The following is a 56,196-nucleotide window of genomic DNA, read 5'->3' as shown; positions in this document are numbered from 1 at the left end:
AGAACCAAGAATAATCCAGTTCTGATCGGCGAACCAGGTGTAGGTAAAACAGCGATTGCTGAAGGCTTGGCACAAAAGATTATTAATAATGAAATCCCTGAAACGTTGAAAGATAAAAGAGTTATGACTTTGGATATGGGTTCCGTTGTCGCAGGAACCAAATATCGCGGTGAGTTTGAAGACCGACTCAAAAAAATTATGGATGAGATTCGTCAAGCAGGCAACATTGTTCTGTTTATCGATGAACTTCATACATTGATCGGTGCAGGTGGAGCAGAGGGTGCCATTGATGCTTCGAACATATTGAAGCCGGCTCTTGCCAGAGGCGAGCTGCAGTGCATTGGGGCAACAACGTTGGATGAATATCGTAAGTATATTGAGAAGGATGCGGCCTTAGAGCGTCGTTTCCAACCTATTACAGTAGATCAGCCATCACCTGAAGAGGCGATTCAAATTCTTCACGGGCTGCGCGATCGTTATGAAGCTCATCATCGTGTGAAAATTACGGACGCTGCAATAACCGAAGCTGTTAAATTGTCGGATCGTTACATTCCGGATCGTTTCCTTCCGGACAAAGCCATCGACTTGATCGATGAAGCAAGCTCCAAAGTAAGACTTCGTTCCTATACAGTACCGCCATCTTTGAAACAACTCGAAAACAAGCTGGAAGATATTCGTAAAGAGAAAGATGCTGCGGTTCAAAGTCAAGAGTTTGAGAAAGCAGCAGGCTTACGCGATACCGAACAGAAGCTGCGTGAAGAGCTTGATACAACGAAGAACGAGTGGAAAGAAAAACAAGGTCGTCTCGATACGGAAGTAACTCCGGAAGATATCGCACAAGTTGTAGCGAGTTGGACGGGGATCCCAGTCAGCAAGCTGGCTGAAGAAGAGACGGAACGTCTGCTGAAAATGGAAGAAATTCTTCATGAACGCGTAATTGGACAAGAAGAAGCTGTTAAAGCAGTTAGCCGCGCAATTCGCCGTGCCAGAGCGGGTCTGAAAGATCCGAAGCGTCCAATGGGCTCCTTCATTTTCCTTGGACCAACGGGTGTTGGTAAAACAGAATTAGCGCGTGCGCTTGCCGAATCCTTGTTCGGCGATGATAACGCGGTAATTCGGATCGATATGTCCGAGTACATGGAGAAGCATTCTACCTCCCGCTTAGTAGGAGCGCCTCCGGGATATGTAGGGTATGAAGAAGGTGGTCAACTTACTGAAAAAGTTCGTCGTAAACCGTACTCCGTCGTACTGCTCGATGAAATCGAAAAAGCGCATCCTGAAGTGTTTAACATCCTCTTGCAAGTGCTTGAAGATGGCCGCTTAACAGATTCCAAAGGCCGCACGGTAGATTTCCGTAATACATTAATTATTATGACATCGAACGTAGGCGCCGATTTGATTAAGAAAAATTCTTCACTTGGCTTTACGGCTGCTCTTGATGCGGGTAAAGATTACACCAACATGAAGGACAAAGTCATGGGCGAGTTGAAGAAAAGCTTCCGTCCTGAGTTTCTTAACCGGATTGATGAAATCATCGTGTTCCACTCCTTGGATGAAGCGCACATTGCTCGCATCGTAAGCTTGATGGCCGATGATCTTCGCAAACGTCTGAAGGAGCAAGAAGTGGATTTCGCCCTTACGGATAAAGCCAAACTATTCCTTGCCAAAGAAGGATTCGATCCGACTTATGGTGCAAGACCGCTCCGCAGAGCGATTCAGAAGCATATCGAAGACCGTTTATCTGAGGAACTTCTCAGAGGAAACATCGCGAAAGGCGACTCGTTGACCATTGATGAAAATGAAGGCGAGCTCGTCGTTCTCAAGGGTGAAGGCGTAACAGCCAAGTAACCAGGCCAAAAAGCATTTTGCTCCATCCGCTAGGGTGCAGCAAAATGCTTTTTATTTGCCTCAGCCCTTTCACCACCCACGTAAAAATGGTAAACTTTAAATGGTAAGGATAGCCAAAATATTCGGAATGATGTTGAGGAGTCACTTACGTCATAAGCCAAAGATTCTTTAGGATATGCTTGTTGTCAGGAAGATAGTTTGGAGTCGTCGAAGTGAAACGGTCTATCGGACACAGGAAATGAATTCTTCTGCTCCAAGAACGAAAGAAAAGCCAATTCCCATCATACATATAGAAGGGGAAGTCGACCTAACGCAAGTACAGCACAAAGTGCTTAATATATCAGGTGAAGAATTCATGAAACAGCCTTAGCTTCGTGCTGATGGGTTAAACGCTTCATCTCCCATGCTTTATGTCGCCTTTGCAATTAAACATGGACCCTGATTTTTTGGTCAATTCACCCCTCTGACGGTGTATCCTCACTGACTTCGATGCCAAGTACTGTCGTAAAGTTAGGGAATGCACAACTCATTTTATGAGAATAGTTAAAGGGAAAGGAACGCTCCAAGGTTCCGGTAAATCAGTATCATTTGTTATTGTAGTTAGTTTCAAGGATTATCCGATTGATCTAATGATGTGGTGTTCGGTATCCCAAAGAAGAATTTTTAGGAGTGGGCGCATCCCCTTCGCTTATAAATAATCGGAGTCAACACGGTGGCAGAGGCACTTGCAGCGGCGCTGAGTTAACTCATTGACCTTAACAACCTGCAACCCTCGGGAGGAAAATGATGAGTAAAGAAGAAATAAAGCGTGATGTCATGAGTCAATTGCTGCAAATGGTAGCACCTGGCACAGCGTTTCGCGATGGTTTAGAAAATGTCCTTCGTGCCAAAACAGGGGGACTGATTGTCGTCGGTTACAGTGCAGAGGTCATGGATATCGTAGATGGCGGTTTTTCTATTGATTGTGATTTCTCTCCAAATTATCTATATGAGCTTGCCAAAATGGATGGCGCGATTATCCTTAGTGAAGATATCAAACGTATATTATATGCGAACACACAATTAATTCCTGATTCGTCTATTTCATCTTCGGAAACCGGAATTCGACACCGGACAGCTGAACGAGTTGCGAAGCAGACGAACAAACTAGTGGTTTCCATCTCCCAACGGCGAAACGTTATTACCCTATATCAGGGCAACCTGCGTTATGCACTGAAAGATATCGGAGTGATCTTAACTAAAGCCAATCAAGCGATTCAGACGTTAGAAAGATATAAAGTTGTGCTTGACCAATCTCTGACAAATCTGAGCGCTTCCGAATTTGAGGAATTAGTAACGCTGCATGATGTGACTAACGTGATTGCCCGTTTTGAAATGGTTTTACGAATTAAGGCCGAAATCAACCGTTATATCAATGAACTCGGTAATGAAGGTCGACTCATTAGTATGCAGCTCGAAGAACTTGTTGGGAATGCGGAACTTGAAGCGCGTCTTCTCGTAAAAGATTATGTGCGCGATTTATCGGAGGATCGTGTAAAGGAAATGCAAGCCGGCCTAAAACGATTATCTTCAGATGAACTGCTTGAGCCCCACCAAATCATCCGACTTCTTGGTTATCCACACACGAATTCTATTGCAGAAGAGCCCGTATCTCCTCGTGGTTTCCGGATGCTGGGCAAAATTCCAAGGCTTCCATCCATCATTATTGGCAATCTTGTTGAGAAATTTGGCTATTTGCCACATATGATGATGGCCACGATTGAGGAATTGGATGAAGTGGATGGAATCGGAGAAGTGAGAGCCCGAGCGATAAAAGAGGGTCTCAAAAGAATCCAGGAACAAGTCTTCATTGACAGACATATTTAAAGTGGATACAATCATAAAGTATCATTGTTGAGGTTTTATTAAGTCAAGATTAGGGTATAGTAAATCCAGAGGTGGACAAAAACTCATGTTAACAAAATCAATTCCCAGTCTTTTTACAGTAGGGAACTTATTCCTAGGTGTTCTGTCAATCATTCTTGTCTTTAATGGTCAAGCTGGACGTGCAGCGGTACTTGTTATTGTGGCCATGTTACTTGACGGACTTGATGGACGTGTGGCAAGAGCTTTAAATGCGCAGAGTGAGTTCGGTAAAGAACTTGATTCTCTTTCTGACGTTATTTCATTCGGTGTAGCGCCTGCATTTATTATGTATGTGGTTGCTTTTAACGATGCAAGTGTAGTTAGCCCAGCGTTTGCTTGGATTGTAACCGCGATATTCCCAATCTGTGGAGCTCTTCGTTTAGCTAGGTTCAATGTTGTTGCAGGCACACCGGGCTATTTTATCGGATTGCCAATTCCAGCTGCCGGTGGCGTATTGTGTACGTTGGCTTTGTTTGTTAACGAGATTAATGTATACGTGCTGCTTGTAAGCACCGTTCTGTTGTCCTACTTAATGGTCAGCACGGTGAAATACCCGAACTTCAAAAAAGCGGGTATTCCGAAAGCTGCAATTTGGGTGACTCCGATCATTGTAGCTGCTGCTATTCTGATTGCAATTAAATGGCCAGAGTCTATTTCCAAAATGATTTTCGTACCGCTGCTTCTCTATGCGTTGTACGGCCTAAAAAAAAACGTTGATGGGATCTTCATTCGCTTGCGGAGAAAGAACAAAAGACGTGGCGTCGATGATAAACATTCTGTTAAATCCGATGTCTAGCTAAAGTACCGAAAATAAAAAGCATTTATTTTCTTCTGATCGCTCAGAGAAAATAAATGCTTTTTTGCATCTTCATGACATGTTGAAAAGTCCAAGTGTCGTACATTTCTTCGATTCGTTCTCAACGACTTGCTCCAAATTAACATCCAGAATATTGCTTAGAGCGGACATATAGAAAAGGTTTCTTCCTAGTTCGCTGCTAACGGCCTCAATGCAGTTTTCACATAGATGCCCGGATACGTGTGTACCTAGAACATCTTTGGCTTCATCCAAAGTCATTTCTGAATGATAAGCCTGCTTTCCTGCATGAACCTGGATACATCCACATTCTGTAATCGATTTCACGACGGAACGATTAGCTGCTGCTCCTGATTGTTGGAACTTGGATAAGACGTCAAGTAAACTTCGGTGACGGAGCAACAATTCAGATACTTGATCTTGGAACTGCTTTAAAGTCAAGGAGCTCATTCCATCCACCTCGGGTGTGTTGGTAACTTCCATTTCATTATAATGGAAGCCCTCTAATTTTTCAATTTTCCATGTAAAGAAGTGATTAGCGATGGATAATTTGGAACATAATTGTAATAAGGCTTGAACATTGTTGATGTGGAGGTGAGTCTATGATGAGGAAATGGGTACAGATCATTTTAGCAATCATGGGTAGTAGTTTAGGTTATGGATGGAGCGATACAATCCTTCGAACTACTGGATATTTAGGTGATGGCGAACGAGTGTTCTTGGCTAATGTTTTATGTGCTGTGGTCTTGTTTTTCGTTTCAGCTTGGATTGCTAATCAGGGAATGAAACTGTTAATGAAAGGTGAACAGAATGTCGTAGATATCCCGGTATCCGATTTACTGTCCGGTACATCGGGGCTTGTCATTGGTTTGGTTATTTCGGTTTTGGTGTACCCTGTTTTGGAGCAAGTGAAGTGGGCGGGACCCTTCTTGCCATTTCTTGTTTCAGCCGTACTTGCGATAATGGGTTTTCGTATCGGATACAGTAAGCGAGAAGAGATTGTTCAGATCATTGTAAAGAGCCGATCTGGGGGACCGGAGAAGCAGACACACCGCCCTTATGAGGAACATAAGATTCTTGACACCAGTGTAATCATTGATGGCCGTATTGCTGATATCTGCAAAACGGGTTTTATCGAAGGCACGCTGGTCATACCGGAATTTGTTTTGGAAGAGCTTCAGCACATTGCAGATTCCTCGGATTTGCTCAAACGAAATCGTGGTCGACGAGGTCTCGATATTTTGAACAAAATTCAAAAAGAGCTTGAGGTTAAAGTATTGATTTACGAAGGTGATTTCGAAGAAATCTCAGAAGTCGACAGCAAGCTTGTTCGTCTTGCGAAAGTGCTGCAAGGCAAAGTAATTACGAACGATTTTAATCTTAATAAAGTTTGTGAGCTGCAAGGGGTTTCCGTGCTGAATATTAACGATCTTGCCAATGCCGTTAAGCCTGTTGTGCTGCCGGGTGAAGAGATCATTGTTCAAGTCATCAAGGATGGCAAAGAACATGGTCAAGGAGTTGCCTATTTGGATGACGGTACGATGATTGTGGTTGAGGGCGGTCGTGATTTCATTTCGATGACGCTGGAAGTGATGGTCACAAGTGTCTTGCAGACATCAGCGGGAAGAATGATTTTCGCTAAACCGAAATTATTGGAAAAAGCACAGTAAAACCAGTATGATAGGGAGATGTAACATAGCTCTGGATAGCCTATGTTTACGTAGAAACTTTCCGTGGGAAAGCTTTAAGGCGGGGAACTTATGGGGAAGCTAGGGGTTGTTATTGTAGCAGCGGGCAAGGGCTCGCGTATGCGAACGGCTGAAAGCAAACAATACTTACAACTGGGACAGAAGCCAATTCTGGTACATACCTTGCAATTATTTCAAAACATACAGATCGTGGACGAAATCATTCTGATTGTTGGGAGAGATGACGTAGATCGCTGTAGAGGCTATGTACAGGACTATGCGCTCTCCAAAGTCACTCATGTGGAAGCAGGGGGCGCAGAACGTCAAGACTCGGTTAAACGGGGGCTGGACGCCTTGCAGAAGGATACGGAGTGGGTACTCGTACATGATGGTGTTAGGCCTTTTGTAAATATCGAACATGTGTTTGGGTGTATCGCAGAAGCGAAGGAACATGGGGCAGCTGTACTTGCTGTACCAGTCAAGGATACGATAAAAATCGTGAATGATGCGAAGCAGATTCAATCTACACCGGATCGACGAAGCTTGTGGGCAATCCAAACGCCGCAAGCTTTTCGGCTTACCCTTTTACAGGAAGCCCATGAGAAGGCTCAGCGGGATTCCTTTATAGGAACGGATGATGCGATGCTGGTGGAGAGATTAGGTACTACGGTTCATGTGGTAGAAGGGGACTACTATAATATTAAGATTACGACCCCGGAAGACCTGCCATGGGCGGAATGGATTTTACACAACGTTAGAGAAGAGGGACAGCGATGATTCGTGTAGGACAAGGATTTGATGTGCATCAATTGGTTGAAGGCCGCAAATGTATTATTGGGGGTGTTACGATTCCCTATGAAAAAGGATTGCTGGGACACTCGGATGCCGATGTGTTGCTTCACGCCATCAGCGATGCGATATTAGGAGCATTAAGTTTAGGCGATATCGGAAAGCATTTTCCGGACACAGCGGAGGAGTTTAAGGATGCAGATAGTCTGGTGCTGCTTAAGCACGTTTGGCAGCTGGCCAAGGACAGAGGCTATAAACTAGGCAACACAGATTCAACAATCATTGCCCAGAAGCCGAAGATGGCGCCATATATTCCGCATATGGTCGATATCATTGCTGAAGCATTGGAAGCCGATATCAACCAGGTGAATGTGAAAGCAACGACGAGCGAACAGCTTGGTTTCACGGGCCGAGGCGAAGGGATTGCCGCGCAATCAGTTGTTTGTTTAATTCGAGATGTGCTAGAATAGCAGGTATTATTATTCGGGGAAAAGAGGGTACAAAGACATGAATCAGCCTTTACGTGTGCGTTACGCACCTAGTCCTACGGGACATTTACATATTGGCGGTGCCCGTACGGCATTGTTTGATTATTTATTGGCACGTCGCTTTGGCGGCGCGTTCGTAGTGCGATTCGAAGATACGGATCAAACACGTCACAAGGAGTCTGGCATCGAGGACCAGTTGAACGGTCTGAAATGGCTTGGTTTAGAGTGGGACGAGAGCGTAGATATCGGAGGACCGTACGGTCCTTACCGTCAAATGGAGCGACTCGACATTTACCGCACTTATTTGGATCAATTGGTACAAAGCGGACATGCCTATCATTGTTATTGCTCGGAAGAAGATCTGGAACAAGAGCGTGCAGAGCAAGAAGCAAGTGGTGAAATGGGCGGCTACTCTGGCAGATGCCGTAATTTGACGCCTGAGCAGGTAGCTGCTTATCAAGCTGAAGGACGTAAGCCATCGACGCGGTTCCGCGTTCCTGAAGATCGAATCATTGGCTTTGAGGATAGAGTGCGGGAGCATGTAGAATTCGAATCAAACGGAATCGGTGATTTCATTATTGCGCGTGCAGATGGGATTCCCACCTATAATTTCGCCGTTATTATTGACGATCATTTGATGAAAATTAATTTGGTTATTCGCGGCGAGGAGCACTTGTCCAATACGCCAAGACAAATTCTGATGTATGAAGCGCTTGGCCTTCCAGTTCCAGAATTTGCTCATCTGGCGCTAATCCTGAATCAAGACCGCAAAAAAATGAGTAAACGCGATGAATCCATCATCCAGTTTATCGAACAATACAAGGAACTAGGTTATCTGCCTGAGGCTGTTGTGAATTTCATTGCGCTGCTTGGTTGGTCTCCGGGTGGTGAAGAAGAGATCTTCACAAAGGACGAGCTGATTGCACAGTTTGATTTGGACCGTGTATCCAAGAGTCCAGCTGTGTTTGACATGGATAAATTGAATTGGATGAACAACCATTATCTGAAAAAGGCTCCGCTTGAGCGAGTTGTGGCACTAAGTCTGCCTCATCTGCAAAAAGCGGGCTTGATTCAAGGCGATTTGGATGAAGCGGGCCAAGCATGGGTCTCAGCACTGGTTGGTTTAAATCAAGAGAGAATGCGCTACGCGGCTGAAATTGTCGAACTGGCGGGCATTTTCTTCAAAGAAGAGCTTGTTATTGACGAGGAAGCGGCTGCTGTTTTAAAAGAAGAGCACGTTCCTGTCGTATTGGCAAACTTTTTACAACAAGTGGAACAAGCGGAAGCCTTCACAGTAGAAGCGATGCCGGCGCTGCTGAAGCAAGTGCAAAAGGACACCGGCTTCAAAGGAAAGCAGTTGTTCATGTCCATCCGCTCGGCCTTAACAGGACAGGTGCATGGTCCCGACTTAAATGTGTCTCTTTACCTGCTTGGTAAAGAAAAAGTCATTTCACGTCTCAGGAACTTATTGTAATGCAAGGTTCTTTTCGCTATACTTAACTCAATATCTTAAGCAATGATCAGGAGAGTACGTTTAACAAGGGATTTATCAGAGAGGATAATCAAAGCTGAGAAGCTTTGGCTGTGAGTTATCCAATCCCTGTAATCGGAAATGCACCTGGGAGCTGCCGCGCCGAGTGTTCGCAAGAGCAGGGTAGGCGCAGCCGGAGTACCCACGTTACGGGAATCAGAGTTGGGAGACTTCCGAGTCACCAAGCAGAGTGGAACCGCGATAACTACGCCTCTGCAGCCATATGGCTGCAGGGGCTTTTTTATTTTCATAGATACCTACTAAGAAGGTGAAAAAGTATGTGGACAACGATCAAATCCGATATTTCCGCCGTATTCGATAACGACCCGGCCGCGCGCAGTTGGTTTGAGGTCGTGTTTACGTATTCAGGGCTGCATGCCATTTGGGCGCATCGGGTCGGTCATTGGTTTTTTAAACATCGTATGTTTACGATTGCTCGTATCGTTTCGCAATGGAGCCGTTTCATGACGGGGATTGAAATCCATCCGGGAGCAACGATCGGCAAACGACTGTTCATTGATCATGGCATGGGCGTCGTTATCGGAGAAACCTGCGAGATTGGGGACGATGTTATTTTATACCAGGGTGTAACCTTGGGGGGGACTGGGAAAGAGAAGGGCAAAAGGCACCCGACAATTGGCAATAATGTGGTTATTGGTTCAGGAGCTAAGGTTTTAGGATCTTTTCTTGTAGGTGAGAATTCACGTATTGGTTCTAATGCTGTTGTTATCCAAGAGGTTCCTATGAATAGCACGGTTGTTAGCATTCCCGCTAAATTGGTGAAACGGGATGGGGTTCGAGTAAACCGTTTGGATCATGGCAATTTACCCGATCCTGTGATTGATATGTTCGAGGAATTGCAAAAACAAATTAACGAACTTAAAAAAGAGCTTGAGCAAGAGAAGCTTAAGAATGGAGGAGCGAGAGAGCATGACGCTCAGAGTGTATAATACATTAGCAAGAAAGAAAGAAGAATTCGTTCCGATTGAACCCGGTAAAGTGAAAATGTACGTGTGCGGTCCTACCGTCTACAACTATATTCATATCGGCAACGGTCGACCGGTCATTTTCTTTGATGTGGTTCGTCGCTATTTAGAGTCCCAGAATTATGAAGTGGCTTATATTACAAACTTTACCGATGTGGATGATAAAATGATTCGTAAAGCCGAGGAACTTGCTGTGACCGTTCCCGAGCTTGCTGAAACATTTATTCAAGCATTTTTGGCAGATATTCAAACGCTGGGTGTTCACGAAGCCACTTTGAATCCACGCGTCACAGAGAACATTCAGGAAATCATTGATTTCATTGCTGTTCTGGTGGATAAAGACTACGCCTATGAAGCCCGCGGCGATGTCTATTACCGTACAAGTAAATTTGCCGATTACGGCAAGCTTTCTCAACAAAACCTGGATGAGCTTCAATACGGTATTCGGATCGAAGTAGACGATCGTAAAGAGAGTCCGCAAGATTTTGTGTTATGGAAAGCAGCTAAACCGGGAGAAATTTATTGGGATAGCCCTTGGGGACAAGGACGACCTGGCTGGCATATTGAATGCTCCGCTATGGTGCGCAAATATCTAGGTGAAACCATCGATATCCATGGTGGAGGACATGATTTGACGTTCCCGCATCATGAATGTGAGATTGCCCAAACTGAGGCGGTAACAGGTCATCCTATGGCGCATTATTGGATGCATAATGCGTTTCTTAACATCGACAATGAGAAGATGTCCAAGTCGCTGGGCAATGGCATTCTTATTCGCGATCTGGTTAAGCAAATTAAACCGGAGGTTCTGCGTTTCTTCATGCTGTCAGGGCATTACCGGAATCCGCTTAATTTCAGCGATGAAAGCTTGAAGCAAGCAACGAACTCACTGGAACGTATTCAGAATGCCTATGATAACTTGAAACATCGTCTGAAATTGGCTTCTGCGACACAATTGAGCGAAGTTGAGACGAAACTGACGGATCGCATTGCAGCGATAGCTCATCAGTTCGAAGAAAAAATGAATGATGATTTCAACACGCCTGATGCGATTACGGCAGTATTCGATCTGGTTGCTGAAGCGAATCTATACTTGCAGCAGGAGCGGGTGAATGCCGCTGCGCTTCAGTTATTTTTGGATCAATTCCATGCTTTCGATCAAATTCTAGGCATTCTTTCTCAACAAGCCAATGAACTACTGGATGAAGAGATTGAGCAGTTGATTATCGAACGAACGGAATCGCGTAAATCTAAGAATTGGGCCCGTGCGGACGAAATACGTGATTTATTGACGGAGAAAGGGATATTCCTTGAAGATACACCGCAAGGAATTCGTTGGCGGCGCAAATGAGTGATGTATTTCCAGATGCAGCCAACTTGTTTCATTTTCCGCCATCCAAAAGCCCGCATTTGTTGAACCCGTTAGTTTTGGCTTATATGGGGGATGCTGTGTATGAGGTATATATTAGGCAATATGTGGTCTCCCAAGGGAATCACCGCCCCAACTTTTTACACAAAGCAGCAACTGGGTTTGTCTCTGCAAAAGCGCAATCCAAGCTCCTGGAAGCTTTAATGCCGATGCTGACGGAAGAAGAAATTGATATGGTGAAGCGGGGACGCAATGCCAAGTCAGGAACAACAGCCAAGAACGCGGACGTGCTGGAATATCGGCACAGTACCGCGTTTGAGTGCTTAATCGGATATTTGTATTACAAGCAATCCTTTGAACGATTGAAAGAAATATTGGATTTTGCGCTTGCCAGCAAGCAAAAATCATAGAATATAAGAACCGTTTTCTAATGCAAAACGTTTAGGAGGAACCATCATGGATGAAGAATATATTGGCGGGAAGCACTCCGTACTGGAGGCTCTTCGTGCAGGTCGAACCATTAATAAAATTTGGATTGCTGAGAGCGCACAGAAGCAATTTGCGGGTCCCATTGTTGCAGAGGCAAAGAATGTGGGGATCATTGTTCAATTTACGGACAAGCGAAAGCTTGACCAAATGGCAGAAGGCTTGCAGCATCAGGGGGTTGTCGCTCAAGTTGCTGCTTATGAGTATGTGGAAGTGGATGACATATTAGCCAAAGCCAAAGAAAAAGGGCAGGAACCTTTTATTCTTATACTCGATGAAATAGAAGATCCTCATAATTTGGGCTCTATACTCCGGACAGCTGATTGCACAGGGGTTCATGGGGTTATTATCCCTAAACGCCGTTCTGTTGGATTGACTGCCACCGTATCCAAGACCTCTGCTGGGGCCGTTGAGTACGTCCCTGTTGCTCGTGTAACGAACATTGCACAGACGATAGAACAATTGAAGGAACAGGGTGTATGGGTTGCTGGGACCGATGTGTCAGCCGCTGAGGATGTGTACAGGGCTAATTTTACCATTCCGATTGCGCTTGTTATTGGAAATGAAGGTAAAGGAGTCGGCAGATTAATTAAAGAAAAGTGCGACTTCTTAGTCAAATTGCCTATGGCCGGACACGTGAATTCATTGAACGCTTCTGTTGCGGCGGGTGTTCTGATGTATGAAGTGGTTAGACAAAGAAGCAAGAGTTAAACGGGATGGAAGAAATTTTGATCGTAGATGGCTACAATATCATTGGTGCTTGGCCTGAACTAAGTAAGTTGAAAGAGACCGATCTGGAGGAGGCCCGGGATCAGCTGATTCATAGGTTGGCAGAGTATCAGTCTTATTCCGGCATGAAAGTATATCTGGTTTTCGATGCTTATATGGTGCCCGGTCTGGGGAAGAAGTACTTGCAGAGTAAACTCCACGTACTTTTCACCAAAGAAAAGGAAACCGCAGATGAGTTGATCGAGCGTTTGGTCACGAATCTGATGGGAAGGCGCAAGCAAATCTATGTTGCGACATCGGACATGATTGAGCAGCACGTGATTTTCGGTAAAGGTGCCCTGCGCATGCCTGCGGGCGAACTACTGGTCAAAATCAATCAGAATCGTAAAGAAGTGCGAGAACGGATTCATCCTGAGGCGTCCACGAAGCGCAATCCGTTTGAAGGTAAACTAACAGGAGATCTAAAAGAGTTGTTCGAGCGGTGGCGTCGAGGGGAGTAAAATCCTCCAAATGCTAGAAATGGTGCGGTTCCCCGTTGACGGTGTGAGTTTTCTTCATGTATACTTAACCTAAACTTTTTTATTGTGAATCTGGGTAGTCCTGCAGGCCGGAGGGATTGTTGGTGAGTGTCGACCTCAAAGAACTGAGAATGTACGATTATGACCTCAAGCCAGATGAAGACATCGTCGAAGCAGTCCGTGAAGGCAGTAGCGAAGCGTTGGAATACCTTATCAATAAGTATAAGAATTTTGTTCGTGCGAAGGCGCGTTTCTTATTTTTTGATAGGTGCAGACCGAGAAGACATTGTGCAGGAAGGCATGATAGGTTTGTATAAATCTATCCGCGATTTCCGAGGAGACAAGCTTGCTTCATTCAAAGCCTTTGCTGAACTGTGCATCACGAGACAGATCATCACGGCGATTAAGACAGCAACTCGTCAGAAGCACATTCCTCTTAATTCCTACGTGTCACTGGATAAGCCTATCTATGATGAAGATTCTGACCGTACGCTGCTTGACGTTATTAGCGGTTCCCGGGTTACAGATCCGGAAGAGTTAGTAATTAATCAAGAAGAATTTACGGGCCTTGAAGATAAAATGGGAGAGATATTAAGTGACTTGGAGCGCAGGGTACTGATGCTTTATCTCGATGGCAGATCGTATCAAGAGATAGCAGTTGATCTCGATCGTCATGTGAAGTCTATTGATAATGCTCTTCAACGTGTCAAACGCAAGCTTGAAAGATATCTGGAAGTCAGAGATTTATAGACACCCCTGCTACATGCGTAGCGCGGGTGTTTTTTTTGCAAATGTTTAACATAGCGCGGCGGCGTCTATACTGATGATACTCTCGCAGAATGAGACTTCTTCCTTGACACCCTATTAGGGGTTGTGATAAAGTATTTCAGGTAGCCCTAAAAGTCGCTTTCTTTTTGTTGCGCTTCGAAGGGCTTTAATTAGAAAGTGTCTGTAGGAGGTGTACATCATGCGGGTTATCGTCACATTAGCGTGCACAAATTGCAAACAAAGAAACTATGCATCCACTAAAAATAAGCGCAACAATCCCGACCGTATTGAGTTGAAGAAATATTGCAAATTTTGCAATGAACATACTGCTCATCGCGAGACTAGGTAGTTCTTTGGAGGTGTAGTTTGTGGCGTTCTTGGCTAGAATGAGACAAAGCTTCGGATCCACGTTTTCCTTCTTCACCGACTGTTGGACAGAACTCAAAAAAGTCAAGTGGCCAAGTCGCAAAGAAATGACTACCTATACGCTTGTCGTACTGGGCACGGTAGCATTCGTTGCTGTTTATTTTTTTGTGCTTGATCTTGGAATTTCTGAGTTGCTGCGCCTTGTTTTTAAATAAACAGGACTATAGGTGAATCTATTCATGGAAAAAAGATGGTACGTCGTACATACCTATTCAGGGTATGAGAACAAAGTGAAAGCCAACTTAGAGAAACGCGTTGAGTCTATGGAAATGACGGACAAGATCTTCCGTGTGCTTGTGCCTATGGAAGAAGAACTGGTAAACAAAGACGGCAAGAAAAAAGTCGTTATGCGTAAAGTTTACCCGGGTTATGTCCTCGTTGAAATGATTCAAACAGATGATTCGTGGTATGTTGTGCGCAATACGCCAGGAGTTACTGGATTCGTAGGTTCTACGGGATCTGGCTCTAAACCGACTGCATTACTGCCTGAGGAAGTGGAATCCATTCTGAAGCATATGGGTATGGAAGAGCCGAAGGAGAAAATTGACTTCGAACTCAAAGAAACCGTACGCGTCAAAGTGGGACCTTTTGCGAACTTTGTTGGTTCTGTTGAGGAAATTATTGCTGATAAAGGTAAGCTCAAGGTACACGTCAACATGTTTGGTAGAGAAACCCCGCTTGAGCTCGATTTCGACCAAGTGGAAAAGCTATAAAACAAGACAACCAAGGGTTTCTACCAGGTCTATTCCTCGGGATAGACTTCGTTAGTGGGAGGGTGTTATGCCCGTCTAACTCCTAGCGGAGAGACTTTGACTCCGTCAAAGATCCCTGAAAAGGTGAGACTTTGACTCCATCAAAGATCCCTATATTATGTGCAAGGAGGTGTCCATCATGGCAAAAAAGGTTATTAAAATCGTGAAGCTTCAAGTTCAAGCTGCGAAAGCGAATCCAGCACCACCTATCGGTCCAGCATTGGGTCAAGCAGGTGTGAACATCATGGCTTTCTGTAAAGAGTTTAACGCTCGTACTGCTGATCAAGCTGGTCTTATCATTCCAGTTGAAATTACAGTATTTGAAGACCGCTCCTTTACATTCATCACTAAAACGCCTCCGGCTGCAGTTCTTCTTCGCGTCGTTGCTGGTATCGAAAAAGGATCCGGCGAACCAAACAAGAAAAAAGTTGCAACTGTGAAACGCGCAAAAGTTCGCGAAATCGCTGAACAAAAAATGCCTGACCTTAATGCTGCATCCGTTGAGGCTGCAATGCGTATGGTTGAAGGTACTGCTCGCAGCATGGGAATCGTCATCGAAGATTAATTCCGTATGGAATGCGGCTTGTTAAGCAGACTGCTTAACAAGAAAGTTTTCTTCGTATGAAAACTCTCTGGCCGCTCGGTGGGAGGATTATCCGTTAATACCACTAAGGAGGATTTGAATTATGCCTAAACACGGTAAAAAATACCGCGAGGTATCTCAGCTTGTAAACGCTGAAACCTTGTATGATCCGTCAGAAGCAATCGAGCTTGTTAAGAAAACAGCTCCTGCTAAATTCGATGAAACTGTAGATATTGCAGTTCGTCTGGGTGTAGACCCAAGAAAACAAGATCAGGCTGTTCGTGGTGTCGTTGTACTTCCACACGGTACTGGTAAAACAAAACGCGTACTTGTATTTGCCAAAGGTGAAAAAGCGAAAGAAGCTGAAGCAGCTGGGGCAGATTTTGTTGGTGATGCTGACATGATCAACAAAATTCAACAAGGTTGGTTCGACTTCGACGTTTGCGTAGCTACTCCAGACATGATGAGCGAAGTAGGTAAATTGGGTCGTATTCTCGGGGGTAAAGGTTTAATGCCGAACCCGAAAGCGGGCACAGTTACTTTCGACGTTACCAAAGCTGTTCAGGAGATCAAAGCTGGTAAAATCGAATACCGTCTTGATAAAGCAGGACAAATTCATGCTCCACTTGGTAAAGTATCTTTCGATGCTGATAAGTTGAACGAAAACTTCAAAGCATTGGTTGATGCGCTTGTTAGAGCGAAACCAGCAGCTGCTAAAGGTGTTTACCTGAAAAACATTGCTGTATCTTCGACAATGGGCCCTAGTGTTCGTGTAAACGTCCAATCCTTCAGATAAGTAAAAGCATCCAGTTGACTTCGGTCTCTGGTCATGATAACCTATCTAAGGTCATAAAAATGAATATGCAAACCGTAGACAGTAGGTGCCGCACGGCTTAATTTCCTACCGAGGTGTTATGATATATATAACGATTTCTTTGTACATCAAGGAAAAAGTGAACACATCATGCCTTCGTAGAGTCTACGAAGGCATTTCTTATTGTATATAAGGAATGCTGATACTTCTACTGTTTGCGAATAGAAACATAAATGCATAAGAAGTGAGGTGTACTATGGCAAACGCGAAAATTCTTGCAGCGAAAGAACTAGCAGTAGCTGAAGTGACTGAGAAGTTTAAAGCTAGTGCTTCTACAATCATCGCAGATTACCGCGGTTTGAACGTAGCTCAAGTAACACAGCTGCGTAAAACCTTGCGCGAAGCTGGTATTGAATTTGTAGTTCTCAAGAACTCGTTGGCTAGACGCGCATCGGCAAATGCTGAACTAAGCGCATTGGATGAGTACCTAACTGGTCCAACTGCTATTGCTTTCAGCAAAGACGATCTAGTTGCTCCAGCGAAAATCTTGACTGAATTTGCGAAAAAGAATGATCAATTGAGCGTAAAAGGTGGCGTGGTCGAAGGCCGCGTAGTTGGATACGATCAAATTAAAGCACTTGCAGAACTTCCATCCAGAGATGGTCTTCTCTCCATGTTGCTTAGCGTTCTTCAAGCTCCAGTTCGTAACTTTGCACTTGCTGTTAAAGCAGTTGCTGAGAAAAAAGAAGCTGAAGGTCAAGCTTAATTTTGTTTAACGACTATCACAAAAAAATATATGAAATGATAATGGAGGTTTAACCATGAGCACAAATGCAACGATCCTAGAAGCAATCAAAGGCATGACAATCTTGGAATTGAACGACCTGGTTAAAGCAATTGAAGAAGAGTTTGGCGTAACAGCAGCAGCTCCAGTAGCAGCTGGCGGTGGCGCGGCAGTAGCAGTTGAAGAAGCTCAAACTGAGTTTGATGTTATCTTGACTAGCGCTGGCGCATCCAAAATCAACGTAATCAAAGTAGTTCGCGAAATCACAGGTCTTGGCCTGAAAGAAGCGAAAGACCTTGTTGACGGAGCTCCAAAAGCAGTTAAAGAAAAAGTTAGCCAAGAAGAAGCAGATGCAGTTAAAGCTAAACTTACAGAAGCAGGCGCTTCCGTAGAAGTGAAGTAATCTTTCATTAGGAAACCTCTTGAAGCTAGACTTCAAGAGGTTTTTTTAACCACTGAGGTTTTTGCCCATAGGAAAGCCTTAGGAACGCTCTCGTTATTTGATTTTCCTATAGGCAAAAAAGGAGGAGGAATTCATAACGTGTTAGAGCACTACTACACACAAAAGCCGACTGTCCAGCATCAGCTGGCGACGATTAAAGAAGAATTGCGCGGTAAAGCATACACTTTTATGACAGACGCGGGCGTCTTTTCCAAAAAGAGTGTAGATTATGGCAGTAAGCATTTAATTGAAACGATGCAGTTTGCCGAGGATGCCAGAGTTTTAGATGTTGGATGTGGCTATGGGCCTATTGGACTTAGCGCTGCAGCGATGTGTCCGAAAGGACATGTAACGATGTTGGATATTAACGAGAGAGCTGTCGAGCTTTCGAAAGATAATGCTAAGCGTAATGGCATCACCAATGTAACCATTCAGCAAAGTGATTTGCTGGAGCAAGTGAAAGAACAGCGCTTTGACGTTGTGTTGACGAATCCTCCGATTCGCGCCGGTAAAGAAGTCGTCCATCGTATTTTTGTGGAAGCCTATGATTGCTTGGTTGAAGGTGGAGCGATTTGGGTGGTTATTCAGAAGAAGCAAGGCGCTCCCTCTGCTGTGAAGAAGCTTGAAGCTTTGTATAGTGAGGTTGTCGAGGTTTCTAAGGACAAAGGGTATAGAATATTAAAAGCGATCAAGTGAGTCATCGCCGGGCTGCTGTGGATACTGCCGGATATGACAATCGAGGGAAATAGTTTGACTTGACATTTTAAATGTGATATTATAAGAAAATGTCAGTATTAAGATGGGACACATGTCTTTAGTAAACAAAAATGTCAAGTCTTTTTTTCGTCCGAGATGCATAAAATTTTAACTGGTAACGTATAATGTTTGAATTTTAGGCAACTCTAACTGGATGGGAAGAAAAATTTGGAAATGTCTTGTCGATCACAGAGAAAAACCTCCATCCATACAGTCGCTTGATTCGGACGGGCTCCACTAACGGAGGCGTCCTGAGTGTACGTCGGTAGAAGTTTTTCTTCTTTCTTTTTATTTATTGAGTAGAGTTGAGGGGTGAATGAAAGTTGGCGGGACATCTTGTTCAATTTGGACGACGTAAACGCAGGACTTATGCACGTATTAATGAGGTGCTGGGCATTCCAAACCTGATTGAAATCCAGCAAAAATCGTACGAGTGGTTTTTGGAAGAAGGACTTCGTGAGATGTTTCAGGATATCTCTCCGATTCAGGATTTTACAGGTAACCTAGTACTGGAGTTTATCGACTATAGCTTAGGTGAGCCTAAGTACTCTGTCGATGAATCCAAAGAACGCGACGTAACCTATGCGGCGCCGTTAAGAGTCAAAGTCCGTTTGATCAATAGGGAGACTGGTGAAGTCAAAGAACAAGAAGTGTTCATGGGGGATTTCCCTATCATGACGGACACAGGAACCTTCATTATCAACGGTGCGGAGCGTGTAATCGTCTCCCAGCTCGTTCGTTCGCCCAGTGTTTATTATAGCACAAAAGTGGATAAAAACGGCAAAAAAACATACACAGCAACGGTCATTCCTAACCGTGGCGCATGGCTGGAGCTTGAGACAGATGCGAAGGATATTATCTATGTTCGTATCGATCGCACGCGTAAAATTCCAGTTACTGTCCTGCTTCGTTCTTTAGGTTTTGGTACCGATGCAGAAATTTTGGATTTGCTTGGCGATAATGAATATATCCGAAATACGCTAGATAAAGATAACACGGATTCTACGGAAAAAGCGTTAATCGAAATCTATGAGCGTCTTCGTCCGGGTGAGCCACCTACGCTTGATAATGCAAGAAGCTTGATCGTTGCTCGGTTCTTTGATCCGAAGCGTTATGATTTAGCGAATGTAGGTCGCTACAAAATTAATAAGAAACTTCACATCAAAAATAGATTGTTTAATCAACGTTTGGCTGAAACATTGGTGGACTCCGAAACTGGAGAGATCATTGCAGAGGCCGGGCAATTGCTGGATCGTCGTACGTTAGATGAAATCCTGCCTTTCATTGAAAAAGGTGCGGGCTTCAAAGAGTTCTCGATTCCTAAAGGTGTAACGGACGTGGATACGATTCCTGTTCAATGCATCAACGTGTACTCGCCTAACGAAGAAGGCAAGGTCGTGAAAGTTATTTCTAACGGTGTTATTGACAAATCAGTCAAAAACATTACGCCTGCCGATATTATTTCATCCATTAACTATTTCATTAACTTGCTGCATGGTATCGGTAATACGGATGATATCGATCACTTGGGTAACCGTAGACTACGTTCTGTAGGTGAGTTGTTGCAAAACCAATTCCGTATTGGACTTTCCCGTATGGAGCGTGTTGTGCGCGAACGTATGTCCATTCAAGATGCTAATGTGATTACGCCTCAGGCATTAATCAACATTCGTCCTGTTATCGCATCGATCAAAGAGTTCTTCGGCAGCTCCCAACTTTCTCAATTTATGGATCAGACGAATCCGCTTGCTGAATTAACGCATAAGAGACGTCTGTCTGCACTGGGACCCGGCGGTTTGACGAGAGAGCGCGCAGGGATGGAAGTTCGTGACGTGCATCACTCTCACTATGGCCGTATGTGTCCAATTGAGACGCCAGAGGGACCGAACATTGGTTTGATCAACTCCTTGTCCACTTTCGCCCGCATTAATGAGTATGGCTTCATTGAGGCTCCTTATCGTTGGGTAGATCCGAAGACAGGTATTGTTACAACGCAAATCGCCTATTGACGGCTGATGAAGAAGATAACTACGTTATCGCTCAGGCGAATGCCGTATTAACGGAAGATAGCAAATTCGTTGAGGATTCTATTATCGTTCGTTACAAAGATGATAACTTAACGCTTCCGGTTGAGCGCGTCGATTATATGGACGTCTCCCCTAAGCAAGTTGTATCTGTGGCAACAGCGTTAATTCCTTTCCTTGAAAATGATGACTCTAACCGTGCCTTGATGGGTTCAAACATGCAGCGTCAAGCAGTACCTCTCCTTATTCCTAAAGCTCCTCTAGTAGGGACAGGAATGGAGCACAAGGTCGCTAAAGACTCAGGAGTATGTATTGTATCCAAATTCGACGGAATTATCGAAAAAGCTGCTGCGAATGAAATTTGGCTGCGTCGCCAAGAATGGTAGACGGTAAGCTGGTCAGCGGTAATATTGTCAAATATAAGCTTCATAAGTTTATGCGTTCCAACAAGGTACGTGCATTAACCAACGTCCGATCGTCAAGAAAGGCCAATTGGTTAAAACAGGAGACATTCTTGCTGATGGACCATCAACGGAACAAGGGGAATTGGCTCTTGGGCGTAACGTTGTTGTTGCCTTCATGACTTGGGAAGGTTACAACTATGAGGATGCGATCTTGTTAAGCCAAAAGCTTGTCAAAGAAGATGTGTACACTTCGATTCATATCGAGGAGTACGAGTCAGAGGCTCGTGATACGAAACTCGGACCTGAGGAAATCACACGTGATATTCCGAACGTTGGGGAAGACGCTCTGAAAAATCTAGATGAGCGCGGTATTATCCGTGTCGGTGCCGAAATTGGCGCAGGCGACATCCTTGTTGGTAAAGTAACGCCTAAAGGTGTTACGGAATTAACAGCGGAAGAAAGATTGCTTCACGCGATCTTCGGTGAGAAGGCTCGTGAGGTTCGTGATACCTCTCTACGCGTACCGCATGGTACAGATGGTATTGTCGTTGACGTTAAAGTATTTACCCGTGAGAATGGCGATGAGCTGCCTCCAGGTGTCAACCAACTCGTGCGTGCCTATATCGCTCAGAAGCGTAAAATCTCTGAAGGCGACAAAATGGCGGGACGTCATGGTAACAAAGGGGTAGTAGCACGTATTCTCCCTGAAGAAGATATGCCTTTCCTTCCGGATGGTACTCCAGTAGAAGTTGTCTTGAACCCACTAGGGGTTCCATCCCGGATGAACATCGGTCAAGTGCTTGAAGTTCACTTGGGTATGGCATCCAAGTACCTCGGTATTCATGCTGCAACGCCGGTATTCGACGGAGCGCGTGAGTATGACGTGTTCGATGCGATGGAAGAAGCAGGTATGCAGCGCAGTGGTAAAACGATTCTGTACGATGGTCGTACAGGAGAATCGTTTGAACGTGAAGTAACTGTTGGCGTCATGTACATGATCAAATTGGCGCACATGGTTGATGATAAAATCCATGCCCGTTCCACAGGACCTTACTCCCTTGTTACTCAGCAGCCGCTGGGTGGTAAAGCGCAGTTCGGTGGACAACGTTTCGGGGAGATGGAGGTTTGGGCGCTTGAGGCTTATGGAGCGGCTTATACCCTTCAAGAAATTCTTACCGTGAAGTCAGATGACGTTGTGGGTCGTGTGAAAACATACGAATCGATCGTCAAAGGCGAGAACGTACCGGAACCGGGCGTTCCTGAATCTTTCAAAGTTTTGATTAAAGAGCTTCAAAGCTTAGGTATGGATGTCAAAATCTTGTCCGGTGACGAAGAAGAAATCGAAATGAAAGAAACAGATGACGATGACGAAGTAACTAGCGACAAATTAAACCTAAATCTAGAAGGCTCCGAATTAGGGGTTAATGAATAAATACACCACAATAGATCGAGAACGATTCACTGCATAGTGGGTTTAAATTCTTAAAGGAGGGTTGCTCCTTGATGGACGTTAACAACTTCGAGTTTATGAAAATCGGCTTGGCATCACCCGATAAAATTCGCTCTTGGTCCCGTGGGGAAGTAAAGAAGCCGGAAACGATTAACTACAGAACCTTAAAACCTGAGAAAGAAGGTCTTTTCTGTGAAAAGATCTTCGGACCAACGAAAGATTGGGAATGTCATTGCGGTAAATACAAGCGCGTCCGTTATAAAGGCGTAGTCTGTGACCGTTGTGGCGTTGAAGTAACACGTCAAAAGGTGCGTCGTGAGCGCATGGGTCATATTGAGCTAGCAGCTCCTGTCTCCCATATTTGGTACTTCAAAGGTATTCCTAGCCGCATGGGTCTTGCACTAGATATGTCTCCAAGATCTTTGGAAGAGGTTATCTACTTCGCGTCTTATGTGGTAACAGATCCGGGAGATACACCTCTTGAAAAGAAACAATTGCTGTCTGAGAAAGAATACCGTAGCTATCGTGAGAAATACGGCTATGCTTTCCAAGCGGGTATGGGTGCTGAAGCAGTGAAAAAGCTGCTGATCGACATCGATATTGAGCGCGAAGTAGATACGCTGAAAGAAGAACTTAAAACAGCGCAAGGTCAACGTCGTAATCGTGCGATCAAGCGTTTGGAAGTTATGGAAGCTTTCCGTAACTCGAAGAATATGCCGGGTTGGATGGTTCTGGATGTATTGCCAGTCATCCCTCCGGAGCTTCGTCCGATGGTACAACTCGATGGAGGTCGCTTTGCGACATCTGACTTGAATGATTTGTACCGCCGCGTAATCAACCGTAACAACCGTTTGAAGAGACTACTTGATCTGGGAGCACCCGACATTATCGTGCAAAACGAAAAACGGATGCTTCAAGAAGCTGTTGATGCTCTCATTGATAACGGTCGCCGCGGTCGTCCAGTAACAGGACCAGGTAACCGTCCTTTGAAATCCCTCAGTCATATGCTGAAAGGTAAACAAGGTCGTTTCCGTCAAAACCTGCTCGGTAAACGTGTCGACTATTCCGGTCGTTCCGTTATCGTCGTAGGTCCTAACCTGAAGATGTACCAATGTGGTCTTCCGAAGGAAATGGCACTTGAATTGTTCAAGCCTTTCGTTATGAAAGAGCTTGTAAATAAAGGGTTAGCTCATAACATCAAGAGTGCGAAACGTAAGGTTGAGCGCGTAAGTCCTGATGTATGGGATGTTCTAGAAGAAGTGATCAAGGAGCATCCGGTTCTTCTGAACCGTGCCCCTACGCTGCATAGACTTGGTATTCAAGCGTTTGAACCGATTCTGGTCGAAGGCCGCGCTATTAAACTTCACCCACTCGTTTGTACAGCTTACAATGCTGACTTCGACGGTGACCAAATGGCCGTTCACGTACCATTGTCATCTGAAGCACAAGCTGAAGCTCGTTTGCTCATGCTGGCGTCAGGTAACATCTTGAATCCGAAAGACGGTAAGCCGGTTGTTACGCCTTCACAGGATATGGTTCTGGGAAGCTTCTACTTAACAACGGACAACAAATTTGCTAAAGGTGCAGGTTCTATCATTAGAACCGTACATGAAGCTGTTTCTTCTTACCAAGCTGGCAAAATGGCGCTGCACGCTCGTGTTGCTATTCCGGCTAAAGCATTAAACAAAACAAGCTTCACAGAGAAACAACAAAATGCAATGCTGATCACGACGATTGGTAAAATCATTATGAACGAAATCTATCCTGCTGATTTCCCATTCATTAATGAGCCAACCAAAACGAACTTGCTGAATGGTATTCCGGATGCACACTTTGTGTTCGACAAAGGTGCTGATCTTAGAGCCATTATGTTGGAACGTGATGAGAACAAAGCGGTAGGTAAAGAATATCTCGGTTCCATCATTGCTGAGTGTTTCCGTAAATACCACACAACTCAAACGTCGATGATTCTTGATAAAATTAAAGAGCTTGGATTCACGTACTCCACCAAAGCGGGTATTACCGTAGCGGTATCAGACGTTGTGGTTCCTACTGAAAAAGTAGCGATCCTCAAAGAGTGTGAAGAGAAAGTACGTGTCGTAACGAACCAATATCGTCGTGGTTTGATTACAGATGAAGAGCGTTATGACCGCGTTATTGCGATTTGGAGTAAAGCGAAGGATGAAATCACCGATATTCTGATGAAATCCTTGGATAAATACAACTCCATCAGCATGATGGTTGAGTCTAAAGCACGGGGTAATAAATCGCAGATTACACAGCTTGGCGGTATGCGTGGTTTGATGGCTAACCCATCCGGTAAAATTATGGAGTTGCCAATCAAATCAAACTTCCGTGAAGGCTTAACGATCTTAGAGTACTTTATTTCCACGCACGGAGCGCGTAAAGGTCTTGCCGATACAGCACTGCGTACAGCTGACTCAGGGTACTTGACTCGTCGTCTCGTTGACGTTGCACAAGACGTTATCGTTCGTGAAGATGATTGCGGAACAGACAAAGGCTTCATGGTTAGCAAAATTCAAGACGGTAAAGAGGTTATTGAAGATCTCTACGATCGTATTGAAGGACGTTATGCGTATGAGACTCTTCGTCATCCACAAACAGGTGAAGTTATTGTTCAACGCAATGAGCTCATCGAATCGGGCATTGCTGATGCCATTATCGAAGCAGGTATTGAAAAACTTCAAATTCGTTCCGTTCTTAGCTGCCGCACCAATCATGGTGTATGTAAGAAATGTTACGGTCGTAACTTAGCTACTGGTCAATTCGTGGAGGTTGGTGAGGCAGTAGGTATTATTGCCGCTCAATCCATTGGTGAGCCAGGAACTCAGTTGACGATGCGTACGTTCCATACCGGTGGTGTTGCCGGAGATGATATTACACAAGGTTTGCCGCGTATTCAGGAGCTTTTTGAAGCTCGGAATCCGAAAGGTCAAGCGATCATTTCTGAGATTGATGGTGTCGTTAAAGAAATCCGTGAAGCGAAGGACCGTCGTGAGATTGAAGTCCAAGGTGAAGCGGAATCCAAAGTATATGCGGTTCCTTACGGATCACGTGTCCGCGCTTCTTTGAATCAACAAGTGGAAGCTGGAGACGAGCTGACGGACGGATCTATTGATCCGAAAGAGATGCTCCGCATTAAAGGTATTCGTGGCGTGCAGAACTACATTCTGCAAGAAGTACAACGCGTTTACCGTAACCAAGGGGTAGAAATTAACGATAAGCATATTGAAGTTATGGTTCGTCAAATGTTGCGTAAAATTCGGATTGTTGACGCGGGAGACACAACGCTTCTTCCAGGTTCTTTCGTAGACATTCATGAATATGAAGATGCTAACAAAGTCGCTTTGTTTGCCGGCAATGAACCAGCTGTCGCAAGACCGATCTTGCTCGGTATTACGAAGGCATCCCTTGAAACAGATTCTTTCCTTTCTGCAGCTTCTTTCCAAGAAACGACTCGTGTCTTAACGGATGCAGCAATCAAAGGGAAAGTTGACCAATTGCTTGGACTTAAAGAAAATGTTATCATCGGTAAACTGATTCCTGCGGGTACAGGTATGCCTCGTTACCGGAATATCCGAATTACGGATCCTAACGAAGTTGTTGTACAAGGCGAAGATTTGGAAAAAGAAACCGTTGCTGTTGAATAGTTGATGGATAGTAATGAACGGGATCTTCACTTCTCGGAGTGGATGATCCGTTCGTTTTCTATGGTTAGTATACAGTTAAAGTTTTAGATACAACAAAGTTATTCCTTGACACTCCATGATCAAAGTGATAATATATCGGAGTGTGCCTAAGTTACTATTCTTTCCTTTTCTTTGGAGGATGTGCCTTATGTCTTATGATGTACTCAAACAGGCCAAGAATATAAGTGTAGGTACGAAGAAAGTAACCAAAATGCTAGAACAAGGCAAGGCAATCGAAGTGCTGGTTGCTAAAGATGCAGATCCGCGATTGACGATAAAGCTGGTAAGCCTCTGTAATAAGATGGATATACCTGTTACCTACGTAGATTCTATGAAGATGCTAGGTAAAGCATGTGGAATTGAAGTTGGAGCTGCGGTAGCAGCTGTTGTAAATGAATAAACGCTAAGACGTTTTTGTTGGTGAGTCTTAAGTACATCAGTTAATTATACTTTTGCGCTGGCTCATAGCAAAGACTTTCTATTTGCTCATTTATGACTCGCCTGGATCTGTGGGCTTGTAAAGAAAGATCATCATGTTATGAATGTAGGGAGGAGGTGGCGATATGCCAACAATTAACCAACTAGTACGTAAAGGTCGTCAAGCGAAGGTGGAGAAGTCAAAATCACCAGCTTTGCAAAAAGGGTTTAACGCTTTGAAAAGAGAATCAACGGATTTGAGCGCTCCTCAAAAACGTGGTGTCTGCACGCGTGTAGGTACAATGACTCCTAAGAAGCCAAACTCCGCACTTCGTAAATACGCACGTGTTCGTTTAACGAACGCGTAGAGGTGACAGCTTATATTCCAGGTATCGGTCACAACCTGCAAGAACATAGTGTTGTATTGATCCGTGGAGGTAGAATTAAAGATTTACCAGGGGTACGTTATCACATCGTGCGTGGCGCTCTGGATACTTCCGGTGTTAACAACCGTAAGCAATCCCGTTCCAAATACGGTACAAAACGTCCGAAAGTTAAAAAATAAGAGATAATAATCAGGAATGATTCTTATAAGAAAGGGGGATAACTATGCCTCGTAAAGGTCCAGTTACTCGCAGAGACGTATTGCCAGATCCAATTTATAATAGCAAACTAGTTACTCGTCTTATCAATCGCATCATGATTGATGGAAAAAGAGGGGTAGCACAGTCCATTCTTTATAACGCTTTTAACCTCGTGAAAGATCGTACAGGTAAAGAGCCGATGGAAGTGTTTGAAGCAGCTATCAAAAACATCATGCCAGTACTAGAAGTTAAAGCTCGCCGTGTTGGTGGAGCAAACTATCAAGTGCCTATCGAAGTTAGACCTGACCGTCGTTCGACTTTAGGTCTTCGTTGGTTGGTCAACTACTCCCGTCTTCGCGGTGAGAAGACGATGGAAGAAAGATTGGCTTATGAAATTATCGATGCTAGCAACAGCACAGGTTCTTCCGTTAAGAAACGTGAAGATACACACAAAATGGCTGAAGCTAATAAAGCATTCGCTCACTACCGTTGGTAGAATTCGAAATCAATTACTAGAAAGGAGGCATAACGACTTATGGCTAGAGAGTACTCCTTGAAAAATACACGTAATATCGGGATCATGGCTCATATTGATGCTGGTAAAACAACTACCACTGAGCGTATCTTGTTTTATACAGGCCGTGTTCACAAAATCGGTGAAGTCCACGAAGGTGGAGCAACGATGGACTGGATGGAACAAGAGCAGGAGCGCGGAATCACGATTACTTCCGCTGCTACGACTGCTCATTGGGAAGGTCACCGCATCAACGTTATCGATACCCCGGGACACGTTGACTTTACCGTTGAGGTAGAGCGTTCCCTCCGTGTGTTAGATGGAGCAGTTGGTGTATTTAGTGCGAAAGAGGGCGTTGAGCCTCAATCGGAAACAGTTTGGAGACAAGCTGATAAATACAATGTTCCTCGTATTGCTTACGTAAACAAAATGGATATCATCGGTGCAGATTTCTTGCAAGTTGTTGAATCCATGCGTCTTAAACTGGGCGCAAATGCGGTTGCTATTCAACTTCCGATCGGTGCTGAGAATGAATTCAAAGGCATCATCGATTTAGTTGATGAAGTGGCGTATATGTACAAAGATGATCTTGGTAAGGATATCGAAAAAATCGAGATCCCTGCTGAGTTCAAAGATAAAGTCGCAGAATTGAGATTGGAACTGATCGAGAAAGTTGCTGAGCTTGATGAAGAGCTTACAATGAAATATCTCGAAGGTGAAGAACTTACTGTTGATGAAATCAAAGGAGCTCTGCGTAAGGGTGTCTGCGAAGTGAAAATCTTCCCAGTTATCTGCGGATCTTCATACAGAAACAAAGGTGTTCAATTGATGTTGGATGCAGTTATTAACTATCTGCCATCCCCACTTGATGTACCTGATATTAAAGGTGTTCTTGACGATGGTACTGAAGTGGTTCGTAAGTCTGCTGATGATCAACCTTTCTCAGCGCTTGCATTCAAAATCATGACAGATCCTTTCGTTGGTCGTCTTACCTTCTTCCGTGTATACTCTGGTACCTTGAACTCCGGTTCCTACGTTGTTAACGCAACAAAAGGCAAACGTGAACGTGTTGGTCGTATTCTGCAAATGCATGCGAACGCACGTCAAGAAATCAGCATTGTATACTCAGGTGATATTGCCGCGGCTGTTGGATTGAAAGATACAACAACAGGTGATACACTTTGTGATGAGAAAAACCCTGTTATCCTTGAAAGAATGGTTTTCCCAGAACCGGTTATCCAGCTTGCTGTTGAACCGAAAACGAAAGCCGATCAAGATAAAATGGGTATCGCATTACAAAAACTTGCAGAAGAAGATCCTACGTTCCGTGCTTCTACAGATGAAGAAACAGGACAAACGATCATCGCGGGTATGGGTGAGCTTCACCTTGAGATTCTCGTTGACCGTATGCTTCGTGAATTCAAAGTAGAAACCAATGTAGGTAAACCTCAAGTAGCTTACCGTGAAACTTTCCGTGCTTCAGCTAAAGTTGAAGGTAAATTCGTTCGTCAATCCGGTGGCCGTGGTCAATACGGACATTGTTGGGTTGAGTTCGAACCTCAAGAAGCTGGCACTGGTTTCATCTTCGAGAACAAGGTAGTAGGCGGATCCATTCCTAGAGAATATATCGCACCTATTCAAGCTGGTATCGAAGAATCCATGAAAAACGGTGTAATCGCAGGATTCCCGCTCGTGGATATCAAAGCTACTGTCGTTGATGGATCTTACCATGATGTTGACTCCAATGAAATGGCGTTCAAAATTGCGGGATCCATGGCACTTAAAGCAGCTAAAGAAAAATGTAAACCGGTTCTTCTTGAACCAATCATGAAGGTTGAAGTTACTGTACCAGAAGAGTACATGGGCGATGTTATGGGTGACCTTAACTCCCGTCGTGGACGTATCGAAGGTATGGATAGCCGTCATGGAGCGCAAGTCATCCGTGCTAAGGTACCTCTTTCTGAAATGTTTGGTTATTCCACAACACTTCGTTCGAGAACACAAGGCCGTGGTGTTTACTCCATGGAACTTTCGCATTATGAAGAAGTACCTAAGTCCATTGCAGAAGAAATTATTGCAAAAGGCAAAGGCGCTTAATATAAAACTATTAGTCACTCTAAGGAGGAATCGTTTAAAATGGCAAAGGCTAAATTTGAACGTAATAAACCGCATGTTAACATTGGGACTATCGGTCACGTTGACCATGGTAAAACAACTTTGACAGCTGCGATCACAACAGTATTGTCCAAAAGATACGGTGGAGCTGCAGTAGCATTCGACCAAATCGATAAAGCACCAGAAGAGCGCGAGCGCGGTATCACAATCTCCACAGCTCACGTTGAGTACGAAACACCTAACCGTCACTACGCACACGTTGACTGTCCTGGACATGCTGACTATGTTAAGAACATGATTACTGGTGCTGCTCAAATGGACGGAGCGATTCTGGTTGTATCCGCAGCTGACGGCCCTATGCCGCAAACTCGCGAGCACATCCTGCTTTCCCGTCAAGTAGGCGTACCTTACATCGTAGTATTCCTTAACAAATGCGACATGGTTGAAGACGAAGAGTTGCTTGAACTAGTTGAGATGGAAGTTCGCGACCTTCTTAACGAGTACGAATTCCCAGGCGATGATACACCAATCATCCGTGGTGCAGCTCGTGAAGCTCTTGCAAACCCAGAAGGTCCTTGGGCTGATAAAATCATCGAGTTGTTCGAACAAGTCGATACTTATATCCCAACTCCTGAGCGTCAAACTGACAAACCTTTCCTTATGCCGGTTGAGGATGTATTCTCAATCACAGGCCGTGGTACAGTTGCTACAGGTCGTGTAGAGCGTGGAACAGTTAAAGTACAAGAAGAAGTTGAAATCGTTGGTATTGCTGAAGAAACTCGTAAATGCATCGTAACTGGTGTAGAGATGTTCCGCAAATTGCTTGATTCCGCTCAAGCTGGTGACAACATCGGAGCATTGCTTCGTGGTGTAGACCGTAAAGACATCGAGCGTGGACAAGTTCTTGCGAAACCGGGTTCAGTTAAACCACACACAAACTTTACAGCTCAAATCTACGTTCTAACTAAAGAAGAGGGTGGCCGTCATAAGCCTTTCTTCACTGGTTACCGTCCTCAGTTCTACTTCCGTACAACTGATGTAACGGGTATCATCTCCCTTCCAGAAGGAACAGAGATGGTTATGCCAGGTGATAACATCACAGTTACAGTAGAACTGATCAACCCAATCGCAATCGAAGAAGGAACACGCTTCGCGATTCGTGAAGGCGGACGTACAGTTGGTGCGGGCGCGGTTGCTACAATTCAAAAATAAGTTTTATATATAGAAGAAACACTTACCGCTTAGGTGGTAAGTGTTTTTATTTATTTGGGTTTCAGCAGGGATACTAGGTATATAAATTAACCCTAATTGCTACAATGAATAAAATATAGGTGTATGACTAAAGTTTCGCTTGCAATTACGTTTAATATTTTATATAATATAAAACGTTGGTCTGTGACGTTGCGATGATGCGAGAGGTTGCCGACACACCTGGCCCCTTTGCCATGGGGAAGGCTGTTGGAGAATTTTCGCGGAGTATGTCCGATACTAAATTGGGCGATAGAAGGAGGGTTTTAAATGGCAAAGCAAAAGATTCGTATCCGTTTGAAAGCTTATGATCACAGAATTATTGATCAATCAGCTGAGAAAATCGTGGAAACTGCCAAGCGTTCCGGTGCAGGTGTATCCGGTCCGATTCCGCTTCCTACTGAGAAGCAAATCATCACGGTTCTTCGTGCGGTACACAAGTACAAGGATTCGCGTGAGCAATTCGAAATGCGTACGCATAAGCGTCTTATCGATATTGTGAATCCAACACCACAAACAGTTGATGCTCTAATGCGTCTGGACTTACCGTCTGGCGTAGACATTGAGATCAAACTGTAATACAACTATAGAATGAATGTTAGGAAGGAATGAGGTGTCAACGATGAAAGGTATCTTAGGAAAAAAACTTGGGATGACACAGTTGTTTACTCCGGAGGGTAATGTAGTTCCGGTAACTGTCATTCAAGCGGGACCATGTGTGGTACTGCAAAAGAAAGATGTGGATAACGACGGGTATGAGTCGATCCAAATCGGTTTTGATGATGTGAAAGCTAGCAGAATCATTAAACCAGAGCTTGGCCATGCGAAAAAAGCAGGGGCAACGCCTAAGCGCTACGTTAAAGAAATTCGTGGCATTCAGTTGGGTGACTATGAAGTTGGTCAAGAACTGAAAGCAGATCTGTTTACAGAGGGCGAATTCGTTGATGTAACGGGTACTTCCAAAGGTAAAGGTTTTCAAGGTAACATCAAAAGACATAACCAATCCACTGGGCCAATGGCACACGGATCACGTTATCACCGCGGACCAGGTTCCATGGGTTCCATTCAAGCAAACCGTGTTCCTAAAGGTAAAAAGCTTCCAGGACACATGGGTAACGAAACAGTAACTTTGCAAAACCTGCAAATTATTAAAGTAGATGCTGAACGTAATGTATTGCTAGTTAAAGGTTCCATTCCGGGTCCTAAAAACAGCTACGTTAGCGTGAAGTCTGCTGTTAAAAAGTAAGAAAGGAGGAAGACAGATGCCAAAAGTAGCTTTATATAATGTAACAGGTGCTCAGGTAGGGGAAATTGAACTGTCTGACGTTGTTTTCGGAATTGAGCCTCACGTTCACGCGATTCACGAAGCTGTTCTTTTACAACAAGCAGCTGTGCGTCAAGGAACTCACAAAACAAAAGGTCGTTCTGAAGTTCGCGGCGGTGGTCGTAAACCTTGGAAACAAAAAGGTACAGGTCGTGCGCGTCAAGGTAGTATTCGTGCTCCACAGTGGAAAGGCGGCGGTACCGTATTCGGACCGACACCTCGCAGCTATGGTTTCAAATTGCCTAGAAAAGTTCGTCGCTTAGCGATTAAGTCCGCTTTGTCCTCGAAACTTATCGATAACGGATTGATCGTTTTGGATCAGCTTCAATTGAATGCTCCTAAGACTAAAGATTTCGTAGCCATTTTGAACAACCTTAAAGTTGATAGCAAAGTATTGGTAGTTGGCGTAGCTAATGATTCCAATGTTGCTTTATCAGCTCGTAATATCCCAGGTGTGAAATTTGTTGCTGCTGATGGTGTTAATGTTCTTGATGTCATGTTGCATGACAAATTGATCATTACGCAAGAAGCTGTACAGAAAGTTGAGGAGGTGCTTGCACAATGAAAAATCCACGCGACATTATCAAGCGCCCGATCATCACTGAGCGTACAAGCGACCTAATGGCTAACAAAAAGTATGTTTTCGAAGTGGATCTTCGCGCTAACAAAACAGAAATTAAACAAGCTATTGAAGCGATTTTCAAAGTGAAAGTTACAAATGTAAACACATTGAGAATGCCAGCTAAGCCAAAACGCTATGGCAAACACTCCGGCTACACTTCCATCTGGAAAAAAGCTATCGTGTCCCTAAGCGCAGAAAGCAAAGAATTGGAATTCTTTGAATCGGTATAAACCCCATTTCTTAAAGTTAGGAGGAAATCAGAGTGCCAATTAAAAAATATAAACCAACCTCACCAGCTCGACGTGCGATGTCGGTTTCTACTTTTGAAGAGATCACAACATCAACACCGGAGAAATCCTTGCTTGCTCCTCTGTTCAAGCATGCTGGTCGTAATAACCAAGGTAAAATTACGGTTCGTCACCATGGTGGTGGACACAAACGTAAATACCGGATTATCGATTTCAAACGTACTAAAGATGGAATACCAGGACGCGTTGCTACAGTTGAGTACGATCCTAACCGTTCCGCGAACATCGCATTGATCCATTATGCTGATGGTGAAAAGAAATATATCATCGCTCCTAAAGGTCTTAAAGTGGACGATCGTATCGTTTCTGGACCACAAGCTGACATCAAAGTAGGTAACTCTCTTCCATTGGAAAACATTCCAGTTGGTACAGTTATCCACAATATCGAATTGAAACCAGGTAAAGGCGCACAGTTAGTACGTGCAGCTGGTACGGAAGCTCAACTTCTTGGTAAAGAAGAAACTTACGTAACCATTCGTCTTTCATCCGGTGAAGTTCGTAAAGTTCTAAAAGTTTGCCGCGCAACGATCGGATCTGTAGGTAACGAAGATCACGAGCTTGTGAAAATCGGTAAAGCTGGTCGTAACCGTTGGAAAGGCAATCGTCCACAAGTTCGTGGGGTTGTTATGAATCCTAATGATCACCCACACGGTGGTGGTGAAGGACGCGCTCCAATCGGACGTAAATCACCTATGTCGCCATGGGGTAAACCTACTCTTGGTTACAAAACTCGTAAAAAAGGTAAAGCATCCGATAAATACATTGTACGTCCTCGTACGAAGTAATTCTCTTAAGGTTCAAGGAAGGGAGGAACACCCATGGGTCGCAGCTTAAAGAAGGGTCCATTTATCGATGGATACTTACTGAAAAAAGTAGAAGACTTGAACACATCCAGCAAAAAGCTGGTTATCAAAACGTGGTCCCGTCGTTCTACGATTTACCCGCAATTCGTTGGTCACACTTTCGGCGTATATGACGGAAGAAAACACGTGCCTGTTTATGTAACAGAAGATATGGTTGGACATAAGCTTGGTGAATTTGCTCCAACACGTACTTACAAAGGTCACGACGACGACAAGAAAACCGGAAAACGTTAATTTCATTTTTAACCGAGAGGAGGTACTACCATGCAAGCTAAAGCAATATTGAACCACGCTCGGATTGCTCCTCGTAAAGCAAAGCTAGTTGTTGACTTGATTCGGGGAAAAGCGGTAGGTGAAGCGATCGCGATTCTGCGTCATACGCCTAAAGCAGCTTCTCCAATTTTGGAGAAACTTCTCAATTCCGCAATTGCCAATGCAGAGCATAACTATTCATTAGATCCTAATAAACTAGTGGTTTCTGAGACGTTTGTTAACCAAGGACCAACAATGAAAAGGTTCCAACAACGTGCAATGGGCCGTGCTAGCGCGATCAAAAAACGTACCAGCCACATTACAATCGTGGTATCTGAAAAATAAGGAGGGATAACGTGTGGGTCAGAAAGTAAACCCGGTAGGCCTTAGAATTGGTATTATTCGTGATTGGGAGTCCAAATGGTTTGCAGAGAAAGATTTCGGAACTCTGTTGCTTGAAGACGTCAAAATCCGCGAATACTTGAAAAATAAACTTAAAGATTCTGCAGTTTCCCGTTTCGATATCGAGCGCGCGGCTAACCGTGTGAACGTAACGATTCATACTGCAAAACCAGGAATGGTTATTGGTAAAGGCGGAGCTGAAGTTGAAGTTATTCGCAACTACATCGCTGGCTTGTCCAATAAAAAAGTTCACATCAACATTTCTGAAATCAAAAGCCCAGATCTTGATGCTATTCTTGTAGCAGAAGCTGTTGCACTACAACTGGAACGTCGCGTTTCATTCCGTCGTGCTATGAAACAAGCTATGCAAAGAACAATGAGATCCGGCGCTAAAGGTATTAAAGTTGCAACTAGCGGACGTCTTGGCGGAGCCGAGATTGCTCGTACGGAAGGATATAGCGAAGGAACAGTTCCACTTCATACGCTTCGTGCGGATATCGACTATGGTACTGCTGAAGCAGCCACTACTTATGGACGTATCGGTGTAAAAGTATGGATTTATCGTGGAGAAGTGCTTCCGCCAGCTAAGAAAAAGGCTCAGCCGGAAGGAGGAAATTAAATCATGTTAGTACCTAAACGTGTAAAACACCGTAAAGAACACCGCGGTAGCATGAAAGGTCGCGCTAAAGGCGGAACGGAAATAGCTTTTGGCGAATATGGTCTGCAAGCGGTAGAACCGGCTTGGGTATCCAACCGTCAAATCGAAGCAGCTCGTATTGCCATGACACGTTACATCAAACGTGGCGGTAAAGTATGGATTAAAATTTTCCCAGCTAAACCAGTTACACAAAAACCGCTTGAAGTTCGTATGGGTAGTGGTAAAGGTAACGTGGAGAAATGGGTTTCCGTTGTTAAACCGGGCAAAATTTTGTTTGAACTAGCTGGTGTAAGTGAAGAGGTCGCTCGTGAAGCGATGCGTCTTGCTGCTCACAAGCTTCCAATCAAAACGAAGTTCGTGAAAAGAGAAGAAGTAGGCGGTGAAGCAAATGAAGGGTAGTGAATTCCGGAACTTAACCACTGCTGAAATTGAGCAAAAAGTTAATGGTTTTAAAGAAGAACTCTTTAACCTCCGTTTTCAACTAGCTACTGGTCAATTGGACAATCCGACTCAAATTCGTGATTTGCGTAAAGAGATCGCTCGTGCCAAGACTATTTTGCGTGAAAGAGAATTGGGGATTGGGTAACCAAATCTAGAAGGGAGTGTTCCTTAGATGACTGAACGTAACGATCGTAAAGTTCTGATCGGTAAAGTTGTCAGCGATAAAATGGATAAAACCATTGTTGTTGCTGTTGAAACTTACAAAAAACATGAACTCTATCACAAGAGAATCAAATATACGAAAAGTTTAAAGCTCATGATGAAAACAACCAAGCTAAGATTGGTGACACTGTGAAAATCAGTGAAACTAGACCGTTGTCCAAAGATAAAAGTTGGAGATTGGTTGAAATTCTTGAAGTTGCAGTTGTTATCTAACAATCTAGAGATGAACCCCGAAAGGAGGGAATACGATGATTCAACCATTTACTCGTTTGGCTGTCGCTGATAATTCAGGTGCTAAACAACTTATGTGTATCCGCGTTTTGGGTGGTACTGGTCGTCGCGTAGGTCATATCGGTGATTTGATCGTTTGCTCAGTAAAAGAAGCAACACCAGGTGGCGTTGTCAAAAAAGGTGACGTTGTTAAAGCAGTTATCGTTCGTACGAAGAGCGGTGCTCGCCGTAAAGACGGATCTTACATCTCATTTGATGAGAATGCGGCTGTTATCGTGAAAGAAGATAAAAGTCCGCGTGGTACACGTATCTTTGGACCAGTTGCACGTGAGCTTCGTGACAGAGACTTCATGAAGATCGTATCCTTGGCTCCAGAAGTTATCTAAGTAGTAGTTACGACGTTGTTTTCCTAGCGGGAAACTCAGGAGGTGTAGAACACAATGCCAAGAACTAAAAAGAGATTAGAATCTCATAACAATAAACTGCACGTGAAAAAAGACGATACGGTTTTTGTAATCACGGGTAAAGACAAAGGTAAAAAAGGTCGCGTTATCGCTGCTTATCCTCGTCAAAACCGTGTACTTGTTGAAGGTGTGAACATGGTTAAGAAACATGCGAAACCATCCCAACAAAACCCACAAGGCGGCATCTTGAATCAAGAAGCGGCGATCCACGTTTCTAACGTGATGCTGATTGATCCTAAGAGCGGCAAACCGACTCGCGTTGGTTACAAAGTATTGGATAACGGAACAAAAGTTCGCATCGCGAAAAAATCCGGCGAAGTTATCGATTAATACAACAAGCATGGAAAGGAGGCAAATGAAACATGGCAGTAAGAATGAAAGATCGTTATTTGAACGAAATTACACCAGCGTTAATTCAAAAGTTTAACTACACAACTGTTATGCAAGTTCCGAAGATCGAGAAAATCGTTATCAACATGGGTGTTGGTGAGGCTGTATCGAACTCCAAGGTCCTTGACACTGCAGTAGAAGATCTTCAAAAAATCGCTGGTCAAAAACCAGTTGTAACAAAATCCAAAAAAGCGATCGCGGGTTTCAAACTCCGTGAAAATGTACCTATCGGAACGAAGGTAACACTTCGCGGTGAGCGCATGTATCACTTCTTGGATAAATTGTTTAACGTATCACTTCCACGTGTACGTGACTTCCGTGGTATTTCCAACAAGGCTTTTGATGGCCGTGGAAACTACACACTTGGTCTAAAAGAACAACTCATTTTCCCTGAAATTGAGTATGATAAAATCGATAAAGTTCGTGGTATGGATATTGTTATCGTAACGACGGCTAAGTCCGATGAGGAAGCTCGCGAGCTTTTAACACAACTCGGAGCGCCTTTCGTTAAATAGGTTACCAGTCGTACCTATCAGGAGGTGTTATATTAAGTGGCAAAAACTTCGATGAAAGTCAAACAGCAACGTACCCCGAAGTTTAAAGTGCAAGCATACACACGTTGTGAGCGCTGCGGACGTCCGCATTCAGTGCTTCGCAAGTTCAAAATTTGTCGGATTTGTTTCCGCGAATTAGCACACAAAGGTCAGATTCCAGGCGTGAAAAAAGCAAGCTGGTAATCACCCTATTTTCGGGAAGGAGGTTTACACAAATGGTCATGTCAGATCCAATTGCAGATATGTTAACACGCATCCGTAATGCGAATATCGTACGTCATGAAACAGTTGAAATTCCTGCATCAAAAGTGAAAAGGGAAATCGCTGAAATCCTCAAAAAAGAAGGATTTATCCGTGACGCTGAATACGTTGAAGATAGCAAACAAGGTATCATCCGTTTGTTCCTGAAATATGGTTCAAACAATGAACGTGTTATCTCCGGTTTGAAAAGAATTTCCAAACCAGGTCTACGCGTTTATACAAAATCACAAGAAGTCCCTCGTGTACTAGGCGGATTAGGGATTGCCATCATCTCCACATCTAAAGGAGTTATGACGGATAAAGATGCTCGTCAATCCAAAGCTGGCGGAGAGGTTATCTGCTACGTTTGGTAATACAATTGTAATTGAATGGAGGTGCAAACATGTCTCGTATTGGTCGTAAGCCAATCACCATTCCAAGTGGTGTAAATGTAACACTAGAAGATACTCAAATCACGGTTAAAGGTCCTAAAGGAACTTTATCCCGTGCACTTCATAAAGATATGAAAGTCAATGTTCTAGAAAACGAGATTTCCGTTGAGCGTCCTTCCGATAACAAACTCCACCGTTCCCTGCATGGTACAACACGTAGTGTTGTTGCCAACATGGTAAGTGGCGTAACGGAAGGCTTCACGAAATCTTTGGATCTAGTAGGCGTAGGTTACCGTGCTAACAAAAACGGTGACAAATTGGTTCTCAACGTTGGGTACTCCCATCCAGTTGAAATCAATCCTGAGAGCGGTATTGAGTTCGATGTTCCAACGAACACGAAGATTATCGTTAAAGGTATTGATAAAGAATTAGTTGGCGCAACAGCTGCAAAAGTACGTTCCGTACGCGAACCAGAGCCTTATAAAGGTAAAGGTATCAAGTATGAAGGCGAACGTATTCTTCGTAAAGAAGGTAAAGCTGGTAAGAAGAAATAAGATCGTTAGATCGCGGGTAAGAACTCTCGCATCATAAGATGATGAAAGGAGTGCAAGTATAAATGATTACTAAAGGCGATAAAAATAAAGCCCGTCTGAAAAGACACCTTCGTGTTCGTAAGAAAATTGAAGGTACAACGGTTCGTCCACGTTTGAACATTTTCCGTTCATCCAAACACATGTATGCTCAATTAATTGATGACACTACTGGTGTTACAATTGTTTCAGCATCTACACAAGATAAAGATCTTAAAAGTGATATCGGTAACGGCGGAAACGTTGAAGCTGCTCGTAAAGTTGGCGCATTAATCGCTGAGCGCGCGAAAGAAAAGGATTAGTTAAAGTGGTTTTTGACCGCGGTGGCTACCTCTATCATGGACGTGTTCAAGCATTAGCTGATGCAGCTCGTGAAGCTGGTCTTGAATTCTAGGAAAAACATTAATAAGGAGGTAAAAGACTTGCGTGTAGATCCTAATACTTTAGAGCTTACAGAAAAAGTTGTTAATATTAATCGCGTAGCTAAAGTAGTAAAAGGCGGACGTCGTTTCAGCTTCAGCGCACTTGTTGTCGTTGGCGATGGCAATGGCTGGGTTGGCGCAGGAATCGGTAAAGCATCCGAAGTTCCTGACGCGATTCGCAAAGGCATTGAAGATGCGAAAAAGAACTTAATTCATGTTCCTATCGTAGGCACTTCGATTCCTCACCTTGTAACAGGTAAGTTTGGTGCAGGCCGCGTTCTGTTAAAACCAGCTTCCCAAGGTACTGGAGTTATCGCAGGCGGACCAGTTCGTGCAGTTCTTGAACTTGCTGGTGTCGGCGATATCTTGACAAAATCCCTGGGTTCATCGAACTCCATGAACATGGTTAACGCAACGCTTGAAGGCTTAAGCCGTTTGAAAAAAGCGGAAGAAGTTGCAAAGCTTCGTGGAAAATCAGTTCAAGAGCTATTAGGTTAGGAGGGGTAAACATGGCGAAACAATTACAAATTACCCTAAAACGCAGCCTGATTGGCCGCCCTGAAACACAACGCATTACAGTGAAAACGTTAGGTCTGCGCAAGCTGCACCAAACGGTTCTTCACCAAGATAATGCTGCGATCAGAGGCATGGTTAATCAAGTTAGCCATTTGGTAGAAGTTAAAGAAATCGAAGCATAGTAACACATATTAAGATCTAGAGGAGGTGTGCAACGATGAAGTTACATGAGCTAAGTTCTGCTATTGGTTCCCGTAAAGCTCGCAAGCGTGTTGGACGTGGTACTAGTAGCGGCATGGGTAAAACATCAACTCGCGGGCACAAGGGTCAAAACGCACGTTCCGGTGGAGGCGTTCGTCCTGGTTTCGAGGGTGGACAAAACCCGTTATACCGTCGTTTACCTAAACGTGGTTTCACGAATCGTTTCCGTACGGAATACGCGATTGTGAACCTTGAAGATTTGAACAATTTCGCAGCTGATACCGAAGTTACTCCGCAAGTATTAATGGAGTCTGGTATTGTGAAAGCTCCTAAAGATGGCATCAAGATTTTAGGAAACGGTGAAATCACAGTAAAATTAACCGTTAAAGCGAATAAGTTCTCTCAATCAGCGATTGAGAAAATCCAAGCTGCCGGCGGTCAAACCGAGGTGATTTAATGTTCAATACCATATCGAACATCTTCAAGGTAGAGGATTTGCGTAGAAGAATTTTATTCACGCTAATCCTGCTTATCGTCTACCGCTTAGGCGCCTTCATTCCGGTACCTAACATAAATACAGATGTCCTGAAACTTCAAGATCAAGCGAATCAAAGTGATGTCTTTGGTTTGCTTAACACGTTTTCCGGTGGTGCGCTCTTTCAGTTCTCTATCTTTGCGATGGGAATCATGCCTTACATCACGGCTTCTATCATCGTTCAGCTTTTGTCCATGGATGTAATCCCGCGCTTTGCGCAATGGGCGAAAGAAGGCGATGTCGGAAGAAAGAAGATGACACAGGTAACACGCTACGGTACGATTGTGCTAGGTATAATTCAAGCATTTGGTCTTTCTATTGGATTTAACCGTCTTTATAGCGGACTTGTGATTGATGCAGGCTTCACAACCTACGCATTAATTGCTATCGTGCTGACAGCCGGTACAGCATTCTTGATGTGGCTTGGTGAGCAAATCACGGAATATGGGATTGGAAACGGTATTTCCATTATCATCTTTGCAGGTATCGTCGCGGCGATTCCAACAAGCATTCAACAAATTTACAAATCACTTTTTGCGACAGAAGGCGCTCTGTTCCTGAATATCGTAAAACTGATCATTATTGCTTTGGTTGTTATACTGATTATCGCCGGCGTCATATTCGTTCAACAAGGTGTTCGTAAGATACCTGTTCAATATGCCAAACGCGTCGTTGGTCGTAAAATGTATGGTGGTCAAACCACTCACATTCCTCTTAAAGTGAATGCGGCTGGTGTTATCCCAGTAATCTTTGCACTTTCGTTGTTGATGTTTCCTCCTACCATTGCAAGTTATTGGAGAGGCAACGTCGTTGCAGAATGGATCATAACGAATCTTAGTTTGAATCAAACTGCTCCATTAGCGATTGTACTTTATGTATTACTGATTATCGGATTCACATACTTCTACACCTTCGTACAAATTAATCCAGTTCAAATGGCTGACCAAATGAAGAAAAATGGTGGGTATATACCGGGGATTAGACCTGGTAAAACAACATCCGTTTATCTGACTCGCGTAATGACTAGAATAACTCTTTCCGGAGCACTGTTTCTTTCAGCGATCTCGATTCTCCCTATGTTGTTTGGAGGACTTGCAGGCTTGCCGAGCTCGGTTCGAATTGGTGGTACATCTTTACTTATCGTAGTAGGCGTTGGTCTTGAGACGATGAAACAAATCGAGAGCCAATTGATTAAGCGTCATTACAAAGGATTCATTAATAAATAGCGAATAGGTTCTGATGGGGCATTTGTTGCGTCATCGGCACCTATTGTGCTGTTCGTAATGCCGAGTGCGATGGGAGGGTTTCAAAAGTGAACGTAATTTTTATGGGGCCTCCTGGTGCAGGCAAAGGTACGCAGGCAGAAAAGATCGTAAGTGACTTTCAAATTCCTCATATTTCTACGGGTGATGCTTTTCGATTGGCAATGAGTCAAGGAACGCCACTTGGAGTTGAAGCCAAAGGATATGTGGATAAGGGACTTCTTGTTCCTGATGAAATAACGAACGGTATTGTGAGAGAGCGACTTGCACAACCAGACTGCGATAAAGGCTTTTTACTTGACGGGTTCCCGAGAACTGTTGCTCAAGCAGATGCTTTAGCCGAAATCGTAGAATCATTGGGCAAAAAGATTGAAGTCGTAATTAATCTTTCCGTTGATCGCAGTTTCTTGCTTGCCAGGCTGACTGGCCGAAGAATTTGTAAATCCTGCGGTGCTACGTACCATGTGATGTTCAATCCACCGAAACAAGATGGCATATGCGATAAATGTTCAGGTGAATTGTATCAGCGTTCAGATGATACGGAAGAAAAAGTCGGAACACGTTTGGATGAATATATCAACAAAACGGCTCCGCTGCTGGATTACTACCAAACGAGGGAATTATTGCGTGAGGTTAACGGGGAACAAGACATTCATGCGGTAACCGAACAAATTAGCTCACTGCTACGAGGTCTAGCGTAATGATCATTTGTAAGTCCGAGGTTGAACTAGACCTAATGCGAGAAGCCGGTCGTATCGTAGCCGAAACGCACCGCTTATTGGCAAGGGCGATTCGTCCGAACATTACAACGAAAGAACTTGATCAGATCGCAGAGGAATTCATTCGCAGTCAGGGAGCGATTCCATCTTTTAAAGGTTACAACGGTTTTTCTGGAAGCATTTGTGCTTCAGTCAACGAAGAATTAGTTCACGGTATTCCGGGTCCAAGAAAGCTTGCTGAGGGCGATATTATCAGTATTGATATTGGCGCTCAGTATAAAGGTTATCATGGCGATTCAGCTTGGACTTATCCGGTAGGTGAAATTTCTGAAACTGCTAAGCGTTTATTAGCGGTTACGGAACAATCCTTATACTGTGGTATTGCACAAGCTAAACCGGATACTAGACTCTACACGTTGTCGCATGCTATCCAAACTTGTATTGAAGACGCAGGCTTCTCCGTGGTAAGAGAGTACGTCGGTCACGGTATCGGAACGGATCTTCACGAAGAACCACAAATTCCGAATTATGGGATGCCTGATAAAGGGCCTCGTCTCAAACCGGGCATGGTCTTAGCCATTGAACCGATGGTGGTTGTTGGCGAAAGGTATGTCGAGACACTTGATGATGATTGGACCGTTGTTACTGCGGATGGAACATTATGCGCTCATTTTGAACATACGATTGCAATAACGGCAAATGGTTACGAAATTTTAACTTTGCCTAGAGCGTAGGTGATCATGAGTGGATAGTCATACACCAAAGATAGGTCAAATTGTAAAGGTGCTTCGCGGTAGAGATCCCGGTGAATACGCGGTCGTAATTGGAATTGTCGATCATCGTTTTGTCTGGCTTGCCGACGGGGATAATCGCAAATTCGATCAACCTAAGAAGAAGAACCTGAGTCATCTTCAATTACAAGACAAGATTAGCAGCGAAGTGGAGTCGAGCATTAGGGAGACGGGTCGTGTAACTAATGGGAAATTGCGGTTCGCAATTGCCAAATTCGTTGATCTTTTGCCAGTTGAAGCACATAATGAGAAAGGAGAATGACTGTGGCCAAAGAAGATGTAATTGAAGTAGAAGGTACAGTGATTGAACCTCTTCCGAATGCAATGTTTAAAGTTGAATTGGAAAATGGTCATAAAATCCTAGCCCATGTATCCGGTAAAATCAGAATGCATTTTATCCGCATTTTGCCTGGAGATAAGGTTACCGTAGAATTATCGCCTTATGATTTAACAAGAGGCCGTATAACCTACCGTTTTAAATAAATGTTCGGCTTAGATGTAAGTTACTCTCTCAAGGCGTATGCTTACGAAGCAAGTTTTCTAACGAAAACGCAACATGGTTGCTTACGATAAAAAGGAGGGCTTAAAATGAAAGTAAGACCGTCAGTAAAACCGATTTGTGAAAAATGTAAAGTCATTCGCCGTAAAGGCAATGTTATGGTAATTTGTGAAAATCCTAAGCACAAACAAAAACAAGGTTAAAAGGAGGTGCAATCTGTAGATGGCACGTTTAGCTGGAGTTGACTTACCTCGTGACAAACGAGTTGTAATCGCGTTAACTTACATTTTCGGTATCGGCACTACAACTGCTCAAAAAATCATCGCATCTACTGGTATCGACGCTAGTACTCGCGTTCGCGACCTAACAGAAGATGAAGTGAGCAAGATCCGTGAAGTAATTGACAAAACCCTAAAAGTAGAAGGCGATCTTCGCCGTGAAATTTCCCTAAACATCAAACGTCTGATCGAAATCGGATCCTACCGTGGTCTTCGTCACCGTCGTGGTCTTCCTGTTCGTGGACAACGTACTAAAACTAATGCTCGTACACGTAAAGGTCCTCGTCGTACGGTAGCTAATAAGAAGAAATAATAAAGGGGGTTAGAGCTAATGGCAAAACCTAAGAAAGTCGTCCGTACGAAACGTCGTGACCGTAAAAATATTGAGACCGGAGTAGCACACATCCGTTCAACGTTCAACAACACGATCGTAACGATCACGGATCCGCATGGTAACGCAATTTCCTGGGCAAGTTCAGGAAACCTTGGATTCAAAGGTTCCCGTAAAAGTACTCCTTTCGCAGCGCAAATGGCAGCTGAAAAAGCAGCTAAAGCAGCAATGGAGCACGGTTTGAAAACTGTTGAAGTAATGGTTAAAGGTCCAGGCGCTGGTCGTGAAGCAGCAATTCGCTCTTTACAAGCAGCTGGTCTTGAAGTAAACCTAATTAAAGACGTGACTCCGGTTCCTCACAATGGTTGCCGTCCTCCAAAACGTCGTCGCGTATAATTCAGGATTACTTTGTAGTATAAATATCCTAAAATCGTGAATAATGGTTTTGAAGGATAGGCATACTATCAAATTTTTACCGAAGTATCCAGAGGGAAACGACGTATTGAATGGAGGGTACATTTCATGATCGAAATCGAAAAGCCAAAAATAGAAACTGTCGCATTAAGCGATGACGGCGCTTATGGTAGATTTATCATAGAACCGTTAGAGCGTGGCTATGGTACAACCTTAGGTAACTCACTACGTCGTATCTTACTGTCCTCTTTACCCGGGGCAGCAGTAACCTCTGTCCAAATCGATGGCGTTTTGCATGAATTTTCAACGATTCCTGGCGTGCTTGAGGATGTAACGGAAATTATCCTCAATCTGAAAGGTCTCTCGTTGAAAATTCACTCCGATGAGGAGAAAGTGCTTGAAATTGATGCTGAAGGAGAAGGTAATATTACCGCGGCAGATATTCGCGGTGATAGCGACGTGGAGATTCTTAATCCGGATTTGCACATTGCAACTTTATCTCCAGACGCGCGTCTTCATATGAGGATTCATGCGGGCAGAGGGCGCGGTTATGTTCAATCGGACAAAAATAAGCATGAAGAACAACCAATTGGTGTTATTCCAATTGATTCGATCTACACGCCTATTACCCGAGTAAACTACAGTATTGAAAATACTCGCGTCGGCCAAGTGACTAACTATGATAAGTTGACCCTCGAAGTGTGGACCGATGGAAGTATTCGACCAGAAGAAGCAGTGAGCTTGGGCGCCAAAATCTTAACAGAACATTTGCTTCTATTCGTCGGTTTGACGGATGAAGCTAAGGATGCTGAGATTATGGTGGAGAAAGAGGAAGATAAGAAAGAGAAAGTTCTTGAGATGACTATCGAGGAACTTGATCTATCTGTTCGTTCTTATAACTGTCTCAAGCGCGCAGGGATTAACACCGTACAAGAGCTAATTACCAAAACAGAAGAAGACATGATGAAAGTGCGGAATCTAGGTCGTAAATCTCTTGAAGAAGTTCAAGAGAAGCTCGAAGAGCTGGGTCTTGGTTTGCGTACTGAGGAATAATCGTGTCAGAAGGAGGTTAATTCAATGAACTACAGGAAGTTGAACCGCGATTCCAGTAATCGTAAAGCATTATTCCGTGATCTAGTTACAGATCTGTTCATACATGAACGCATTCAAACAACAGAAGCAAAAGCAAAAGAACTTCGTTCAATCGCTGAGAAGTTAATCACTCTTGCGAAACGCGGAGATCTGCATGCACGCCGTCAGGTAGCTGCTTTTGTTCGTAGAGAAGCTGCAAACGAGAATCAAGATGCGATTCAAAAGCTCTTTTCCGAATTGGCTACTCGCTACTCCGAGCGTCCAGGCGGATACACACGTATCCTTAAGCTAGGACCTCGCCGCGGTGACGCAGCACCAATGGTATATTTAGAGCTTGTAGATCGCGCATAAGACGGATGGGAAAGGGTGGACGGAATCATTAGATTCTGATGAAGCCCTTTTTTTGTAGTCTTAGCTAGCGGATCTAAGCTAAAGCTAGGAAGGATGACTCATGGAAGAATACGCCTTGAGAAATCTTCGTTTTACAATTAGTTATGATGGCACGGCATATTCAGGTTATCAAATTCAGCCCAACGCAGATACGATTCAATATCGGATCGAGAAGGCCGTATTTTTGTTAACAGGTGAGAAGGTGAAAGTCATCTCATCAGGGCGTACAGATGCCGGTGTACACGCGAAAGCTCAAGTTATTAACTTTATTACGAACTCGAAGATACCAGTGGAACGATGGTGTTTAGCCTTGAATGCTAGACTGCCCAGGGATATCGTCGCCCATACCGCGGAAGAAGTTCCTCCTTCCTTTCACTCACGCAAAGCCGCGAAACGCAAAACCTACTGTTATGCGATCCGCTCGGCGCGCTTCCCTGATGTCTTTCACCGCAATTATGAATATCATCATCCTACGGATTTAAATGTGGAAGCCATGAGAGAGGCGCTCCCTTGCTTGATAGGTGAGCATGATTTTACTTCATTTTGTACGGTGAGAACAGATAAGGAAGTAAAGGTGAGAACCCTTTATGAGGTACGTTTGGAAACGGATGTCGATGAATTATCTACGACGGGGAAAGTAGCTCGCATACGTTTAATTGTATCTGGGAATGGCTTTCTTTATAACATGGTGAGGATCATTGCAGGCACGTTGATTCAGATTGGAGAAGGCAAACGGCCTAGCAGCGATATGCTGCAAGTGCTGAATGCTCAAGATCGAGGTCAGGCGGGGCCTACTGCTGAAGCTATGGGATTAACGTTGTGGAAAGTTGAGTATTAAAAGTAAAAACACTACTTGCTTCTTATCTCGTTTTCATGTAAAATATGACTTGGCGTTTCGTGATCGGCTACCCCACAGCCCCTGATCACAAATCTGCCAGAAACCATCCATCACTAATGTAAACTAACAATTATAACTATGTCTTGAGATATATTTTTAGGAGGACTAAGCATGCGCACCACATATATGGCTAAGCCAAATGAAGTTGAGCGTAAATGGTACATTGTTGACGCTGCAGGCCAAACACTTGGCCGTCTTGCAAGTGAAGTTGCTAGCATTATCCGCGGTAAGCACAAACCGGAGTTTACTCCACACGTAGATACTGGCGATTTCGTAGTCGTTATCAATGCTTCCCAAATTAAGCTAACGGGTAAGAAATTACAAAACAAAAAGTACTACAGTCACTCTTTGTACCAAGGTGGTTTGAAAGTGACTACAGCTCAGGATTTGTTGAACAACAAACCTGATCGCATGATTGAATTTGCAGTACACGGTATGCTTCCTAAGAACCGTCTTGGCGACAGTTTGAAAACAAAGCTGAAAGTCTACGGTGGAGAAGAGCATCCACATCAAGCACAACTACCAGAAGTCTGGAATCTTCGCGGATAATATAAGGAGGACTGTTTCGTGGCACAAGTTCAATATTATGGAACGGGTCGTCGTAAACATTCGGTAGCGCGTGTGCGCCTAGTACCGGGTGAAGGACGCATCATTATCAATAAACGTGATCTAGACGAGTATTTCGGTCTAGAAACTTTGAAGCTGATCGTAAAACAACCTTTAGCATTAACAGAAACAATCGGTAAATACGATGTTCTTGTACTTGCTAATGGCGGTGGCATCAGCGGACAAGCTGGAGCAATTCGTCATGGGATTTCCCGTGCATTGCTGAAAGCTGATCCGGAATACCGTGGATCCTTGAAAAAAGCAGGATTCTTAACTCGTGATTCCCGTATGAAAGAGCGTAAAAAATATGGATTGAAAGCCGCTCGTCGTGCTCCTCAATTCTCCAAACGTTAAGAATACGCGCCTTGGCGCTCAAGAGAGACCTTTTCGGCATTATGCCGGAAAGGTTTTTTCTTTTGCCCAAAAGTGGTTTTGTTTGCATATCATAATCAAGGTAAAACCAAGAGTTTATACCAAAATGATAAAAAGTCATTGACAGGTATTCGATCTTGGCTATAATTAAATATAAATCTTATAATAATAGTCGGGATTATAACCGTGGGAGGTTTTTACATTGAATCTTTTTGAAAAAGAAGCGTTTGTATCCAAAGCAGCAGAAGAATTTGAAAATCAATCACCACAAGCCATACTTAAGCTAGCGGTAGACACTTTTCCTAGTTTGACACTGGCATGCAGCTTTGGCGCGGAAGATGTTGTGCTCGTGGATATGCTTCAAAAAATTAATCCAAATGTGGATATTTTCTATTTGGATACCAATGTGCACTTCGCTGAAACATATGAAACAAGAGACCGTTTAGAGCAGCATTATGGAGCCAAATTCGTTCAAGTTTTGCCAAAGCTAACCCTAGAAGAGCAAGCCGCTCAATACGGAGAAGAACTTTGGAAAAGCGATGCTAATCAATGCTGCAACATTCGAAAAGTAGATCCGCTAACGGATATTCTTAAGAACTATGACGCTTGGATCACAGGGATTCGCCGGGACCAAGCTCCTACTCGCGCAAATGCTAAAAAAGTTGAATATGATGTTAAGTTCGGACTGATTAAATTTAATCCTCTTGCTAGTTGGACTTCTGAGGATGTATGGAATTATATTCGTGAGAACGATGTAATCTACAACCCTTTACATGATCGCAACTTCCCAAGTATCGGCTGCACACACTGCACACGCCCAGTAGCGGATGGCGAAGATCCAAGGGCTGGACGTTGGGCTAGTATTGAGAAAACGGAATGCGGACTTCATAAGTAATCATAGACATACATTTGCGGAGGTAGCACGTAATGACAACGATTAAACCCCATGGCGGGGATGAACTGATTAACCGGTTAGTATCGGAAGATCAAAGAGAAACGGCCCTACAACAAGCTTTCACATTGAAGCAAATTCGTATTAATACTTGGACTATTTCTGATTTAGACCTTATAGCGGTAGGTGCGTTCTCACCGTTAACCGGTTTTCTGGATGAATCTAACTACACTTCTGTTGTAGAGACAATGCGTCTTACGGATGGAACGGTTTGGAGTATTCCAATCACCCTATCCATTGAGCCGGAGCTTGCCGCGACGCTTGCTATTGGTGAAAAGGTAGCCTTAGTTGGTGAAGAGGATGATGTTATTTACGGAACTTTGGATGTTTCAAGCATCTATACAGTTAACCAACAGAACGAAGCTATTAAAATATTTAAAACAGACGATATGGCCCATCCAGGCGTAGATAAGCTTTTCTCACGTTCTTCTACAAATATTGGGGGTTCGATTCAACTATTGAATCGTCCTAAACCAAAAAAGTTTGAAGAGTTTTACTTCAATCCTTCCGAAACTCGTCGTATTTTTGCCGAAAATGGCTGGAAAACGGTTGTTGGCTTTCAAACACGCAATCCTGTTCATCGCGCGCATGAGTACATCCAGAAGTCGGCTATGGAAATCGTGGATGCTCTGTTCCTGAACCCACTTGTTGGGGAAACGAAGTCCGATGATATTTCTGCTGATGTTCGTATGAAGAGCTACTTGGTTCTTCTTGAGAACTACTATCCAAAGGATCGTACCTTCTTAGGCGTATATCCGGCTGCGATGCGTTATGCAGGTCCCAGAGAGGCCATTTTACATGCCATTGTGCGCAGAAACTATGGTTGCACTCATTTTATCGTAGGACGGGATCACGCGGGCGTAGGCGACTATTACGGAACGTACGAAGCTCAAGAGATTTTCAGCAATTTTACCGCTGAGGAAATGGGCATTACACCGTTATTTTTTGAACATAGCTTCTTCTGCACCAAATGTGGCAACATGGCTTCCAGCAAAACATGTCCGCATGATAAATCACATCATATGCATCTATCCGGTACGAAAGTACGTGGCTTGCTGAGAGACGGTCAATGTCCGCCTCCGGAGTTCACTCGACCTGAAGTTGCGCAAGTCTTGATTGAAGGCCTGAGAGACCCCGAATATCAAGTTTAAAGCAAGGTATATTTGTCCACCCTGTCCCATATAGATGTTACAGAGTCTATGGGGAACAGAGGTGGATTTTTTATGCGCAAAAGGAAGAAACGGCTAATCGTCTGGCTGACATATCAAAGCAGTGTTAAGCTTGTACTTTCAGCCATGTTAATTGCACTCGTAGTTTTCATCTATGCTTATGAGCTGCCGGCGACGAAGACGTGGTCAGATTGGAACTTACCTCTTTCGGGGAAAACGATTGCTTTGGATGCGGGTCATGGGGGACCGGATGGGGGGGCATCGAGTAAGGAAGGCTTGATCGAGAAAGACATCAACTTAGCGCTTACTCTCCAACTGAGAGATTACCTTCAACAAGCAGGCGCGCTTGTCATCATGACCCGTGAAACAGATAAGGACTTAGCTGATTCGGGTACTAAAGGATACAGTAAAAGAAAGACGGAGGACCTCCATAACCGCGTTGATTTAATTAATGATAATAAAGCTGATTTGTTTCTGACGATACATCTGAATAGCATTCCCTCGCAAAAATGGAAAGGCGCACAAACGTTCTATTATCCGAATAACCCTAATAATGCCAATTTGGCTGCACTGATCCAAGAAGAATTGAAAAGAAATTTAGAAAATACAGACCGGGTAGCTAAGCCGGCGGATAAGACGGTATATGTATTGAAATCATTAAAGATGCCTAGTGCGCTTGTTGAGGTAGGCTTTCTCTCCAATCCGGAAGAAGCGAGATTATTAGCCGATGTTAAGTATCAGAAGATGCTAGCGGCTTCTATCTATCAGGGAGTGCTCCGATTTTATGCAGGAGAAAAAGTGGGTTCTTAATTGATTTATGATATAATTAAACTCACGAATACGATGTCCGAATAAAGGTGTGGTGTGGCTATGATAAATAAAGATCAATTATTAGTGGCGTTAAAACCCCTTCACGATCCTCAGTACGATAAAAGTATTGTAGAACTGAACTTCGTTAGAGACGTGATGTTTAAAGAAGATCATGTATCTTTGAGCTTAATTGTTACATCCGAAGATGAAGCTTTTAAAGAAAAAGCCAAGACTTTTATGGAACAAGCTTTGGAAAAACTAGGTGTTTCACAATTACACATTCGTTTTCGGCTTATTACAGATTATGAACGCGGCCAGATTGCTTCTACTGAACAGCCCAATAAAGCTGTACCACAGGAATCGCCAGCGCCTCAGAAGCAAGCCATTCTGGGCAACTCTTCTTCCGTGAAGTTTATTGCCATTGCCAGTGGAAAAGGCGGAGTTGGTAAATCAACCGTAACCGTGAACCTTGCTGTTGCCTTAGCTCGTCAAGGTAAAAAGGTAGGGATCGTGGATGCAGATATTTATGGGTTTAGTATTCCGGATATGATGGGAATAGAAGAACAGCCTAAGCTTGTAGATAATGTTATTTTTCCAGTGGAGAAATTTGGAGTTAAAGTCATTTCGATGGGCTTTTTCGTACAAGACAATGCACCGGTCGTTTGGCGCGGTCCTATGCTTGGCAAAATGCTGCGCAACTTCTTCCATGAAGTGGATTGGGGAGATGTAGAATATATCTTGCTTGATTTACCTCCTGGCACAGGTGACGTAGCGCTGGACGTTCATCAAATGATTCCCCAAAGTAAAGAGGTTATTGTAACTACGCCTCATGCGACAGCCGCTTTTGTAGCCGCAAGAGCAGGAGCCATGGCCATCCAAACGGACCATGAGATTTTGGGCATTGTTGAAAACATGTCTTACTATGAGAACAAAGATGGCACCAAGGATTATATTTTCGGCAAAGGCGGAGGAGCCAAACTTGCGGAGGATCTTCACAGTGATTTATTGGCGCAGATTCCTTTAGGAGCTCCTGATAATCATATATCCGAAATTGATTACTCTCCATCTGTGTATAAAAAGGATTCAGTTGCCGGACAAATCTATCTGGACGTTGCGGCGAATATCATCACGCGACTCGCCAATTAATAAATAAAAGGGCTTGCGGAGAAAGCATTCCGCGGCCCTTTTTGGTTTCATAGACTACTGGGAAGAACTAGAATCGTCTTTCTTTTTGCTGCTATCTTGTTTACTGGAATCCTCTTTTTTGTCAGATCCTCCGCCTCCTCCTGAAGAACCGCTATCTGATTTTTTCTGTTCTTGCTTGGCAGAAGGCATTTGATCAGATTTGCTTTGCTGCGAAATAGCAGCTTTGAGGAGATCGACTAGATGAGCACGGAACAAAGGGCTTTGAATAGAATCTTCCATTACCGTCATCATTTGTTGACGATAAGGAGCGGTTTTCATAATATCGAGGGTCATTTTCTCGTATTCCGGATTTTTCATCGTATCGACAAGCGATTTCTGATACTCCGGATCTTTTAACAAATCTTTGAACATTTGTTTCGTATCCTTTTGGATAGCTTTAGCGAAATCACCCGCAAATTTAGGGTCCTTCATCATTTCCTGCAGGAATTGATTATTCTCCTTGGCTGTTAGAACATCTTTAACAGCCATTTGCAGCTGCAGTGATTCGTTTGCGGAGAGAAGTTTGATTTGGGATTGGCCAGATAGAGCATTAGCCCCAACATCACCATTCATGATGCTCTTATTTGCAGCACTGATTGCTTTTTTACCATCATCAGACTTTAAAATATCAAGAATCATGGTTTTTGCTCTTTATACGTATTTGCTTGCGATTGACCTTGCGATGAGCTATCTGACCCACATGAAGAGAGAAGTAACACCAGCGAAATGAACAGTAGGACTTGCAGCTTTCTCAGCCTTTTCATCAACATGAAAGCATACTCCCTTCCCAAGCTTAATACGATTAGTATGCGTGGTTTAGGCTATATTATCACGGCCATTCATTGGCTTTTTATCGCAAAGGTTGGTACAATTAACAATTAGAGTTTATGTGTGGAGGTTTTGATCTTGACGTTACGTAAATGGTTTCATTTATTTTGGACAACACTCGTATTAGGCATGGTTGTCTCCCTAGTTATAGGACTTATTTTGCAGTATTCTGATCAAGAATTTTCTGTCATGGGGTTGTCAGCAGTCGGTTTTAATGTAATAAACATGCTGCTTGGAGGCGCTACAATAAGTGTGTTGAGCCAGATGGGCTTTTTTGCTTATTTGATCGTCAGGTTTATCGCAGCAGGTATCATTCGTTCCAAAACAGTATGGGATTTAATTCAACTGGCTGTCATTATTGTCGTATTGTTTGATCTTGTTTATCTAAGAATGACCAATTTTGAAGGAACGGGCTCGGTATGGAGCTATACAATTCTCCCAGTCATTGTATTGCTTATTGCTCTAGGAGTGGCTTATTGGAAAGTGAAAATGACGAATCGGAACGCATTTATCCCAACCGTATTTTTCATGTGCGCGGTTTCCGTTTTGGAGGCAGTGCCGGCATTAAAATTAGATAACGGAGCATCGACTTTGTTTATGTTGGCTCCGCTGCTCGTATGCAATGCATGGCAAATTTTGATTTTACATAAAATATTGGAAAATAAAAAGAGCTAATGCAATTAGCTCTTTTTTGAATTTACTTAATTGATATGTTTTAAGGCGTGATCCTCTACGGGCGTGGTTTCGACTTGAGTTTGTTTAATGAGTGTACTGACCGTTACGAACTCATAGCCCTTGTTTCTTAATTGATCAATAATGACTGGAAGGGCTTCATGTGTCTGCTGGGAGGAGTCACTCGCGTGTAACAATACAATATCTCCCGGATGAGCTTTGGAGACGACGCGGTTAATGATGGTATCGACGCCTTTGTTCAACCAATCCTGTGAATCCGTATCCCATTGAATGACGGAATATCCTAACTCGTCCGCAATACGAAGTACTCTCTTGTCGAAATCACCGTTAGGAAGACGGAGGAGATTGGGCTCTTTTCCGACCAACTCCGTCAATATCTCATGCGCAGTGGAAATTTGTTTGCGAATTTCTTCATCGCTGAGTGTGCTGTAATTATCATGTTTGTTGCCGTGGCTGCCAATTTCGAATCCATCCTTTTTGATGTGGTCAACGATTTCCGGATGACTCTTGCTCCAAGGAGAGGATAAAAAGAAGGTGGCATTTTTCACGCCCTTATCTTCAAGTACTTTCAGAATCGGATTTGTACGCTTATCTCCCCAGGAGATATCAAATGTGAGGGCAATCACTTTTCGTTCCGTCTGTACACTATAAATAGCCGAAGGCTCAGCGTTAGAAAAGACGGATACATGACTTTGTTCCGAATATACAATGGCTGCGGCGAAGACAATAGCAACTGCAATAAAGATGTATTGTTTGAATTTGCGGGCATTAACAACAAAAAAGTAGTTCATCCTACTATGTACCTCCTTCGTGCCCCACATACGTGCAAGGCTTGTAAACATGGTTTAAAATAATGTATGCTCGTACACACAGTACTTATGCTTCCGAGATTGGAGGAAATTCAGTGATGAAATTAAAACAATTGATCAACCATTTCAAAGAAATGAAACATTATTTTATTGTTGTTGTACTTGTTTTTGGTGTTAGTTGTTACTTAGGTTGGGCTAACTCAAACCAGTACTCTCATTTCCTTGAAGAACAAATGGGAGGTCTTAAAAAGCTTAGTCAATCCCTTGGCAGCAAGGATAATCCGCAGCTTTGGTTTTTCTTTGTTATTTTTCTCAATAATGCGATTAAATCCGTAGCTATCATTTTTCTTGGATTGATGTTTGGTATTATCCCCCTGTTTATGTTAGTAGCTAATGGGATGATACTTGGTTATGTACTCTCCTTACAAACACAAGATAGTACGATTTCTGTCGTTTTCAAAGGTATTTTGCCCCATGGGATTATCGAAATACCAGTTATTTTAATAGCATGCGCATACGGTTTAAAACTTGGCATGTTAGTTTGGAAATCAGGCGTGCAGCTCTTTATTCCAGTCGAAGCAAGAACAGCTAGAACGGAATTAATTCGAATACTTTATCTAACAAAACCTTTAGTTGTGTCCATTGTGGCTCTACTGTTGGTTGCAGCTGTCATTGAGAGTACAATTACCTATTGGCTAGTGCATATGTAAAAATAATTCAGATGCCTCGTCATAAAAATTGGGAAATCTGAGCATAACAGTAAAGCGATAGGGAGAGGGCGAGACGAAATATCTCAAATCCTTCTCGAACTGAAGCTTTAGTAAGCCATAAATCCTTGTATGTCGGGCATGTTAACAGACGCAAGCATCTTAAATGAGAAGCATGAATAGATGACACTACTGTCAGCAGGCCCTTTCTGTATCTACAGTTGAGAGGGGTTAGGATGGATGTATGCTTGGATTTTTGTTCAATGACCGGGAATGTAGGGAGTTAGATTATGTGCTCCGCAAAGAATTAGACGAGATGTTGTTCGATTTGAATGACAAAAGAATGGACCAAGAAATCAAAGGTGCTATTGAATCCAGATATAAAGTAATCTTCAGAATGTATGCACGATTAGCGACACCAAAGGAAATTTCCAAATACGCCAGAAACCGAAACAATCAAGTTCAAAAAAAATAGGGGGTATGTACTTGACTTACCCTCTCTTTATATGTTATTTTATATCTCGCCCCTTAAAAAAGAGGACAAGACAGCCAAATAAAGAAAACTTATGTAAAATAAGATTTCAAAATAAAGCTTGCGTTCTTGAAAAGAAGTGTGGTATATTTAAAAAGTCGCCGCTAAAACGGCGGGGAATTAAAGAAAGAAAATTGATCTTTGAAAACTGAACAACGAGTGAGTAAGCACGAACGAGCAATCGTTCAAACAAAGAGATTGTAAAATCTCGCTAGCAACGCAAATGAGCAATTAAGCTTTCAGATATACGGATGAGCAATTGTCCACTATTATGGAGAGTTTGATCCTGG

67 protein-coding genes, 5 pseudogenes and 1 other annotated feature (1 of these 73 only partly in view) are annotated in these 56,196 nt (G+C 43.6%); of the genes and pseudogenes, 69 read left to right on the top strand and 3 right to left on the bottom strand.

The genetic code is table 11. The annotated features are described in order from the left end of the window. The 3 genes from clpC to pssA all read left to right on the top strand — a co-directional run. Positions 1-1,848, top strand: the 3' portion of a protein-coding gene (gene clpC / locus FU659_RS21355; protein ID WP_147949401.1) for an ATP-dependent protease ATP-binding subunit ClpC. The gene continues 594 nt to the left of window position 1, outside the view; the window shows 1,848 of its 2,442 coding nt (coding positions 595-2,442); its start codon lies beyond the left edge, outside the window; the stop codon is at positions 1,846-1,848. Positions 1,849-2,634: 786 nt separating this feature from the next. After that, positions 2,635-3,714 carry a DNA integrity scanning diadenylate cyclase DisA gene (disA, locus tag FU659_RS21350; RefSeq protein WP_147949406.1) on the top strand — a complete coding sequence of 360 codons (1,080 nt, stop codon included), beginning with the start codon at positions 2,635-2,637 and terminating at the stop codon, positions 3,712-3,714. Between the two features lie 85 nt (positions 3,715-3,799). Continuing rightward, the gene (pssA, locus tag FU659_RS21345; RefSeq protein WP_147949400.1) at positions 3,800-4,549 is read left to right on the top strand and encodes a CDP-diacylglycerol--serine O-phosphatidyltransferase; all 750 of its coding nucleotides are present in this window, start codon (positions 3,800-3,802) and stop codon (positions 4,547-4,549) included. A gap of 72 nt (positions 4,550-4,621) precedes the next feature. Here pssA and FU659_RS21340 read toward each other — a convergent pair whose 3' ends face one another. Beyond that, positions 4,622-5,017: a DUF1573 domain-containing protein gene (locus FU659_RS21340; protein ID WP_147949399.1), complete on the bottom strand. Its 396-nt coding sequence runs from the start codon at positions 5,015-5,017 to the stop codon at positions 4,622-4,624. Between the two features lie 152 nt (positions 5,018-5,169). Here FU659_RS21340 and FU659_RS21335 point away from each other — a divergent pair, with 152 nt between their 5' ends. The 63 genes and pseudogenes from FU659_RS21335 (at position 5,170) to FU659_RS21025 (ending at position 52,298) form a co-directional block, all read left to right on the top strand. Further along, positions 5,170-6,237, top strand: a complete 1,068-nt coding sequence (locus FU659_RS21335; protein ID WP_147949398.1) for a PIN/TRAM domain-containing protein — start codon at positions 5,170-5,172, stop codon at positions 6,235-6,237. A 90-nt stretch (positions 6,238-6,327) separates the two neighbouring features. Next, on the top strand, positions 6,328-7,032 hold the full coding sequence (ispD, locus tag FU659_RS21330) for a 2-C-methyl-D-erythritol 4-phosphate cytidylyltransferase (protein WP_147949397.1): 705 nt from the start codon (positions 6,328-6,330) through the stop codon (positions 7,030-7,032). Next, positions 7,029-7,514, top strand: coding sequence for a 2-C-methyl-D-erythritol 2,4-cyclodiphosphate synthase (gene ispF, locus FU659_RS21325; RefSeq protein WP_147949396.1), 486 nt, complete (start codon positions 7,029-7,031; stop codon positions 7,512-7,514). The genes ispD and ispF overlap by 4 nt, the downstream gene beginning before the upstream one ends. Before the next feature lie 37 nt (positions 7,515-7,551). After that, a complete protein-coding gene (gene gltX / locus FU659_RS21320; RefSeq protein WP_147949395.1) occupies positions 7,552-9,006 on the top strand; it encodes a glutamate--tRNA ligase in 1,455 nt (484 codons plus the stop codon). 335 nt (positions 9,007-9,341) lie between these two features. Then, a complete protein-coding gene (cysE, locus tag FU659_RS21315; protein ID WP_147949394.1) occupies positions 9,342-10,013 on the top strand; it encodes a serine O-acetyltransferase in 672 nt (223 codons plus the stop codon). Then, the gene (cysS, locus tag FU659_RS21310; protein ID WP_147949393.1) at positions 9,994-11,400 is read left to right on the top strand and encodes a cysteine--tRNA ligase; all 1,407 of its coding nucleotides are present in this window, start codon (positions 9,994-9,996) and stop codon (positions 11,398-11,400) included. Before cysE ends, cysS begins: the two co-directional genes overlap by 20 nt. Continuing rightward, entirely contained in the window at positions 11,397-11,828 is a 432-nt protein-coding gene (locus FU659_RS21305; RefSeq protein ID WP_147949392.1) for a Mini-ribonuclease 3, read from the top strand. The genes cysS and FU659_RS21305 overlap by 4 nt, the downstream gene beginning before the upstream one ends. A 46-nt stretch (positions 11,829-11,874) precedes the next feature. Next, positions 11,875-12,615: a 23S rRNA (guanosine(2251)-2'-O)-methyltransferase RlmB gene (rlmB, locus tag FU659_RS21300; protein ID WP_147949391.1), complete on the top strand. Its 741-nt coding sequence runs from the start codon at positions 11,875-11,877 to the stop codon at positions 12,613-12,615. Positions 12,616-12,620: 5 nt separating this feature from the next. Continuing rightward, positions 12,621-13,133 carry an NYN domain-containing protein gene (locus FU659_RS21295; RefSeq protein ID WP_147949390.1) on the top strand — a complete coding sequence of 171 codons (513 nt, stop codon included), beginning with the start codon at positions 12,621-12,623 and terminating at the stop codon, positions 13,131-13,133. Positions 13,134-13,255: 122 nt separating this feature from the next. After that, positions 13,256-13,901 (top strand): annotated as a pseudogene (sigH, locus tag FU659_RS21290) (RNA polymerase sporulation sigma factor SigH). A 217-nt stretch (positions 13,902-14,118) separates the two neighbouring features. Continuing rightward, entirely contained in the window at positions 14,119-14,268 is a 150-nt protein-coding gene (gene rpmG, locus FU659_RS21285; RefSeq protein ID WP_147949389.1) for a 50S ribosomal protein L33, read from the top strand. A gap of 19 nt (positions 14,269-14,287) precedes the next feature. Beyond that, positions 14,288-14,500 (top strand): preprotein translocase subunit SecE, encoded by a 213-nt coding sequence (gene secE, locus FU659_RS21280; protein ID WP_147949388.1) that lies wholly within the window; start codon positions 14,288-14,290, stop codon positions 14,498-14,500. 24 nt (positions 14,501-14,524) lie between these two features. Continuing rightward, positions 14,525-15,058 carry a transcription termination/antitermination protein NusG gene (nusG, locus tag FU659_RS21275; RefSeq protein ID WP_057304273.1) on the top strand — a complete coding sequence of 178 codons (534 nt, stop codon included), beginning with the start codon at positions 14,525-14,527 and terminating at the stop codon, positions 15,056-15,058. Positions 15,059-15,236: 178 nt separating this feature from the next. Beyond that, on the top strand, positions 15,237-15,662 hold the full coding sequence (gene rplK, locus FU659_RS21270) for a 50S ribosomal protein L11 (RefSeq protein WP_126144112.1): 426 nt from the start codon (positions 15,237-15,239) through the stop codon (positions 15,660-15,662). 121 nt (positions 15,663-15,783) lie between these two features. After that, positions 15,784-16,476: a 50S ribosomal protein L1 gene (gene rplA / locus FU659_RS21265; protein WP_147949387.1), complete on the top strand. Its 693-nt coding sequence runs from the start codon at positions 15,784-15,786 to the stop codon at positions 16,474-16,476. 54 nt (positions 16,477-16,530) lie between these two features. After that, positions 16,531-16,685 (top strand) — a sequence feature (ribosomal protein L10 leader region). A gap of 65 nt (positions 16,686-16,750) precedes the next feature. Continuing rightward, a complete protein-coding gene (gene rplJ, locus FU659_RS21260; RefSeq protein WP_147949386.1) occupies positions 16,751-17,260 on the top strand; it encodes a 50S ribosomal protein L10 in 510 nt (169 codons plus the stop codon). Between the two features lie 55 nt (positions 17,261-17,315). Then, positions 17,316-17,681 (top strand): 50S ribosomal protein L7/L12, encoded by a 366-nt coding sequence (gene rplL / locus FU659_RS21255; protein WP_057313458.1) that lies wholly within the window; start codon positions 17,316-17,318, stop codon positions 17,679-17,681. 138 nt (positions 17,682-17,819) lie between these two features. Further along, entirely contained in the window at positions 17,820-18,416 is a 597-nt protein-coding gene (locus FU659_RS21250) for a class I SAM-dependent methyltransferase (protein WP_147949385.1), read from the top strand. A gap of 383 nt (positions 18,417-18,799) precedes the next feature. After that, a pseudogene (rpoB, locus tag FU659_RS21245) lies at positions 18,800-22,336 on the top strand (DNA-directed RNA polymerase subunit beta). A 68-nt stretch (positions 22,337-22,404) separates the two neighbouring features. Next, the gene (gene rpoC / locus FU659_RS21240) at positions 22,405-26,025 is read left to right on the top strand and encodes a DNA-directed RNA polymerase subunit beta' (protein ID WP_147949384.1); all 3,621 of its coding nucleotides are present in this window, start codon (positions 22,405-22,407) and stop codon (positions 26,023-26,025) included. Positions 26,026-26,212: 187 nt separating this feature from the next. Beyond that, positions 26,213-26,464, top strand: coding sequence for a ribosomal L7Ae/L30e/S12e/Gadd45 family protein (locus tag FU659_RS21235; RefSeq protein WP_147949383.1), 252 nt, complete (start codon positions 26,213-26,215; stop codon positions 26,462-26,464). Between the two features lie 163 nt (positions 26,465-26,627). Next, a pseudogene (gene rpsL / locus FU659_RS21230) lies at positions 26,628-27,046 on the top strand (30S ribosomal protein S12). A gap of 44 nt (positions 27,047-27,090) precedes the next feature. Continuing rightward, positions 27,091-27,561: a 30S ribosomal protein S7 gene (rpsG, locus tag FU659_RS21225; RefSeq protein WP_047683198.1), complete on the top strand. Its 471-nt coding sequence runs from the start codon at positions 27,091-27,093 to the stop codon at positions 27,559-27,561. 39 nt (positions 27,562-27,600) lie between these two features. After that, positions 27,601-29,676, top strand: a complete 2,076-nt coding sequence (gene fusA, locus FU659_RS21220) for an elongation factor G (protein WP_147949382.1) — start codon at positions 27,601-27,603, stop codon at positions 29,674-29,676. Between the two features lie 39 nt (positions 29,677-29,715). Continuing rightward, positions 29,716-30,906 carry an elongation factor Tu gene (tuf, locus tag FU659_RS21215; protein ID WP_047683193.1) on the top strand — a complete coding sequence of 397 codons (1,191 nt, stop codon included), beginning with the start codon at positions 29,716-29,718 and terminating at the stop codon, positions 30,904-30,906. 306 nt (positions 30,907-31,212) lie between these two features. Then, positions 31,213-31,521, top strand: a complete 309-nt coding sequence (rpsJ, locus tag FU659_RS21210) for a 30S ribosomal protein S10 (protein ID WP_147949381.1) — start codon at positions 31,213-31,215, stop codon at positions 31,519-31,521. 43 nt (positions 31,522-31,564) lie between these two features. Next, the gene (gene rplC, locus FU659_RS21205; RefSeq protein WP_029196463.1) at positions 31,565-32,188 is read left to right on the top strand and encodes a 50S ribosomal protein L3; all 624 of its coding nucleotides are present in this window, start codon (positions 31,565-31,567) and stop codon (positions 32,186-32,188) included. 16 nt (positions 32,189-32,204) lie between these two features. Beyond that, positions 32,205-32,831, top strand: a complete 627-nt coding sequence (rplD, locus tag FU659_RS21200) for a 50S ribosomal protein L4 (protein ID WP_147949380.1) — start codon at positions 32,205-32,207, stop codon at positions 32,829-32,831. Further along, on the top strand, positions 32,828-33,118 hold the full coding sequence (rplW, locus tag FU659_RS21195) for a 50S ribosomal protein L23 (protein WP_028557493.1): 291 nt from the start codon (positions 32,828-32,830) through the stop codon (positions 33,116-33,118). Before rplD ends, rplW begins: the two co-directional genes overlap by 4 nt. A 32-nt stretch (positions 33,119-33,150) precedes the next feature. Further along, positions 33,151-33,981, top strand: coding sequence for a 50S ribosomal protein L2 (gene rplB, locus FU659_RS21190; protein ID WP_147949379.1), 831 nt, complete (start codon positions 33,151-33,153; stop codon positions 33,979-33,981). Positions 33,982-34,014: 33 nt separating this feature from the next. Next, a complete protein-coding gene (gene rpsS, locus FU659_RS21185; RefSeq protein WP_029196461.1) occupies positions 34,015-34,293 on the top strand; it encodes a 30S ribosomal protein S19 in 279 nt (92 codons plus the stop codon). Between the two features lie 30 nt (positions 34,294-34,323). Then, positions 34,324-34,656 (top strand): 50S ribosomal protein L22, encoded by a 333-nt coding sequence (gene rplV, locus FU659_RS21180; protein WP_028557490.1) that lies wholly within the window; start codon positions 34,324-34,326, stop codon positions 34,654-34,656. Between the two features lie 13 nt (positions 34,657-34,669). After that, on the top strand, positions 34,670-35,332 hold the full coding sequence (rpsC, locus tag FU659_RS21175) for a 30S ribosomal protein S3 (RefSeq protein WP_147949378.1): 663 nt from the start codon (positions 34,670-34,672) through the stop codon (positions 35,330-35,332). A gap of 3 nt (positions 35,333-35,335) precedes the next feature. Then, positions 35,336-35,770: a 50S ribosomal protein L16 gene (gene rplP, locus FU659_RS21170; RefSeq protein ID WP_147949377.1), complete on the top strand. Its 435-nt coding sequence runs from the start codon at positions 35,336-35,338 to the stop codon at positions 35,768-35,770. Beyond that, complete coding sequence (rpmC, locus tag FU659_RS21165; RefSeq protein WP_028557487.1) at positions 35,760-35,957, top strand: 50S ribosomal protein L29; 198 nt, start codon at positions 35,760-35,762, stop codon at positions 35,955-35,957. The genes rplP and rpmC overlap by 11 nt, the downstream gene beginning before the upstream one ends. Positions 35,958-35,984: 27 nt before the next feature. Next, positions 35,985-36,247: pseudogene (rpsQ, locus tag FU659_RS21160) on the top strand (30S ribosomal protein S17). A gap of 35 nt (positions 36,248-36,282) precedes the next feature. Then, entirely contained in the window at positions 36,283-36,651 is a 369-nt protein-coding gene (gene rplN / locus FU659_RS21155) for a 50S ribosomal protein L14 (protein WP_028557485.1), read from the top strand. Positions 36,652-36,705: 54 nt separating this feature from the next. Then, complete coding sequence (gene rplX, locus FU659_RS21150) at positions 36,706-37,059, top strand: 50S ribosomal protein L24 (RefSeq protein ID WP_209856245.1); 354 nt, start codon at positions 36,706-36,708, stop codon at positions 37,057-37,059. Positions 37,060-37,091: 32 nt separating this feature from the next. Continuing rightward, positions 37,092-37,634: a 50S ribosomal protein L5 gene (rplE, locus tag FU659_RS21145; protein WP_147949376.1), complete on the top strand. Its 543-nt coding sequence runs from the start codon at positions 37,092-37,094 to the stop codon at positions 37,632-37,634. 36 nt (positions 37,635-37,670) lie between these two features. Continuing rightward, positions 37,671-37,856 carry a type Z 30S ribosomal protein S14 gene (locus FU659_RS21140; protein WP_029196455.1) on the top strand — a complete coding sequence of 62 codons (186 nt, stop codon included), beginning with the start codon at positions 37,671-37,673 and terminating at the stop codon, positions 37,854-37,856. A 32-nt stretch (positions 37,857-37,888) separates the two neighbouring features. Further along, the gene (rpsH, locus tag FU659_RS21135) at positions 37,889-38,287 is read left to right on the top strand and encodes a 30S ribosomal protein S8 (protein WP_056834171.1); all 399 of its coding nucleotides are present in this window, start codon (positions 37,889-37,891) and stop codon (positions 38,285-38,287) included. A gap of 29 nt (positions 38,288-38,316) precedes the next feature. Next, on the top strand, positions 38,317-38,859 hold the full coding sequence (gene rplF / locus FU659_RS21130; protein WP_147949375.1) for a 50S ribosomal protein L6: 543 nt from the start codon (positions 38,317-38,319) through the stop codon (positions 38,857-38,859). A 62-nt stretch (positions 38,860-38,921) separates the two neighbouring features. Then, a pseudogene (gene rplR, locus FU659_RS21125) lies at positions 38,922-39,289 on the top strand (50S ribosomal protein L18). A gap of 28 nt (positions 39,290-39,317) precedes the next feature. Continuing rightward, positions 39,318-39,815, top strand: coding sequence for a 30S ribosomal protein S5 (gene rpsE, locus FU659_RS21120; RefSeq protein ID WP_028557478.1), 498 nt, complete (start codon positions 39,318-39,320; stop codon positions 39,813-39,815). 11 nt (positions 39,816-39,826) lie between these two features. Next, the gene (rpmD, locus tag FU659_RS21115; RefSeq protein WP_147949374.1) at positions 39,827-40,015 is read left to right on the top strand and encodes a 50S ribosomal protein L30; all 189 of its coding nucleotides are present in this window, start codon (positions 39,827-39,829) and stop codon (positions 40,013-40,015) included. 35 nt (positions 40,016-40,050) lie between these two features. Beyond that, positions 40,051-40,491 (top strand): 50S ribosomal protein L15, encoded by a 441-nt coding sequence (gene rplO / locus FU659_RS21110; RefSeq protein WP_147949373.1) that lies wholly within the window; start codon positions 40,051-40,053, stop codon positions 40,489-40,491. Beyond that, positions 40,491-41,795: a preprotein translocase subunit SecY gene (gene secY / locus FU659_RS21105; RefSeq protein ID WP_147949372.1), complete on the top strand. Its 1,305-nt coding sequence runs from the start codon at positions 40,491-40,493 to the stop codon at positions 41,793-41,795. The genes rplO and secY overlap by 1 nt, the downstream gene beginning before the upstream one ends. A gap of 86 nt (positions 41,796-41,881) precedes the next feature. Further along, complete coding sequence (locus tag FU659_RS21100) at positions 41,882-42,532, top strand: adenylate kinase (RefSeq protein WP_147949371.1); 651 nt, start codon at positions 41,882-41,884, stop codon at positions 42,530-42,532. Next, a complete protein-coding gene (gene map / locus FU659_RS21095; protein WP_147949370.1) occupies positions 42,532-43,284 on the top strand; it encodes a type I methionyl aminopeptidase in 753 nt (250 codons plus the stop codon). Before FU659_RS21100 ends, map begins: the two co-directional genes overlap by 1 nt. A gap of 10 nt (positions 43,285-43,294) precedes the next feature. Continuing rightward, on the top strand, positions 43,295-43,603 hold the full coding sequence (locus FU659_RS21090; RefSeq protein ID WP_147949369.1) for a KOW domain-containing RNA-binding protein: 309 nt from the start codon (positions 43,295-43,297) through the stop codon (positions 43,601-43,603). A 2-nt stretch (positions 43,604-43,605) separates the two neighbouring features. Continuing rightward, on the top strand, positions 43,606-43,824 hold the full coding sequence (gene infA, locus FU659_RS21085) for a translation initiation factor IF-1 (RefSeq protein ID WP_009676800.1): 219 nt from the start codon (positions 43,606-43,608) through the stop codon (positions 43,822-43,824). Positions 43,825-43,929: 105 nt separating this feature from the next. After that, entirely contained in the window at positions 43,930-44,043 is a 114-nt protein-coding gene (gene rpmJ, locus FU659_RS21080) for a 50S ribosomal protein L36 (protein WP_003333770.1), read from the top strand. A gap of 19 nt (positions 44,044-44,062) precedes the next feature. Further along, positions 44,063-44,431, top strand: a complete 369-nt coding sequence (rpsM, locus tag FU659_RS21075; protein ID WP_147949368.1) for a 30S ribosomal protein S13 — start codon at positions 44,063-44,065, stop codon at positions 44,429-44,431. An 18-nt stretch (positions 44,432-44,449) separates the two neighbouring features. Beyond that, positions 44,450-44,845 (top strand): 30S ribosomal protein S11, encoded by a 396-nt coding sequence (gene rpsK / locus FU659_RS21070; RefSeq protein WP_079417968.1) that lies wholly within the window; start codon positions 44,450-44,452, stop codon positions 44,843-44,845. Positions 44,846-44,971: 126 nt separating this feature from the next. Further along, the gene (locus tag FU659_RS21065; protein WP_147949367.1) at positions 44,972-45,916 is read left to right on the top strand and encodes a DNA-directed RNA polymerase subunit alpha; all 945 of its coding nucleotides are present in this window, start codon (positions 44,972-44,974) and stop codon (positions 45,914-45,916) included. Positions 45,917-45,940: 24 nt separating this feature from the next. Beyond that, on the top strand, positions 45,941-46,306 hold the full coding sequence (rplQ, locus tag FU659_RS21060; RefSeq protein WP_147949366.1) for a 50S ribosomal protein L17: 366 nt from the start codon (positions 45,941-45,943) through the stop codon (positions 46,304-46,306). A gap of 100 nt (positions 46,307-46,406) precedes the next feature. Next, positions 46,407-47,183: a tRNA pseudouridine(38-40) synthase TruA gene (gene truA, locus FU659_RS21055; RefSeq protein WP_397356195.1), complete on the top strand. Its 777-nt coding sequence runs from the start codon at positions 46,407-46,409 to the stop codon at positions 47,181-47,183. Between the two features lie 171 nt (positions 47,184-47,354). Then, complete coding sequence (gene rplM, locus FU659_RS21050; protein ID WP_147949365.1) at positions 47,355-47,792, top strand: 50S ribosomal protein L13; 438 nt, start codon at positions 47,355-47,357, stop codon at positions 47,790-47,792. Positions 47,793-47,810: 18 nt separating this feature from the next. Then, positions 47,811-48,203 (top strand): 30S ribosomal protein S9, encoded by a 393-nt coding sequence (rpsI, locus tag FU659_RS21045; protein ID WP_147949364.1) that lies wholly within the window; start codon positions 47,811-47,813, stop codon positions 48,201-48,203. Positions 48,204-48,423: 220 nt separating this feature from the next. Continuing rightward, positions 48,424-49,116 (top strand): phosphoadenylyl-sulfate reductase, encoded by a 693-nt coding sequence (locus FU659_RS21040; RefSeq protein WP_147949363.1) that lies wholly within the window; start codon positions 48,424-48,426, stop codon positions 49,114-49,116. A gap of 32 nt (positions 49,117-49,148) precedes the next feature. Then, complete coding sequence (gene sat / locus FU659_RS21035; protein ID WP_147949362.1) at positions 49,149-50,324, top strand: sulfate adenylyltransferase; 1,176 nt, start codon at positions 49,149-49,151, stop codon at positions 50,322-50,324. A 72-nt stretch (positions 50,325-50,396) separates the two neighbouring features. Next, the gene (gene cwlD, locus FU659_RS21030; RefSeq protein WP_147949361.1) at positions 50,397-51,152 is read left to right on the top strand and encodes an N-acetylmuramoyl-L-alanine amidase CwlD; all 756 of its coding nucleotides are present in this window, start codon (positions 50,397-50,399) and stop codon (positions 51,150-51,152) included. Between the two features lie 60 nt (positions 51,153-51,212). Continuing rightward, entirely contained in the window at positions 51,213-52,298 is a 1,086-nt protein-coding gene (locus tag FU659_RS21025; RefSeq protein ID WP_147949360.1) for an Mrp/NBP35 family ATP-binding protein, read from the top strand. A 54-nt stretch (positions 52,299-52,352) separates the two neighbouring features. Here the strand turns inward: FU659_RS21025 and gerD are convergent, their stop codons facing one another. Beyond that, a complete protein-coding gene (gerD, locus tag FU659_RS21020) occupies positions 52,353-52,976 on the bottom strand; it encodes a spore germination lipoprotein GerD (RefSeq protein ID WP_147949359.1) in 624 nt (207 codons plus the stop codon). A gap of 267 nt (positions 52,977-53,243) precedes the next feature. Here gerD and FU659_RS21015 point away from each other — a divergent pair, with 267 nt between their 5' ends. Next, the gene (locus FU659_RS21015) at positions 53,244-53,840 is read left to right on the top strand and encodes a KinB-signaling pathway activation protein (protein ID WP_147949358.1); all 597 of its coding nucleotides are present in this window, start codon (positions 53,244-53,246) and stop codon (positions 53,838-53,840) included. 26 nt (positions 53,841-53,866) lie between these two features. Here FU659_RS21015 and pdaB read toward each other — a convergent pair whose 3' ends face one another. Further along, a complete protein-coding gene (gene pdaB, locus FU659_RS21010) occupies positions 53,867-54,649 on the bottom strand; it encodes a polysaccharide deacetylase family sporulation protein PdaB (RefSeq protein ID WP_147949357.1) in 783 nt (260 codons plus the stop codon). Between the two features lie 116 nt (positions 54,650-54,765). Here pdaB and FU659_RS21005 point away from each other — a divergent pair, with 116 nt between their 5' ends. After that, on the top strand, positions 54,766-55,377 hold the full coding sequence (locus FU659_RS21005) for a stage II sporulation protein M (protein WP_147949404.1): 612 nt from the start codon (positions 54,766-54,768) through the stop codon (positions 55,375-55,377). A 241-nt stretch (positions 55,378-55,618) separates the two neighbouring features. Continuing rightward, on the top strand, positions 55,619-55,849 hold the full coding sequence (locus tag FU659_RS21000) for a hypothetical protein (RefSeq protein WP_147949356.1): 231 nt from the start codon (positions 55,619-55,621) through the stop codon (positions 55,847-55,849). The last annotated feature ends 347 nt before the right edge of the window (positions 55,850-56,196 follow it).

The sequence above is a fragment of the Paenibacillus sp. N3.4 genome (assembly GCF_008017805.1).
Lineage (GTDB): Bacteria > Bacillota > Bacilli > Paenibacillales > NBRC-103111 > Paenibacillus_E.
Note: the sequence above shows the minus strand (reverse complement) of the source record. Positions and strands in the feature narration are given on the sequence as shown.

Excerpts from the sequence above, each read along its gene's own strand:
- disA (WP_147949406.1), top strand. The coding sequence starts at position 2,635 with ATGAGTAAAGAAGAAATAAAGCGTGATGTCATGAGTCAATTGCTGCAA.
- pssA (WP_147949400.1), top strand. The coding sequence starts at position 3,800 with ATGTTAACAAAATCAATTCCCAGTCTTTTTACAGTAGGGAACTTATTC.
- FU659_RS21340 (WP_147949399.1), bottom strand. The coding sequence starts at position 5,017 with ATGAGCTCCTTGACTTTAAAGCAGTTCCAAGATCAAGTATCTGAATTG.
- FU659_RS21335 (WP_147949398.1), top strand. The coding sequence starts at position 5,170 with ATGATGAGGAAATGGGTACAGATCATTTTAGCAATCATGGGTAGTAGT.
- ispD (WP_147949397.1), top strand. The coding sequence starts at position 6,328 with ATGGGGAAGCTAGGGGTTGTTATTGTAGCAGCGGGCAAGGGCTCGCGT.
- ispF (WP_147949396.1), top strand. The coding sequence starts at position 7,029 with ATGATTCGTGTAGGACAAGGATTTGATGTGCATCAATTGGTTGAAGGC.
- gltX (WP_147949395.1), top strand. The coding sequence starts at position 7,552 with ATGAATCAGCCTTTACGTGTGCGTTACGCACCTAGTCCTACGGGACAT.
- cysE (WP_147949394.1), top strand. The coding sequence starts at position 9,342 with ATGTGGACAACGATCAAATCCGATATTTCCGCCGTATTCGATAACGAC.
- cysS (WP_147949393.1), top strand. The coding sequence starts at position 9,994 with ATGACGCTCAGAGTGTATAATACATTAGCAAGAAAGAAAGAAGAATTC.
- FU659_RS21305 (WP_147949392.1), top strand. The coding sequence starts at position 11,397 with ATGAGTGATGTATTTCCAGATGCAGCCAACTTGTTTCATTTTCCGCCA.
- rlmB (WP_147949391.1), top strand. The coding sequence starts at position 11,875 with ATGGATGAAGAATATATTGGCGGGAAGCACTCCGTACTGGAGGCTCTT.
- FU659_RS21295 (WP_147949390.1), top strand. The coding sequence starts at position 12,621 with ATGGAAGAAATTTTGATCGTAGATGGCTACAATATCATTGGTGCTTGG.
- rpmG (WP_147949389.1), top strand. The coding sequence starts at position 14,119 with ATGCGGGTTATCGTCACATTAGCGTGCACAAATTGCAAACAAAGAAAC.
- nusG (WP_057304273.1), top strand. The coding sequence starts at position 14,525 with ATGGAAAAAAGATGGTACGTCGTACATACCTATTCAGGGTATGAGAAC.
- rplK (WP_126144112.1), top strand. The coding sequence starts at position 15,237 with ATGGCAAAAAAGGTTATTAAAATCGTGAAGCTTCAAGTTCAAGCTGCG.
- rplA (WP_147949387.1), top strand. The coding sequence starts at position 15,784 with ATGCCTAAACACGGTAAAAAATACCGCGAGGTATCTCAGCTTGTAAAC.
- rplJ (WP_147949386.1), top strand. The coding sequence starts at position 16,751 with ATGGCAAACGCGAAAATTCTTGCAGCGAAAGAACTAGCAGTAGCTGAA.
- rplL (WP_057313458.1), top strand. The coding sequence starts at position 17,316 with ATGAGCACAAATGCAACGATCCTAGAAGCAATCAAAGGCATGACAATC.
- FU659_RS21235 (WP_147949383.1), top strand. The coding sequence starts at position 26,213 with ATGTCTTATGATGTACTCAAACAGGCCAAGAATATAAGTGTAGGTACG.
- rpsG (WP_047683198.1), top strand. The coding sequence starts at position 27,091 with ATGCCTCGTAAAGGTCCAGTTACTCGCAGAGACGTATTGCCAGATCCA.
- fusA (WP_147949382.1), top strand. The coding sequence starts at position 27,601 with ATGGCTAGAGAGTACTCCTTGAAAAATACACGTAATATCGGGATCATG.
- tuf (WP_047683193.1), top strand. The coding sequence starts at position 29,716 with ATGGCAAAGGCTAAATTTGAACGTAATAAACCGCATGTTAACATTGGG.
- rpsJ (WP_147949381.1), top strand. The coding sequence starts at position 31,213 with ATGGCAAAGCAAAAGATTCGTATCCGTTTGAAAGCTTATGATCACAGA.
- rplC (WP_029196463.1), top strand. The coding sequence starts at position 31,565 with ATGAAAGGTATCTTAGGAAAAAAACTTGGGATGACACAGTTGTTTACT.
- rplD (WP_147949380.1), top strand. The coding sequence starts at position 32,205 with ATGCCAAAAGTAGCTTTATATAATGTAACAGGTGCTCAGGTAGGGGAA.
- rplW (WP_028557493.1), top strand. The coding sequence starts at position 32,828 with ATGAAAAATCCACGCGACATTATCAAGCGCCCGATCATCACTGAGCGT.
- rpsS (WP_029196461.1), top strand. The coding sequence starts at position 34,015 with ATGGGTCGCAGCTTAAAGAAGGGTCCATTTATCGATGGATACTTACTG.
- rplV (WP_028557490.1), top strand. The coding sequence starts at position 34,324 with ATGCAAGCTAAAGCAATATTGAACCACGCTCGGATTGCTCCTCGTAAA.
- rplP (WP_147949377.1), top strand. The coding sequence starts at position 35,336 with ATGTTAGTACCTAAACGTGTAAAACACCGTAAAGAACACCGCGGTAGC.
- rpmC (WP_028557487.1), top strand. The coding sequence starts at position 35,760 with ATGAAGGGTAGTGAATTCCGGAACTTAACCACTGCTGAAATTGAGCAA.
- rplN (WP_028557485.1), top strand. The coding sequence starts at position 36,283 with ATGATTCAACCATTTACTCGTTTGGCTGTCGCTGATAATTCAGGTGCT.
- rplX (WP_209856245.1), top strand. The coding sequence starts at position 36,706 with ATGCCAAGAACTAAAAAGAGATTAGAATCTCATAACAATAAACTGCAC.
- rplE (WP_147949376.1), top strand. The coding sequence starts at position 37,092 with ATGGCAGTAAGAATGAAAGATCGTTATTTGAACGAAATTACACCAGCG.
- rpsH (WP_056834171.1), top strand. The coding sequence starts at position 37,889 with ATGGTCATGTCAGATCCAATTGCAGATATGTTAACACGCATCCGTAAT.
- rplF (WP_147949375.1), top strand. The coding sequence starts at position 38,317 with ATGTCTCGTATTGGTCGTAAGCCAATCACCATTCCAAGTGGTGTAAAT.
- rpmD (WP_147949374.1), top strand. The coding sequence starts at position 39,827 with ATGGCGAAACAATTACAAATTACCCTAAAACGCAGCCTGATTGGCCGC.
- rplO (WP_147949373.1), top strand. The coding sequence starts at position 40,051 with ATGAAGTTACATGAGCTAAGTTCTGCTATTGGTTCCCGTAAAGCTCGC.
- secY (WP_147949372.1), top strand. The coding sequence starts at position 40,491 with ATGTTCAATACCATATCGAACATCTTCAAGGTAGAGGATTTGCGTAGA.
- map (WP_147949370.1), top strand. The coding sequence starts at position 42,532 with ATGATCATTTGTAAGTCCGAGGTTGAACTAGACCTAATGCGAGAAGCC.
- rpmJ (WP_003333770.1), top strand. The coding sequence starts at position 43,930 with ATGAAAGTAAGACCGTCAGTAAAACCGATTTGTGAAAAATGTAAAGTC.
- rpsM (WP_147949368.1), top strand. The coding sequence starts at position 44,063 with ATGGCACGTTTAGCTGGAGTTGACTTACCTCGTGACAAACGAGTTGTA.
- rpsK (WP_079417968.1), top strand. The coding sequence starts at position 44,450 with ATGGCAAAACCTAAGAAAGTCGTCCGTACGAAACGTCGTGACCGTAAA.
- FU659_RS21065 (WP_147949367.1), top strand. The coding sequence starts at position 44,972 with ATGATCGAAATCGAAAAGCCAAAAATAGAAACTGTCGCATTAAGCGAT.
- rplQ (WP_147949366.1), top strand. The coding sequence starts at position 45,941 with ATGAACTACAGGAAGTTGAACCGCGATTCCAGTAATCGTAAAGCATTA.
- truA (WP_397356195.1), top strand. The coding sequence starts at position 46,407 with ATGGAAGAATACGCCTTGAGAAATCTTCGTTTTACAATTAGTTATGAT.
- rplM (WP_147949365.1), top strand. The coding sequence starts at position 47,355 with ATGCGCACCACATATATGGCTAAGCCAAATGAAGTTGAGCGTAAATGG.
- sat (WP_147949362.1), top strand. The coding sequence starts at position 49,149 with ATGACAACGATTAAACCCCATGGCGGGGATGAACTGATTAACCGGTTA.
- cwlD (WP_147949361.1), top strand. The coding sequence starts at position 50,397 with ATGCGCAAAAGGAAGAAACGGCTAATCGTCTGGCTGACATATCAAAGC.
- FU659_RS21025 (WP_147949360.1), top strand. The coding sequence starts at position 51,213 with ATGATAAATAAAGATCAATTATTAGTGGCGTTAAAACCCCTTCACGAT.
- gerD (WP_147949359.1), bottom strand. The coding sequence starts at position 52,976 with ATGATTCTTGATATTTTAAAGTCTGATGATGGTAAAAAAGCAATCAGT.
- pdaB (WP_147949357.1), bottom strand. The coding sequence starts at position 54,649 with ATGAACTACTTTTTTGTTGTTAATGCCCGCAAATTCAAACAATACATC.
- FU659_RS21005 (WP_147949404.1), top strand. The coding sequence starts at position 54,766 with ATGAAATTAAAACAATTGATCAACCATTTCAAAGAAATGAAACATTAT.
- FU659_RS21000 (WP_147949356.1), top strand. The coding sequence starts at position 55,619 with ATGCTTGGATTTTTGTTCAATGACCGGGAATGTAGGGAGTTAGATTAT.